Annotated in this window: 46 protein-coding genes (1 of these 46 running past the window's edge); 11 read left to right on the forward strand and 35 right to left on the reverse strand. The window is 50.4% G+C overall.

Annotation, left to right across the window (positions count from 1 at the left end):
- The coding region (locus QJ48_RS02390) for a helix-turn-helix domain-containing protein (protein ID WP_193394384.1) at window positions 1-629 on the forward strand (629 nt) is incomplete at its 5' end.
- 111 nt (window positions 630-740) lie between these two features.
- A complete protein-coding gene (gene ablA, locus QJ48_RS02395; RefSeq protein WP_054972128.1) occupies window positions 741-2,162 on the forward strand; it encodes a lysine 2,3-aminomutase in 1,422 nt (473 codons plus the stop codon).
- 302 nt (window positions 2,163-2,464) lie between these two features.
- Here the strand turns inward: ablA and QJ48_RS02400 are convergent, their stop codons facing one another.
- Entirely contained in the window at window positions 2,465-2,731 is a 267-nt protein-coding gene (locus QJ48_RS02400) for a YokU family protein (RefSeq protein WP_054972065.1), read from the reverse strand.
- Window positions 2,732-3,106: 375 nt separating this feature from the next.
- On the opposite strand from QJ48_RS02400, the gene ablB reads away from it, so the two are divergent.
- On the forward strand, window positions 3,107-3,976 hold the full coding sequence (ablB, locus tag QJ48_RS02405) for a putative beta-lysine N-acetyltransferase (RefSeq protein WP_054972066.1): 870 nt from the start codon (window positions 3,107-3,109) through the stop codon (window positions 3,974-3,976).
- A gap of 198 nt (window positions 3,977-4,174) precedes the next feature.
- Here the strand turns inward: ablB and QJ48_RS02410 are convergent, their stop codons facing one another.
- Window positions 4,175-6,631 carry a TOTE conflict system archaeo-eukaryotic primase domain-containing protein gene (locus tag QJ48_RS02410; protein WP_054972067.1) on the reverse strand — a complete coding sequence of 819 codons (2,457 nt, stop codon included), beginning with the start codon at window positions 6,629-6,631 and terminating at the stop codon, window positions 4,175-4,177.
- 121 nt (window positions 6,632-6,752) lie between these two features.
- On the opposite strand from QJ48_RS02410, the gene QJ48_RS02415 reads away from it, so the two are divergent.
- Window positions 6,753-7,220 carry a very short patch repair endonuclease gene (locus QJ48_RS02415; protein WP_054972068.1) on the forward strand — a complete coding sequence of 156 codons (468 nt, stop codon included), beginning with the start codon at window positions 6,753-6,755 and terminating at the stop codon, window positions 7,218-7,220.
- Window positions 7,221-7,724: 504 nt separating this feature from the next.
- Here the strand turns inward: QJ48_RS02415 and QJ48_RS02420 are convergent.
- Entirely contained in the window at window positions 7,725-9,800 is a 2,076-nt protein-coding gene (locus QJ48_RS02420; RefSeq protein ID WP_054972069.1) for a response regulator receiver domain, read from the reverse strand.
- Window positions 9,797-12,886, reverse strand: coding sequence for an ATP-binding protein (locus QJ48_RS02425; protein WP_054972070.1), 3,090 nt, complete (start codon window positions 12,884-12,886; stop codon window positions 9,797-9,799). The genes QJ48_RS02420 and QJ48_RS02425 overlap by 4 nt, the downstream gene beginning before the upstream one ends.
- A 116-nt stretch (window positions 12,887-13,002) precedes the next feature.
- Between QJ48_RS02425 and QJ48_RS35500 the strand changes: the two genes are divergently transcribed.
- Window positions 13,003-14,193, forward strand: coding sequence for a DNA cytosine methyltransferase (locus QJ48_RS35500; RefSeq protein ID WP_082420302.1), 1,191 nt, complete (start codon window positions 13,003-13,005; stop codon window positions 14,191-14,193).
- 238 nt (window positions 14,194-14,431) lie between these two features.
- Here QJ48_RS35500 and QJ48_RS02435 read toward each other — a convergent pair whose 3' ends face one another.
- From QJ48_RS02435 to QJ48_RS02470, 8 genes are all read right to left on the reverse strand, one after another.
- Complete coding sequence (locus QJ48_RS02435; protein WP_054972072.1) at window positions 14,432-15,856, reverse strand: aldehyde dehydrogenase family protein; 1,425 nt, start codon at window positions 15,854-15,856, stop codon at window positions 14,432-14,434.
- A 30-nt stretch (window positions 15,857-15,886) separates the two neighbouring features.
- Window positions 15,887-17,257: a 4-aminobutyrate--2-oxoglutarate transaminase gene (gene gabT / locus QJ48_RS02440; RefSeq protein ID WP_054972073.1), complete on the reverse strand. Its 1,371-nt coding sequence runs from the start codon at window positions 17,255-17,257 to the stop codon at window positions 15,887-15,889.
- Window positions 17,258-17,285: 28 nt separating this feature from the next.
- A complete protein-coding gene (locus QJ48_RS02445; protein WP_054972074.1) occupies window positions 17,286-18,563 on the reverse strand; it encodes a peptidase in 1,278 nt (425 codons plus the stop codon).
- 207 nt (window positions 18,564-18,770) lie between these two features.
- Window positions 18,771-19,955: a thiolase family protein gene (locus tag QJ48_RS02450; RefSeq protein ID WP_054972075.1), complete on the reverse strand. Its 1,185-nt coding sequence runs from the start codon at window positions 19,953-19,955 to the stop codon at window positions 18,771-18,773.
- Between the two features lie 15 nt (window positions 19,956-19,970).
- A complete protein-coding gene (locus QJ48_RS02455; protein WP_054972076.1) occupies window positions 19,971-20,636 on the reverse strand; it encodes a CoA transferase subunit B in 666 nt (221 codons plus the stop codon).
- On the reverse strand, window positions 20,621-21,316 hold the full coding sequence (locus QJ48_RS02460) for a CoA transferase subunit A (RefSeq protein ID WP_054972077.1): 696 nt from the start codon (window positions 21,314-21,316) through the stop codon (window positions 20,621-20,623). Before QJ48_RS02460 ends, QJ48_RS02455 begins: the two co-directional genes overlap by 16 nt.
- Window positions 21,317-21,333: 17 nt before the next feature.
- Window positions 21,334-22,698, reverse strand: coding sequence for an aspartate aminotransferase family protein (locus tag QJ48_RS02465; RefSeq protein ID WP_054972078.1), 1,365 nt, complete (start codon window positions 22,696-22,698; stop codon window positions 21,334-21,336).
- A 25-nt stretch (window positions 22,699-22,723) separates the two neighbouring features.
- Window positions 22,724-23,989 (reverse strand): Glu/Leu/Phe/Val dehydrogenase, encoded by a 1,266-nt coding sequence (locus QJ48_RS02470; RefSeq protein ID WP_054972079.1) that lies wholly within the window; start codon window positions 23,987-23,989, stop codon window positions 22,724-22,726.
- 195 nt (window positions 23,990-24,184) lie between these two features.
- On the opposite strand from QJ48_RS02470, the gene QJ48_RS02475 reads away from it, so the two are divergent.
- Window positions 24,185-25,840: a PucR family transcriptional regulator gene (locus tag QJ48_RS02475; RefSeq protein WP_054972080.1), complete on the forward strand. Its 1,656-nt coding sequence runs from the start codon at window positions 24,185-24,187 to the stop codon at window positions 25,838-25,840.
- Here QJ48_RS02475 and QJ48_RS02480 read toward each other — a convergent pair.
- The 8 genes from QJ48_RS02480 to QJ48_RS02515 all read right to left on the reverse strand — a co-directional run bounded on the left by QJ48_RS02480 (window position 25,807) and on the right by QJ48_RS02515 (window position 35,753).
- A complete protein-coding gene (locus QJ48_RS02480; protein ID WP_054972081.1) occupies window positions 25,807-26,523 on the reverse strand; it encodes an amino acid ABC transporter permease in 717 nt (238 codons plus the stop codon). The genes QJ48_RS02475 and QJ48_RS02480 overlap by 34 nt on opposite strands.
- Window positions 26,524-26,551: 28 nt before the next feature.
- On the reverse strand, window positions 26,552-27,355 hold the full coding sequence (locus QJ48_RS02485) for an ABC transporter substrate-binding protein (RefSeq protein WP_054972082.1): 804 nt from the start codon (window positions 27,353-27,355) through the stop codon (window positions 26,552-26,554).
- Window positions 27,356-27,397: 42 nt separating this feature from the next.
- Entirely contained in the window at window positions 27,398-28,120 is a 723-nt protein-coding gene (locus QJ48_RS02490; RefSeq protein WP_054972083.1) for an amino acid ABC transporter ATP-binding protein, read from the reverse strand.
- 265 nt (window positions 28,121-28,385) lie between these two features.
- The gene (locus QJ48_RS02495) at window positions 28,386-29,501 is read right to left on the reverse strand and encodes a slipin family protein (RefSeq protein WP_054972084.1); all 1,116 of its coding nucleotides are present in this window, start codon (window positions 29,499-29,501) and stop codon (window positions 28,386-28,388) included.
- 737 nt (window positions 29,502-30,238) lie between these two features.
- A complete protein-coding gene (locus QJ48_RS02500) occupies window positions 30,239-30,694 on the reverse strand; it encodes a DIP1984 family protein (protein WP_054972085.1) in 456 nt (151 codons plus the stop codon).
- Window positions 30,695-30,871: 177 nt separating this feature from the next.
- A complete protein-coding gene (locus QJ48_RS02505; protein ID WP_054972086.1) occupies window positions 30,872-31,750 on the reverse strand; it encodes an Rpn family recombination-promoting nuclease/putative transposase in 879 nt (292 codons plus the stop codon).
- Window positions 31,751-31,898: 148 nt separating this feature from the next.
- Window positions 31,899-34,484 carry a metallophosphoesterase gene (locus QJ48_RS02510; protein WP_054972087.1) on the reverse strand — a complete coding sequence of 862 codons (2,586 nt, stop codon included), beginning with the start codon at window positions 34,482-34,484 and terminating at the stop codon, window positions 31,899-31,901.
- 3 nt (window positions 34,485-34,487) lie between these two features.
- Complete coding sequence (locus QJ48_RS02515; RefSeq protein WP_054972088.1) at window positions 34,488-35,753, reverse strand: bifunctional 2-polyprenyl-6-hydroxyphenol methylase/3-demethylubiquinol 3-O-methyltransferase UbiG; 1,266 nt, start codon at window positions 35,751-35,753, stop codon at window positions 34,488-34,490.
- Between QJ48_RS02515 and QJ48_RS02520 the strand changes: the two genes are divergently transcribed.
- The 4 genes from QJ48_RS02520 to QJ48_RS35505 all read left to right on the forward strand — a co-directional run bounded on the left by QJ48_RS02520 (window position 35,739) and on the right by QJ48_RS35505 (window position 38,060).
- Window positions 35,739-36,032: a hypothetical protein gene (locus QJ48_RS02520; RefSeq protein ID WP_054972089.1), complete on the forward strand. Its 294-nt coding sequence runs from the start codon at window positions 35,739-35,741 to the stop codon at window positions 36,030-36,032. The two genes, QJ48_RS02515 and QJ48_RS02520, sit on opposite strands and share 15 nt — an antisense overlap.
- A gap of 248 nt (window positions 36,033-36,280) precedes the next feature.
- Entirely contained in the window at window positions 36,281-36,772 is a 492-nt protein-coding gene (locus QJ48_RS02525; RefSeq protein ID WP_054972129.1) for an NADAR family protein, read from the forward strand.
- A 24-nt stretch (window positions 36,773-36,796) separates the two neighbouring features.
- Window positions 36,797-37,663 carry a TIGR02452 family protein gene (locus tag QJ48_RS02530; protein WP_054972090.1) on the forward strand — a complete coding sequence of 289 codons (867 nt, stop codon included), beginning with the start codon at window positions 36,797-36,799 and terminating at the stop codon, window positions 37,661-37,663.
- Window positions 37,664-37,772: 109 nt separating this feature from the next.
- Window positions 37,773-38,060, forward strand: a complete 288-nt coding sequence (locus QJ48_RS35505) for a hypothetical protein (protein ID WP_082420304.1) — start codon at window positions 37,773-37,775, stop codon at window positions 38,058-38,060.
- A gap of 44 nt (window positions 38,061-38,104) precedes the next feature.
- On the opposite strand, the gene QJ48_RS02535 is transcribed toward QJ48_RS35505, so the two are convergent.
- From QJ48_RS02535 to essC, 7 genes are all read right to left on the reverse strand, one after another.
- The gene (locus QJ48_RS02535) at window positions 38,105-39,679 is read right to left on the reverse strand and encodes an Mbeg1-like protein (RefSeq protein ID WP_054972091.1); all 1,575 of its coding nucleotides are present in this window, start codon (window positions 39,677-39,679) and stop codon (window positions 38,105-38,107) included.
- Between the two features lie 14 nt (window positions 39,680-39,693).
- Entirely contained in the window at window positions 39,694-40,476 is a 783-nt protein-coding gene (locus QJ48_RS02540; protein WP_054972092.1) for a hypothetical protein, read from the reverse strand.
- Window positions 40,477-40,528: 52 nt separating this feature from the next.
- Window positions 40,529-40,720, reverse strand: coding sequence for a hypothetical protein (locus tag QJ48_RS02545; protein ID WP_157261479.1), 192 nt, complete (start codon window positions 40,718-40,720; stop codon window positions 40,529-40,531).
- Window positions 40,721-40,801: 81 nt separating this feature from the next.
- Window positions 40,802-41,104 (reverse strand): pore-forming ESAT-6 family protein, encoded by a 303-nt coding sequence (locus QJ48_RS02550; RefSeq protein ID WP_010496610.1) that lies wholly within the window; start codon window positions 41,102-41,104, stop codon window positions 40,802-40,804.
- A 28-nt stretch (window positions 41,105-41,132) separates the two neighbouring features.
- Window positions 41,133-41,435, reverse strand: coding sequence for a WXG100 family type VII secretion target (locus QJ48_RS02555; protein ID WP_010496611.1), 303 nt, complete (start codon window positions 41,433-41,435; stop codon window positions 41,133-41,135).
- Between the two features lie 28 nt (window positions 41,436-41,463).
- A complete protein-coding gene (locus QJ48_RS02560) occupies window positions 41,464-41,715 on the reverse strand; it encodes a hypothetical protein (protein ID WP_054972094.1) in 252 nt (83 codons plus the stop codon).
- A complete protein-coding gene (gene essC, locus QJ48_RS02565; RefSeq protein ID WP_054972095.1) occupies window positions 41,708-46,327 on the reverse strand; it encodes a type VII secretion protein EssC in 4,620 nt (1,539 codons plus the stop codon). The genes QJ48_RS02560 and essC overlap by 8 nt, the downstream gene beginning before the upstream one ends.
- Before the next feature lie 359 nt (window positions 46,328-46,686).
- On the opposite strand from essC, the gene QJ48_RS02570 reads away from it, so the two are divergent.
- Window positions 46,687-48,384: a methyl-accepting chemotaxis protein gene (locus QJ48_RS02570; RefSeq protein ID WP_054972096.1), complete on the forward strand. Its 1,698-nt coding sequence runs from the start codon at window positions 46,687-46,689 to the stop codon at window positions 48,382-48,384.
- Between the two features lie 50 nt (window positions 48,385-48,434).
- Here QJ48_RS02570 and rbsK read toward each other — a convergent pair whose 3' ends face one another.
- The 8 genes in view from rbsK to QJ48_RS02610 are tightly spaced (at most 58 nt apart) and all read right to left on the reverse strand, a layout consistent with a single transcriptional unit that may run on beyond the window.
- Complete coding sequence (gene rbsK, locus QJ48_RS02575) at window positions 48,435-49,325, reverse strand: ribokinase (protein ID WP_054972097.1); 891 nt, start codon at window positions 49,323-49,325, stop codon at window positions 48,435-48,437.
- A 42-nt stretch (window positions 49,326-49,367) separates the two neighbouring features.
- Complete coding sequence (locus QJ48_RS02580) at window positions 49,368-51,668, reverse strand: ADP-ribosylglycohydrolase family protein (RefSeq protein ID WP_237762783.1); 2,301 nt, start codon at window positions 51,666-51,668, stop codon at window positions 49,368-49,370.
- On the reverse strand, window positions 51,669-52,826 hold the full coding sequence (locus tag QJ48_RS02585; RefSeq protein WP_054972098.1) for an ADP-ribosylglycohydrolase family protein: 1,158 nt from the start codon (window positions 52,824-52,826) through the stop codon (window positions 51,669-51,671). It abuts the gene before it with no gap.
- Window positions 52,827-52,884: 58 nt separating this feature from the next.
- Window positions 52,885-54,336, reverse strand: coding sequence for an extracellular solute-binding protein (locus QJ48_RS02590; protein WP_054972099.1), 1,452 nt, complete (start codon window positions 54,334-54,336; stop codon window positions 52,885-52,887).
- 30 nt (window positions 54,337-54,366) lie between these two features.
- Window positions 54,367-55,251, reverse strand: a complete 885-nt coding sequence (locus QJ48_RS02595; RefSeq protein ID WP_054972100.1) for a carbohydrate ABC transporter permease — start codon at window positions 55,249-55,251, stop codon at window positions 54,367-54,369.
- A gap of 12 nt (window positions 55,252-55,263) precedes the next feature.
- Entirely contained in the window at window positions 55,264-56,166 is a 903-nt protein-coding gene (locus QJ48_RS02600) for a sugar ABC transporter permease (protein WP_054972101.1), read from the reverse strand.
- A 20-nt stretch (window positions 56,167-56,186) separates the two neighbouring features.
- Window positions 56,187-56,498, reverse strand: coding sequence for a DUF4387 domain-containing protein (locus QJ48_RS02605; RefSeq protein ID WP_054972102.1), 312 nt, complete (start codon window positions 56,496-56,498; stop codon window positions 56,187-56,189).
- A gap of 3 nt (window positions 56,499-56,501) precedes the next feature.
- Window positions 56,502-57,671, reverse strand: partial view of an acyclic terpene utilization AtuA family protein gene (locus tag QJ48_RS02610; protein WP_054972103.1) — the 3' portion only. It continues 198 nt past the right edge of the window; the window shows 1,170 of its 1,368 coding nt (coding positions 199-1,368); the start codon falls outside the window, past its right edge; its stop codon occupies window positions 56,502-56,504.

Below are 57,671 nucleotides of genomic sequence, written 5' to 3' on the forward strand. Positions count from 1 at the left end.
GGTTGTGCAGGGCAGGCCGTGTGCGGAGAATCGGGGGGACGACGGAGCAGCAGGTGAACGTCAGAATCGTCGCGGCGATGAACATGGCCCCGCAGGAGGCGCTGGACAAAGGCATTTTGCGGCACGCCCTCTTTTTCCGGCTGAATGTCGTCACCCTGCAGCTCCCGCCACTGCTGCGCAGGCAAGAGGACATTCCGCTGCTCGCACAGCATTTTATCGAGAAGTTCAATCCGATGTTCGGCATGAAAATTATGGGCATGGCTCCGTCCGCCATGCAGCGGTTCATGGCTTACGCCTGGCCCGGCAACGTTCGCGAATTGGGGCATGCGATCGAATCCGCCTTCAATATGATCGAGCCGGAAGAGGAGATCATTGAGGATCGTCATCTGCCTACGAATCTGAGGGAAACTCCCTGTCCCGTGCCGGTCCCCTCTCTGCGGAAGCCGGACCTCACCGCGTTCCCGGCAGGAAAATTAACCGACCGGATGAAGCAGATGGAGCGGGATGCGATCGTCGACGCGCTCAAGCGTCACGGCTACAACATCAGCCTTGCCGCGCAAGCGTTGGGGATCAAGCGGCAAGCTTTGCAGTACAAGCTGAACCGGTACGGGATCGCGAGGAAGCCGTAGCGCATTTTGCCGGATCCGCCTTCGCCCAGCATCTCCCAGTATTGGCATGATTTTTGCTTATACATTAAGCGAAAACGATTGATGGAGGTGCTCTGGATGAGCGTACCGATGATGGATCCGCAAAGCAAAACGAACGTTCCCCCTCTCAGCAGCAAAAGGCACTGGAAAGACGTCGAACTGTGGAAAGATGTGACGGAGGAACAGTGGAACGATTGGCTGTGGCAGTTGACGCACACGATCCGCACCTTGGACGAGTTGAAGCAAGTCGTGAATTTAACTCCCGAGGAAGAGGAAGGCGTGCGCATTTCGACGCAAACGATTCCATTGAATATAACGCCTTATTACGCTTCGCTGATGCACCCGGACGATCCCCGCTGCCCGATCCGCATGCAGTCGGTTCCGATTTCCGCGGAGCTGCTGAAGACGAAATACGACCTGGAGGACCCGCTCCACGAGGACGAAGATTCCCCGACGCCGGGCTTAACCCACCGTTACCCGGACCGGGTGCTGTTTCTGGTCACGAACCAGTGCTCGATGTACTGCCGTTACTGTACGCGCCGTCGCTTCTCGGGCCAGGTGGGCATGGGAGTGCCCAAAAAACAGCTGGACGACGCTATCGACTACATCCGCCGTACGCCGGAAGTCCGCGACGTGCTCCTATCCGGGGGTGACGGCTTGCTTATCAACGACAACATCGTGGAATATATACTGAAAAATTTGCGGGCGATCCCCCACGTCGAGATTATCCGGATCGGCACGCGGGCTCCGGTCGTCTTCCCGCAGCGCATTACGGAGAACCTGTGCAACATTCTGAAAAAGTACCATCCGGTATGGCTGAACACGCATTTCAATCATCCTCTGGAAATTACGGCCGAAGCAAAGCAGGCTTGCGAAATGCTGGCTAACGCGGGCGTTCCGCTGGGGAATCAGGCGGTCATTCTGGCGGGCATTAACGACAGCACGCATATTATGAAAAAGCTCATGCACGAGCTGGTCAAAATCCGCGTCCGCCCCTACTATATTTACCAATGCGATTTGTCCGAAGGCATCGGCCATTTCCGCGCACCCGTGTCCAAAGGGCTGGAGATTATCGAGGCGCTGCGCGGCCATACTTCCGGCTATGCGGTCCCGACCTTCGTCGTCGACGCCCCCGGAGGCGGCGGAAAAATCGCGCTGCAGCCGAACTATCTGATCTCGCAAAGCCAGGATAAAGTCATCCTGCGCAACTATGAAGGCGTTATCGTCGGCTACCCGGAGCCGAAAAATTATGTCCCGGGCCGCGCCGACGAATATTTCAACGAGATTTACGGCATCCAGCAAGCACCGGCAAGCACTGGAATTATTGCCCTCATGAAGGATGAAAAATTCAACCTGGTGCCGGAAAACTTGCACCGCATCGGCCGCAGAAAATCGTACGAGGAAGCTTCCGAGCACTCCTCGTTGAAAGACCGCCGGCAAAAGCGGGATGAAATGAAGGAAAAGCTGATCAAAGCGGTGAAGCAGAAGGAGAATACTTCGAGCGCGGAGGCGTGAGGCGTTGGCACTGGGGGAGTTTTGACGGCTCCCCCTTGGGACGCTTGGTAGGCGAGGGCTGTGCAAGGATTTTGTCATGCGGAAGGGCTGTGTGACGAGGATGTTGCACCGGTCGTTGTTTTTCGTCAAGGCCTCCGGAGTTCCTTCACGCACTAGCCTCCCGGAACGCGTTTTGTTGTAGTACGGCGGGTGATCGCCCTCTGACGCAAAACGTCCGGGCAAGCGAATCAGCCCTCGCGGATCCCCATAGGGACCGTCGAGGGCTTTATTCGGGCTGAGGCGGGCAGCAGATGCACCCTGGGTCAACCCTTGCTCAAAAATTTGTTGATTCGCGGGGCGTTCATCAACTCGTCGTAACGGAACTTGCTTCCTAGTGCGGAGAAATCGTTCAAATAAAGCGCCTCTTCGATTCGCTGCGACATGCTTTCGGTCACGTATTGTCCGCAATTAGGACAGTCCAACGCCGGAGCTTCCAGAATCTGCACTGCTGTTTTCCCGTCCGGCGCCACCCAATAGCAATCTTTTACGCTCTCGCGGATCGGCTCCGCATCGCACCACATACATTTCATCGTTCATTCTCTCCCCTCTCCAGGTTGTCATTATTTTCACCATATGGTATATAAGCAAAGTTGATGCCAACTTAGGATTAGGACGAAGTAACCTTATAGACCGGATGAAAAGCATACAGCACCGCAAAATCTTTTGCACTTTGCCATCATTTTGCAGCAAAACTTTTTGTCCACCAAGAGAATGGACGTGATCCTCTCTCGCATTGGCTCTGTTTTTGCTTTAAACTTAGGGATGGACTGCTCGGGTGAGGCATATTTGTGAAGTAGCTTCCTACGGAAAGCCAAGCCCATGCTTACGAAGTAGCTTTCCTGCGGAAAGCTCAGCCAATGCTTACGAAGTCAGTTTTCCTGCGGAAAACTTTGAGGAGGAAAAACATGCTGGAAGAACAAGCTTACTATACCAATCAAGTCGAGCAGGGATGCGATTACGAGATGCATGTTTGCCTCGATTTCTTTAACAAAAGGATACGGGTGGACGATTACCGGGGAAATATCGATGCCATTTTCCAGCGTATGTGCGAGCTTGCCGGCCAGCACGCGTTAACCAAAGCCTTCGTCAAGTCTCGCGAAGAAGATTGGCCTGCCTTTTTATCCAAAGGCTGTATGCTCGAAGGGATTTATAAAGGCTACTTTCTTGGCAGCGACGCCTACTGTATGGCCGTCTACTTCGATCTGGAGCGCCGGACCAGCGATTTTTGGATCGAGGAGGATCAGATTTTGGGGCAAGTACTTCAGCTCCCTTTGAAGCCGGAACGCCCGCAGATCCCCGCAGACTGTACGCTGCGCATCGTCCAGCCGGAAGATGCCGAGGCGCTTGCCGTTTTGTACGGTCAAGTGTTTCAGACGTACCCAACCCCCATGAGCCAGCCTTGGTATGTTGAAAAGGTCATCCGGGAAGGCACCGTCTTTTATATCGTGGAACAAGCCGGCCTGCTGTTCAGCGCCGCCTCGGCGGAAATCAACGAAGCGTACCGCAATGCGGAAATTACGGATTGCGCCACACTTCCGGCTTACCGCAAGCTTGGGCTCATGAGAGTGCTCATTCATGCTCTGGAGGAAGAACTGCGCAGCAGGAAGATCTATTGTGCCTATTCGCTGGCGAGAGCCCTTTCGTTCGGCATGAATGCCGCCCTCGGGCAGATGGGGTACCGTTACTACGGCCGACTGACGAAAAGCGTCGAGATTTACGACAAATTCGAGGATATGAATCTGTGGGTGAAAGACCTCGGGAAGGGAAGGACTTAGCGGAAGCTAGGCCTTCCTTTTCGCGTGGAAGAAGGCATATCAAGTTCTTCCCTGTATTCGATTAAAGTTTGCCGGGAAATCCTTATGCTTTCCTCAATTTCCATCTCTCCGTTAACTATTGATGGGAGTTATGCTTTTGAGGAGTTTCCCGACAAACCCAAATTTCTTTAAGGACTAAAAGATTGTTTTTTAATAACCCTACAGTTCCATACCACTATACCCCATTGTTCGATAACCTTTGATCCTTTTCTTATACATACTCATCAGTAGTGGCACCTGAAGATCGACATAATCGTAGATTTGTACATCCTTTTTATTACTATGTGAACGATGTAATCGTCCCGCATATTGCTGGAGCGTTCCTTTCCAAGAGATCGGGTGGACGAGAAATAAAGTATCTAGCCTCGCATCATCAAAGCCTTCACCGATCAATTTTCCCGTTGCTATAAATACCCTTTCCTCCGAATCCCCAATACTCGCAATCTTCTCACGAAGTGCTTCCCGCTGCTTTTTGCCCATACCACCGCGCAACACAATCACGTTTTTAGCAAACTTCTCTAGTCGTTTTTCAAAATATTCGACATGAGCCGTTCGCTCCGTGAGCAGGATAGGTGATCTTCCTTGGTCCAAGCATTTGAGCAAATCATCAAATATTAATTCATTTCTGCTTTCATCATCGATGAGCATTTGATAGATATCTTGTATTTTCAAGTGCCCTGAATCACTTGGAATTTTGAAGATCGTATATCTTGGGATTACTTTGTGCTCCATTCCACGAGCTAGCGCTTGTGACTTCGGATCAATTTTGATCCGAATCGGGCCGCACTGCATCAACACAATTGGCTGGTGACCATCCTGACGGGCTGGCGTAGCCGTCAGTCCGACGACATATTTCGCCTTTGCCTTTTTTAGAACTTGCTCGAAACTGAAAGCTGAAACATGGTGACACTCATCCACGATAATCTGACCATACTCAGCCAGATAGTCTTTGATCTGCCCTTTGTGATTCAAACTTTGGATAATAGCAATATCGACACAGCCAGTACGTTTTTCCTTCCCACCGCCGATGATTCCAATATCCTTGTGGCTCAGATTCAAAAATGTGCTGAGTCTCTCCTTCCATTGATCCATCAATTCCCGCCGATGGACAAGGATCAACGTATTCACCTGTCTTGAAGCAATAATGGAAGCAGCTACTACCGTTTTTCCGAAAGCTGTCGTAGCCGAAAGAATTCCTGTATCATGCACCAAGATCGATCTTGCTGCGGTATCTTGCAGCATGGAAAGTTTTCCGAGAAAAACCACATCAACATGCTTGCCTGCATTACGTTCGTCGGTGATCGACAGTTCGACTTGATGTCGATTAAACAGATGAATAACCTCTTGATACAATCCTCTCGGAAGCGCAATATGATTGGGGAAATCTTCCGAACAACCGATGACTCGCGGCTTCCCGTAAGTTGGTAAACGCATGGCCTGTGTCTTATAAAAATCGGGATTCTGAAAAGCGGCTAATCGCTGAAGGTGGTTTAACATCTTGACTGGCAAACCATTTTTCTCGATATATATCATATTGGCTAGCACAATATTAACGGTTGGGGGCAACTTGAATTGTTCTTGATCATCAGATGAAAACGCAGCTTGATCCCAGGGCTTGGCTTCATCATTATCTTCACCCCAATGACCGACATTCAGCAAGGCCTCATTGTGCGCGGCTTCCCGAACCACTTTTTCAACTTCGGCCAAGGTCATCTTAGGCAGTGTAGATAAAAAGCTCCACTGGTCCTCATATGGCAGGAAGTATTCATCTACAAAGATACTGTTGCCTTCCTTACGAGGAACTCCTTGCAACGGCAAAGCAATCAAATTGCCAAAGCCGCCTTTGGGCAATGTATCCTGATTCGGAAACAAGCGATCATACGATTCCAAGCTGAGCTGATATCTTCTCTCCATGGTTTTAGTCAATAGAGCGCAGCCAAGCTTTCTGGCAAGGCTTGCGTCTATCGGCTGCTCGAAAAAAATCCATACATGGCCTCCATTCCCAGAGCGAGACCTTTCCAAAGCAGCCGGGACGTTCATTTCTCTGCATGTTCTCATCACTGCGCTGGCATCTTGCCGCCAATTTTGTTTGTCAAAATCGATTGCCAGAAACCAGCAGGTTTCATCCGTAAGCATCGGGTACACCCCGATGATTCGATTTACTTTGACATCCAGGTGTCCTGCGATCACCTCATCCGTTATAGGCAGGAACTCCCGATGAGAGCATTCCGAACATTTGATTTGCGGCTTTTTGCAAACCACGGACCACTCACGTTGGCAGGCTGGAGAATAACCTGACTTTCCGTTCTTGCTTTCCCATCGGACCGGGTACACATCCTCTCGTCCACGGAACAGACTGCGGAACAAAGCAATTTTCTCATCAGGCGTAGAGTAATTATGAACGCTCCCGTTTTCATTTTTATGAGAACGAACAGGCCCAGTTTCTTGCACTACATCGGATGGAGAGAATTCGGGTATGGTACTTATAGCGCTTAAATTCTGTAATTGATCTTCCGCTGTAAGCAACTGTAATCTTTGCTTGAGCTGCTGATTTTCAAGCCTGAGTCGTTTAATTTCTTGTAGTGCGAGTGCAAGCTTGTGTTCAAGTTCTTCCATGTTCCCTCCGAAACGGTATAAAATCCAATGCTAATTTGTTAATTATTGTAACATAATGAAAGTGACATCTAAAATTAACCGTTGACTCTCATGGTACAATAATTAGGAAGGAGGGATAACTGTGGCTGACGTCCTTACAAAAGAACAACGCAGAAGGAATATGCAAGCCATTCGCGCAACCCACACTTCCATCGAAGACAAAATGAGCACGGATCTTTGGAGAAGAGGATACCGGTTCAGGAAAAACGTGAGTAGCATGTTCGGTAAGCCGGATATTGCCATTAAGAAATATAAAATTGTGATCTTCATCGATTCTTGCTTCTGGCATGGATGTAAAGAACACGGTAACATCCCTAAAACCAACGAATCCTTCTGGTTGCAAAAACTCGCTCGGAACAGCGAGCGAGATCAGGAAGTTACCGAGTATTACCAAGCAGGTCGTTGGGGGATTATGAGAATTTGGGAGCATGAGATCAAGCAGGATTATCACGTTACCTTGGAGAAAGTTATTAAATTTATCGAGTATGCAAAAAAAATCCATGCTTATAAAACAAACAAAGCCCGTAGCAATTTCAATCCCCCGGGCTAATCTTTATTTCTATATACTATTTACCTACTGGTATACATTTTTCCTCTTCATCTATCGCTACATTTTCAACCTGTGCACGGACAACGTTTCCCCACAAGAGGAATCCGATATCTGGAACGACATATAGTAGCCGCGCGTTTAAAACAAGGATTTATGTTGCATGACGGTGCGGATGTCGAGGACTTTATCCACTTTTCCTTGAGTGCATAGAACCTGAAAAAAAACCGAGTTGGTCCTATTATAAGTGTAAAACTGACCTGTTATATTAAGGATCTACACAGATTCCCCTTTAATGGGTTATAAAAAACATAATTCACATACAATACAATCTATTCGCTTTAAATCACTGGCACCAAAATAAGGACCACGGATAATTTTATCTTAGGTCCTTATCTATTGGGCTATTTATAAATGAGAGTTTTTACTTTCCATTTAGGTCATTACCTAGCTATATAACCTCAACATTACTTTCGAATCTTAATTCTACCCATGAACCTAATTACTTCACTGTAGAAAATTTTTAAAATTATTAATATAACTTGATTCTTTATAAAACATTTCATCAACACCAGCCCTAGACTGATAAGCAATATATCTATTGATTACGTTTTGAATATATTCTTTGCGCAAAGTATGCATTTTTTTATATTCTTCTTTAACAAGTAAATCCGCTTTTTTTAGTGTTAAAATTTCGTAATAATTCCATTTTATGAAATTAACTTTTTTATCATCCTCAATGGGCACAGCCATGACGAAACAATTATCCTTAGTATTTTTAAGCATTGATTCTGATGGTCTTTCTACCAATCTTCCCTTTAAAAACTTTATTAAGTGATCAACCTTGCTTGTATTAAAAGTATCACAGTAAGGTGTTATACAAAGTAAATACTCGTCATCATTAACGATTTTATATATACTTCCGGTTTCCACCAAATCGTTATTGCTGTTATCATAAAATTTCATAAGCCTTGTGAAATCGTAAATTTGATTAGAGTAAGACCTACTAAAATTTGATTGTTTTTTAAAATAAACCTCCCAAAGCTGCAAGAGATTTAATATCTCATTCGCAAATTTTATCTCATTTAAATTTTTTTGCTTACTGGATAACAAATAAAAGATTTTTGATTTGAAGATATCTATGTCATAAGAATCGTTAATTATTTTTAAAAGATCCTCTGTAATATTATTAACTCTTAACAAATCTATTATCTTTTTATCAATTTTAAAATGAGGGAATGATTTAGTGATACTATCTATGTTTTTCCATTCGAATGGATACTCTTTAAAAACATTATCTAAGCACGCTAATTGCTCCATAATTGGTATTTGCTCTTCAATAAACTCATCCCAAAGCATCATAATAAAAAATAAGTTCTTTATTAAATCTTTTTTCTCCTGTTCTTGTTTTTCTCCTTCTTTAATTTGATCGTCTTTAACGTAAATATTAATTAATTTATATAATTCATTTTCAAAATCTTCTAAAGAATATGAGTTAAAGCCACTGATTCTTTCAACAAGATCTGCCTTAAAATTATCATTCATAAATAACTCTAAAAGTTTATTTCTTGGTTTAGAATCTATGTTTAGCTCAGACATAATTTTTGTCACTAATAAAATGTCAAAACCTAGATTAACGCCTACTTCTTTAAGATTATCAAATTTATTAGTAATCATAAAATTATTTGGTTTCTCATTAAGCGGTTCCTCTAAAACTATATTTAAAAATTTCTCTGTTAAAAATTTCGGTATATCATCATTAGCTATCTTAGAAGTAATTATTTGGGAGTAAATAACTTTCTCAAAAGGAGCATTAAAATGATACATAGCTTTTTTTATATTACTATTAAGAGTAAGTACACAACTCATAAAATGCAAAACCATACTTTTGTCTCTAAGTAATTTTTTTGATATTTCCTCAATTATTTGCTTTGGTTTCACATCACCTTTAGACATGATAAAACCAAACAATCCGTGGCCATCGTCTTCGTTTAACTCTTGAAAAAAATTATTACTAATTTTTACTATTAGTTTCGTTTCAACCAATTCATCCATTATTGCATCTAAATCATCTGCATCGGTATAAATAACAACACATTTCAATCCCTTTTCTTGTTTAATATATTTACGTAGAGCATATTTCGCTGCTTCTCCAACTTGTGACCCGTCATTAATTTTTGAATTTTCCAAATCCCAGTCTAATATCAGCAGTTTAACATTTGAAAACATATTTGAGAGCAGATCAATTTGCTGGACAGGGTAACTTGAATTATATTTATAGGGAGTGGTAACAAAGCCTTCTTCCATCAGTTCAACTTGAGGAGTTTCTGTTCTTGGTATTAATAGCAAACTATTTTCCACCTTAGATTTTCCCGCTGCTACTTCTTGGTTTGCTTCGATTTGCGATTCTACCTCAATTTGTGCAGCCAGTGACTGATCAAAAACTGTCATATCTATTTGCCCAATATCCAATTTTATTTTTTCCTCAACTTTGACTTCCAGTTCTATTGAATCGTCTATAATTAATACAGAATTGAAATACCCTTTAACAACCTCATTAATTGTCTCGTATGATTTACTCATTTTTCCACCCCATATTTTTCTACAATAGTTTCTTTTTTAAATTTGATACAAAAGCAAGCACCTTCTAAATTCTTGATTACATTAACGTTATCTTCAAAATACAAAGAGTGTCCTCTGGATTCCAAAGTATCACGAGACAAAAATAATCCAAGGCCTCTTCCTTCCAGCTTCTTTGAGAAATAGGGTTCAAATATACGTAATCTATCCATCTCTTTTATACCAGTACCAGTATCATGTACAAATAAAATATTATCTGTATCAGAATAATAAAAATGGAGCTCCCTTCTTTCTCTGTCTAACATCCAATAAATTGAATTTGAAATAAGGTTTGCCAGAGGCGTGAATAATACTGATTCTATTTCTTTAATAGTAAGATCATTGGGAATATGATTTACAATAGATACAGAATATTTATTAATATCTGTTTTAAAGTAGTCCAGTAGACTTTCGAGAAAAGTTTTTAGGTTAATTTCCTTGCTTCGACTACGACTTTGTCTATAGAGAGGACTCATTCTTTGATGCAGTCTCTCAAGAGATTCAAATGCTTGTCGAACCTTTTCAATAATTGGCCATGCAGGAGTTGGCTTTAATGCCTTAGACAGTACATCTACATTTTCTTTTATGCTCCTGTGTAAAGAATTGAATTCATGACTAGTCATTTCTGCCGCTAAACCTACCGCGGAAATGTCGCGGTACATATCTACTTCTTTTTTTAGCAATCCAATTAGAAACTGATCTTTGTTCAAACTATTAATAACGTTTTGGTCCCGCATATTCTCAAGATATTCTTTAATTACTTTATACTCCGTGCTATTTCTTAGTTGGTCCTCATGAATTATTATTTTCTCTTGAATCTCTTTTGTAACATTTTCAAACTCTTTAATTGTATTTTGAATATTCTCCTCTAAGTGATTTTTCTCTGCTAGTAAGATTGCTTTAGATTGTAATTTTTGTTGGATCATTTGTTTCTTTATGACTGCTAGTCTTTCCAAATATATAGATATATCTTTTTTATTTTCTTTAATAAGGTTATTAATAACCTGAAGAAATTCTTGAGATACCTCGTTCAATAAATTCTGAATAGAAATACTATAACTATTACCTAATTTGGAATATTTGTTATTACAAAAGTCATCAATCCAATCTATTGCTTGATCGAGTTGCTCTAATACATTCAGCTTAAATTTCAAATTTGAATTATCAATTTTTTGTTTTAATTTATCAAGCTCCTCCTCTATAAAAGTCGTTAAATTGAGTTGTTCAACAGTAATTCTATTATTGTGCGTATTTATCATATCTAATAAGTCATAAGGATATTGATACCTTGGATTGATCTCAATTTTCACGCTATTAATTTGGCTAATAGTCTCATACAAATTTAGCTTTAAGCTATAAAAAAATTGTTCTTGATTAAACCTACTATTAGCATTAGTAATTCTATTAATACCTTCTTCTATTCTTAAAACAACATCTTTTTGTAGTCTATTTGTTAATAACTCAATTGAATTGGTATCCCTGCTTAGTTTATTTCTTAGATCTTTCAGGTGCTCCTTTTCCTTTTTTTCTTCATCCTTTTGGGATTGTCGCGCTTTCTCTGCTTTTTCATATTCACTTTTATAATAGTTAATATAACTATCACGTTTACCATCATCTTTAAGAGTTTCTAAATACTGTATGGCCCACCATTTTAGAAGATTAATACCAACTGTACGAAAATAATTATAAGTTGCATTTTCTACAAATCCTTCCCTACTTGATTTATCCACCAAGTTAGGATTCTCTGCCTTTGAAATTTCCATAAACCCGAACATTCTTCTATGGCTAAAAAGATATGTTCTAGCACGGAGAGATCTTCGTTCTTCCATATTAAGAAAATCGTTTCCAGTTTCGCCATACGGCAAGATTCTCAATCCATCTCTGTAAACGTAAACACCACCGATATTATTTAACTTATCATTCATTCTTTTATGCTCATCTTTGTTTAAAGATGATAGATCTGCCGAACCTTCAACAAAGTACCACTTTAGTTTTATAGGACCACAATCCTTTAATGTCCTTCTATCGATTCCTTCTGTTAATTCTGCACGGACATTCTCTATTGATTTCAGACCTCGCATAAATGCTTTACCTTGAAAGACACCATTTTGAATCTGGCCTTTTAATGCATAATCATACAAACCAATATCTTCCTGGTTAAACCAAGTTTCGTCTTCCATTGGTTTTCCATTAATATGTATTTTTGGGATAAAGATTGTTTCTTCTTTCTTTTCTTCTTCACTTTCAGTATTCTTTTCTAATTCTTCATCGAACAAATCTATATAATTTTGAAAGGAATATAGTATATCTTTAAGTCTTCTAACCCGAACCTGGAGACTTTCATCCTTAATTTGGGTCTCATAAATATTCCAGTCCCAAGTAGTATCTATATTTGCGAGATAAAATAGTGTTCCCCCACCTCTATTTTCGTTTAATTTTAAAAGATCAAATACCTGATTATTAATAGTAAAGGAGTTTATCTGTGTAATGACTTCATTCCGCTTATCAGCGTCCCAATTATTTTTATCGTTCAGGTTTCGTACTAATATGTTCTTAAGTTCATCTACATTATTTTTAAGGAAAGTGACTAGTTCATCAAATGAACTAAAATTTTTAACAGGAATCTCTATATCTTCGAGAAACAATCTTTCATTTCTAAATAGTTCCCAGTGAAGATAAAGCAAACTCCAAGATCCTTTATATCTCTTTTTAGAAATCAATAATAATTGATCTCCAAGTAAGGAGACAGCGAGTCTACCTATCCCCTTTTCACCTATTTTAACCCTACCTTTTCGAGATTTTTGAATCTTTCCTTTTTTTGAATAGGTACCTATAGTAAGCCAGTTTTGTTCAAGATCTTCAGCATCCATGCCATCCCCATCATCCCAAACTACAATACTCTGATTCGAAGTATTGATATTGACTAGTCCTTCAAAAGCATCCGCATCATACGAGTTTCTTAATAGTTCAGAAATTGCTGTAACTTCGTCTCTGATTTGTTGTTTTCCAAGTAGATCGACAGCACGTGCCCTGGTTCTAAATTTAGCCATTATATTTTCTCCTATTCAGAATGATTGAATTGTATTTGTCTAAATTATTCAAGACAATATGGAAAGAAGTAGTTATAATATCTTTAAAGATTAACAAAGTTAAGCGGTGATGAAATTTGGATAAAAAATTTACTGCAATTGATCTTTTTTCGGGAGCTGGTGGCGTTTCTGAAGCTTTAAAGAATCTATTTGAAATAAAGTGCGCAGTAGAATATGATCCCATAATTGCAAAAACCTACGAACTTAATCATGGAAACAAACATCTTATAGTTGAAGACATAAGAAATATTACAAAGGATCTATGGCTAGAAAAGGTCGCCCTACCAAAAGAGTCACTTGATTTATTAATAGGAACACCTCCATGTCAGGGATTTTCTAAACATTCGAGGAAGAAAAGTAATAATAACTTTGACGGAAGAAATACACTAATTCTTGAAGTATTAAGAGTTGCTGATATTTATTTTCCAAAGTTTATTTTTTTTGAGAACGTTGACAATATAGTCAATTATAGCATCTTCCATTTGTTTCTAAAACGGCTTTCTAACGTAGATCGCTTCGGATTCAAAAAAAACCTTAACCGTCCTTCATATCATATTCGTTATGAAGTCGTTGATGCTTCTGACTATGGCGTTCCTCAACGCAGAAAACGAATGATTTTGATAGCTAAGAGAATCGATAGTTTTCCGAACACCGAAGCAGTAATCAAACATCCAAGAAATGGAACACCTTATGTTTCGAATCCTTTGAACTTATGGCCTTTGAAAATAAAAGCAGAATCTCTAGGTAAATATCTAAAAAGCTTTAACCTTGCTCCTCTTAGTGCAGGTGAAGCAGACCCAACTGACCCACTGCATAAGTGCAGAAATTTATCAGAAATTAATCTTAAAAGAATAAGAAATACAAAACCAAATGGCGGTAGTCGTTCTGACTGGCCAAAAGAATTAATATTGGATTGCCATAAACAAAAAAACATAAGCTTTGGTGATGTTTACGGCAGAATGAACAATTTGGACTATGCACCAACAATAACTTGTGGTTGCCTTGCCTACTCAAAAGGACGTTTTGGTCACCCCACAGAAGATCGAGCTATTAGTATAAGAGAGGCCGCCCTAATTCAAACTTTCCCAAAAAATTATAAATTCACAGGAAACCTGCTGGGTTCCGTTAATGAAGGCTCATCAGAAAATATTGCTACACAGATTGGCAATGCTGTTCCAGTGCAACTCGCAAAAGCCTTTCTTAAAGCGATTCATACGGAACTCAGAAGAGAATATTCAGCTTTATCAATAGAAGCTTTATGTTTGTAAACCGTCACTTTCAAAACAATTCTCTATTAATTTTAGGAAAGGCAGCCTGTTGGTGATATACCTCAACAGGCTGAGTTATATAGTATAAGGCTTTCTCTTTATGGGTATTAAAAGTTTTCCTTCGCAAGTCTGTCCTAAACATAAAAAAATAGAGCCGCCGCGGCAGCCCCTCAAATAAAAATACTAACTTTTTAACACTACTTTTCCTCAAATTACCGCCTCCGAACTACTCCCCCACCTACCGATTCCGGTTAAACACCACGAGCTTCAGCTCCGTCAATTCCTCCACCGCATACTTGATGCCTTCGCGTCCGACTCCGCTTTCTTTCACGCCGCCGTAGGGCATGTGATCGAGCCGGAAGGTTGGTATGTCGTTGATCATGACGCCGCCGACATGCAGCTTATCGATCGCGTTCATGGCGGTGTGCAGATTGTCGGTATAAATCCCGGCCTGGAGCCCGTAGACGGAATGGTTAACCCAATCCACCGCCTCCTCCACTGAGCTGACCTTGTTGATCAGCACAATCGGGGCGAACACTTCCTTGCAGGACACTTGCGCGTCAGGAGCGACGTTCAGCAGCACCGTAGGCGCAAGAATCCCGCCTTCGGCCGTTCCGCCCAGCGCCACGGTTGCCCCCTTCTGCGCGGCTTCCTTAATCCATTCCACGGCCCGCTCCGTTTCGCGTTCGGAGATCATCGCGGACACGTCCGTATCGGCATCCAGCGGGTCTCCAAGCTTGAGCTGCTTGGCCGCTGCGACGAATTTTTCGACAAACTCGTCATACCTGTCCTCCAGCACGTACACCCGCTGCAAGGAGATGCAGACTTGGCCTTGGAACGAGAACGCACCTGTGACACAGCGCGCAATAATGGAATCGATCCGGGCATCGCTGTCCACGATAACTGCGGAGTTGGAGCCCAGCTCCAGTGTGACCCGCTTCAATCCGGCTTTCGCGCGGATGCTTTTGCCGACGGATGGGCTTCCCGTGAACGTAATGACATCGACGCGGGGGTCTTCGACGATTTTATCGCCGATGACTCTGCCGGCGCCGGTGACGACGTTCAGAGCGCCGGCCGGTAGCCCGGCTTCCGCGAATAGCTCCGCGATGAAAAACGCCGATAAAGGCGTCTGGCCCGCAGGCTTCAGGACGACGGTATTGCCCGCGGCAATGGCCGGGCCCAGCTTGTGGGCGACCAGATTCATCGGAAAATTGAACGGAGTGACCGCCCCGACCACGCCCAGCGGCTCTCTCATGGTATAAGCGAAGCGTCCTTCCCCTCCGGGAACGGCGTCCATCGCCAACGTTTCGCCGTGAATCCGCTTCGCTTCCTCGCCGGCCAACTTATATGTCTGGATCGTGCGGTCTACCTCGATCAGTGCGGCTTTGATCGGCTTGGCGGCTTCCAGCGCGATGTGTCGGGCCGCTTCTTCGCGGCGCTGTTCCAGCAGGCGGGAAACGGTTTCCAGAATGCGGGCCCGTTGGTGGGCCGGCATGCTTCGCATAACCGGCTTGCAGCGGACCGCCGCTTCGATCGCCTGCTCGGTCTCCGCGAGATCAGCCGAAGCGATGTCGGCCAGCTTTTCCTTGGAGTACGGCGAGTACAGCGGGGTGTAATTTTTCGTCTCAACCCAGGTTCCGTCGATGAATGCATGCTTTTTCATGAAGTAAATCCGCCTCCTTATGCGATACGATCAGTCCGCCTTACCCGCTCCGGCCGATACGGCGCTCAGTTCCGCCATGGCCTCGCTGATAATGTCGAGCCCTTCTTGCAGTTGCTCCTCCGTGATGACCAGCGGGGTCAAGAAACGGACAATATTGCTGTGGACTCCTGCGCCGAGCAGGACCACTCCTTTTCGGTAACAAGCTTGCAGCAAAGCTGCAACGAACTCTTTCGCCGGCTTGCCGGTGTCCGGATCAACAAACTCCACGGCGCACATCGCACCCAGTCCGCGAACGTCTCCGATGATTTTAAACTCATCCTGCAGCTTGTGAAAATGATTGCGGATCGTGTCGCCGATGACGCGCGATTTTCCCGGCAGATCTTCGCGCTGCATCATCTCGATCACTGCCAGAGCCGCCGCACAACCGAGCGGGCTGCCGCCATAGGTTCCGCCGATTTCGCCCGGGTTCGGGGCGTCCATAATCTCCGCTTTGCCGACGACGGCGCTAATTGGAAGACCTGCGGCGATCGATTTGGAAAGCGTGATGAGATCCGGTTCGATCTCGAACAGCGTCGAAGCGAACATTTCTCCGGTCCGGCCAAAGCCGGTCTGAATTTCATCGGCAATAAACAAGATACCATGCTTCTTGCAAATCTGAAAGACGCCCTGCACGAACGATTTTGGCGGAACGATGAAGCCTCCCTCGCCCTGCACCGGCTCCATAATGACCGCCGCCAGCTCTTCCGGGGCGACCTCGGTCAACAGGAAATCCTCGAACTGCTTCAGGCAAAACTCCCCGTACTCTTCTTCGGTCATCGACGCGGGACGTTGGTACGGATACGGAAAAGGCGCTTTATAGATCGCCGGGGCATACGGCCCCATCTGGTATTTGTACGGCTTCACTTTGCTGGTCAGAGACATGCCGAGCAGAGTCCGGCCGTGGAAGCCGCGGGTGAACGAGACGATGCCCGTTTTGCCTGTATATTTCCGGGCGATCTTCACGGCGTTCTCGACCGCCTCCGCGCCGCTGTTCAAGAGCACGGCTTTTTTCGCAAAATCGCCCGGGGTGATCTCGGCGAGCTTTTCCGCCAACGCCACATAAGGCTCATACATTCCGACATGGAAGCACGTATGAATGTACTTTTCCGCTTGCTCCTTAATGGCGTCCACGACCTCGACCGGGCTGTGACCCACGTTGATGGTGCCGATCGCACCGACGAAGTCCAGGAACACGTTGCCGTCCACATCGTACAGCAGCGCCCCCTGCGCTCTTTCGACAAACAAAGGATGGTTGTTGCCGACTCCCTTGGATACCGTTTGCTGTCTCCGCTCTAAGAGAGCCTTTGTCTTCGCTCCCGGCAATTCGGCTGCAACCGATACGAATTTTCGTTGAGCTGTCATAGGTTTGTTCCCCTTTCGGCTTGAAAAATTAACCGTTCGTTTCGTTCAGTCCGCACCATTCGATAAGCGTCAAAGCAATGATTTCCGCCGCTTCCGTCACTTTGTCCAGCTCGATATATTCGTTCGGGTAATGAGCGACTTCCGTAACTCCCGGCCCGAACACAATAGCGGGCGTCTTGCCCGCTTGGGTCAGCAGACCGCCGTCGGTTCCCCACGGGGACGCTTCAATGACCGGCTCCGCTCCGGCAACCCTGCGGTACTGATCCGCCAAGGTGTGCATGAGCTCATGCTCCATGTCCATCGAACCGGGAATCCAGCGGGCGCCGAACCATTCCAACACGGGAGCGTGCTCCTTGAACCACGGGTCCTGCTCGGCAAGCCGCTCCAGCCACTGCTCCATCTCCAGCTTCGCTTCCTCGATCGTTTCCTCGGGCGAGACGCCCATCCGGCCTTCCAAACGGACGAGATCGGGAACTGAGGACGGCCAGTTGCCGCCCTGGATGACCCCGATGTTGATCGGGATCGGAATCGGCGTATTTTGATACAGCGGATCGGTGATCCGGGCGTTGCGCCGTTCCTCCAGCGCTTGAATGTGGCGGATGACGAGCATGCTTTTCTCGATGGCGCTGACTCCCTCATACCGGGTGCCGCCGTGCGCCGCTCGGCCCTTCACTTGAATGCGGAACCACATCGAACCCTGCTGCTTCGGAAAAATACGCATATTCGTCGGCTCCGGAATGATCGCCGCATCGGCCTGGTAGCCCCGCATCACGGTGGCGAGTGTACCAGCCCCGCCGCTTTCCTCCTCGACGACGCTCTGAAAGATGACGTCGCCTTTCAGCCGGAGACCCAGCCCTTGAATCGCTTGGATCGCCAGCAGCAGGGAGACGTTTCCGCCTTTCATGTCCGTGACGCCGCGGCCGTACATTTTGCCGTCCCGGATCGCGCCGCTGTACGGATCGTCCGACCACTGCTCGCGCTCCCCCTCCGGGACGACGTCGATATGGCCGTTCAGGATGATCGACTTCCCGCCGCCGGAACCGCGCAGAATGCCGACCACATTCGGGCAGTTATCAAAGTCCGGCCGCGAGGAGCAAAAGTACGGATGCTTCTTCAAAGCTTCCCCGTCCAGCTCCCATACGTCGACCTCTAAGCCCATCTGCCGCAGCTTCTCGGCGACCAAGGCCTGCGCCGCCGCCTCATGGCCCTGCGTGCTTGGCACCTGCACCAGCCGCTGCAGGAAGGCCATGCCTTCCTCGCTGTGCGTGCGCATCCACTGCTTAATCCGTGCTTGGAGCTCTGACATGTTTCTCCTCCTTACCGGTAGAACGGTGAATATGCAGGCGCTGCGCTGCCGAAGCGTTCCTCCGATCGCTCTTGTTCCCGGATTTCTTGATTATCTAACCCCTTTAGGGGTTGAAATCCGGGAACAAAGGCGAACACTCCGTTTCTCCAGAACGCTTTCGGCCGCTCCGCTCCTTTTTTCACCGAACATCTAAAAATTCGAAACCCTCTACGCCTCACTCACGTTCTCGTAGATCACCGCAATACCCATGCCGCCGGCCATGCACAGCGTCACCATGCCGTACTTCACGCCGGACCGCAGCATTTCGTGCATCAGCGTCACGGTCAGCTTCGCTCCGGTAGCGCCTACCGGATGCCCCAGCGCAATCGCGCCGCCGTTGACGTTCACCCGCTCCGGGTTCAGCTTCAGCTCGCGGATGACGGCCAGCGCTTGCGCGGCGAACGCTTCGTTCAGCTCGATCAGCCCGATGTCGTCGAGCGTCAGCCCCGCCTTGTGCAGCGCCTTATGGACGGCGGGCACCGGCCCGATGCCCATCACGCCCGGATCGACTCCGGCGCTGGCGAACGCTTTGACCTTGAGCAGCGGCTGGATGCCCGCCCGCTCCGCTTTGCTGCGGGACAGGAGCAGCACGGCGGCTGCGCCGTCGTTCATCGGGCAGGCGTTGCCCGCGGTGATGGTGCCGTCTGGCTTGAAGACGGCGGGCAGCTTAGCAAGCTTCGCCAGCTCGATATCTTCCCGCAGCGACTCGTCGCTGTCGAAGAGCCGGATCCCTTGCCGTTCCCGCAGCTCCAGCGGCACGATTTCGTCCTTGAACCGTCCGCTGCGGACGGCGTCGGCCGCCTTGCGGTGGCTTTCGAAGGCAAACTGGTCCTGCTCTTCCCGGGAAATGCCGTACTGCTCGGCTAATCGCTCCGCTGTCATGCCCATATGCTCATTTCCCAAGGAGCAGGTCAGCCCGTCAGCGAGCAGCGCGTCCTCCATCGCGACATGGCCGAACTTCGTGCCCCAGCGGTTTCGGACCAAATAAGGCACTTGGCTCATGCTTTCCACGCCGCCCGCAATGACGGCTTCCTCTTGCCCCGCCGCAATCGCCAGCGTCGCGCTTGTGATCGCCTTGAGGCCCGAGCCGCACGCTTTGATGACGACGTGGCCCGGCAGCGTCAGCGGAAAGCCCGCCCGCTGCGAGCTGATCCGGGCCGAATTGAGCCCCCCGCCGTGCACATAGCCGTGGCCGAAAATGATTTCGCCCACCTCTTCCTTCGGCAGCGCCGTTTTCGCCATCAAGCCAGTAAGCACTTGACGCCCCAGCTCGGTGGCGGGCACATCCCGCAGCGACTTGCCGAAGGCTCCGACCGCCGTGCGGACTCCTGCCGCGATAACGACTTCATTCATCACGGATTGCCTCCCTTATTGGATCGTGGACACAACGGACGGAACGATCAATTCCGCTTCCGTCTGCCGGATGACATCTTCTGCTGTGAAGGGGGCCATCACTTCCCGCAAAACCAGTCCTTCGTCCGTCACTTCCATCACGGCCATTTCGGTAATGATCATATCCACGCAGCGCGGCGCGGTTAAAGGAAGCGAGCACTGCTTCAATATTTTCGACTCGCCCTGCTTGTTCGTGTGGTTCATCAGGACGATGACCTTGCGCGACTTTTGCGCCAGCTCCATCGCTCCGCCCATCCCGGGCACCCGTTTGCCGGGAACGATCCAGTTCGCCAAATCCCCGTGCTGGCTCACTTCGAGCGCGCCCAGAATCGTGATGTCCACATAGCCGCGGCGAATAATCCCGAACGCCGTCGCGCTGTCGAAATACGATGCGCCCGGCACGATCGTCACCGGAAAGCCTCCGGCATTGCACAGCGCCGGATCTTCACTCCCCTTGGCCGGGCTCGGACCGGTGCCCAGGATGCCGTTCTCCGCGTGAAAAAACACTTGGAGCTCCGGCGGCACATAATTGGCCACCAAGGTCGGAATCCCGATCCCGAGGTTCACGAGCATCCCGTCTTGAATCTCCTGCGCCGCCCGCCGGGCGATCCGGTAACGGCTATCTTCTACTCCCACGCCCATGTCCAGTTCACTCCTTGACTCGGTATGACCATATCGACATAAATTCCCGGGGTGACGATGCATTCCGGGTCCAGCTCGCCGAGCGGCACGATTTCGTCTACCTCGGCAATGGTGTAATCTCCAGCCATCGCGACGAGCGGATTGAAATTGCGGGCGCTTTTGTCATAGATCAAGTTGCCGTACGGATCGGCCTTCTGCGCGTGCACGATGCTGACCTCGGCAGTCAGCGCCGTCTCGATCAAATAAGGCTTGCCGTCCAGCACGATCTGCTGCTTGCCCTCTTCGGCAATCGTGCCGATGCCGACATCGACGAAGATGCCGCCCAAGCCGACACCTCCGGCGCGGATACGCTCGGCCAGCGTCCCTTGCGGGCTGAACTCCACCTCCAGCGCGCCCTCGTTCATGAATCGCCCGGCGTTCGGATTGGAGCCGATGTGCGAGACGATGACCTTTCTGGCCCTTCCCGCCGTGATCAGCCGTCCGATGCCGATATCCGGGAACGCGCAGTCATTGCCTATCAGGACGAGATCGCGCACGCCTTTATCCAATATGCCTTGGCACAATGACGGAGGATTGCCCACGCCTCCGAAGCCCCCGTACATCAGGGTTATCCCGTCGCGTATATGCTGAAGCGCGTCCTCCAGCCCGGCGACCTTGCTTCGCTTTTTTACAAGCTCCATGCGTTTTCCCCCTTCCCCTATACCGCCGCTTTATTCAAATGGCCTTCCGTCCGAAGTTCCTCTTGCACTTCGAAAATACTTTTTTCCAATATGCTTACTAGGCTATCGATTTGCTCTGGGGTGATGATTAATGGCGGAGAGACGATAATCGCGTCTCCGGCCGCTCCGTCGATGCCTCCCGATGCCGGGTACACGAGCAGCCCTTTGTCAAAAGCGCGCTTGATGACCCGCGCCGTCACGCCGAGCGATAGCGGAAAAATTCCTCTCGTCCGCACATCCGGCACGAACTCCAGTCCGAGCAGCATCCCTTTGCCCCGCACGTCGCCTACGATCTCCAGCCGCTTGGCCATCTCCTGCAGCTTGCCCAGAAGATACTCGCCGTTCACTTCCGCCTTGCGGACCAAATCGTGCTTTTCCATATAGTCCAGCACAGCCAGGCAAACGGCGGCGGATTGCGGATTGGCGCTGTACGTATGGCCCGCCATGATCGATTTGGACCCTTTCAGAATCGGCTCCATCACTTTATCGCTGACCAGCGTCGCCGCCATCGGCGTGTAGCCTGCGCTCATGCCTTTGCCTAAGGCGACGATGTCCGGGGTGACCTCCCAATGCTCGATGCCGAACTTCTTGCCGGCTCTTCCGAGCCCCGTCATCACCTCGTCCGCGATGAACAGAATATCGTATTTGTCGCAGATGCGCTTGATCTCCTGATAATAACCCTCCGGCGGCGTCACCGCCCCTCCCGAAGCGCCGATAATCGGCTCCGCGATAAATCCGGCGATATGCTCCGGCCCGATACGCAAAATCGACGTTTCCAGCTCCTGCGCGCACTTCATGCCGCAGCCGGGATGCGCTTCCTTCAGCGGACAGCGGTAGCAGTACGGCGCTGAGACGGACGGATAATCTTCGAGCAGCGGAATGAACCGCTTGCGCCGCAAAATATTGCCGGACATGGACAAAGCGCCCATCGTAATGCCGTGATAGCTCATCCAGCGGGAGATGAAGCGGTTTTTGCGGTCGCGGCCTTTCTCCTGCCAATGCTGGATCGCGATCTTCATCGCCGTCTCCGTCGCTTCCGAGCCGCTGTTGACGAAAAAGGACCAGTTCCAGCGCCCCCCGGACCATTCGCTTAACCGGCGGGCAAGCTCTTCGGCTGGCTCGCTCGTAAACTGGGCACGGTACGCGAACGATACTTTTTCCGCTTGCACCTTCATCGCCTCGACGATTTCCGGCACCCCGTGGCCGATGCTGGCCGTTACCGCGCCGGAGCAGCCGTCGATATACGTTTTGCCGTCCGTGTCATACAGGTAAATTCCTTGTCCGCTGGCTACCGTAGGATAGTCGTAGTCCAGAATCGGCTTGATCAAATGAGTATCCGTCATGTCGGTTCCCCTCTTTACGCTTGTGTTAAACCCAGCCTCTCCAGCGCATGGCTTCCGCCATTTTTCGAAGGCCTGCCATATAGGCGGCCAGCCTCATGTCCACCTTGCTCTCCAGCGCGATCTGATGGACCCCGCGAAAGGCTTTGACCAAAATCTGGTCCAGCTTCCGATAAACTTCCGCTTCGGACCAATAGCAGCCCTGGTTGTTTTGAACCCGCTCGAAGTACGAAGCGACAACGCCGCCTGCGCTTGCCAGCACGTCTGGGACAAGCAATACGCCTCGGGAGGTGAGGACTTCCGTGGCCTTCGCGGTCGTCGGTCCGTTCGCCGCCTCGACGACGATTTTCGCTTGAATGTCGGCCGCGTTCTCTTCCGTAATTTGGTTTTCAGCGGCGGCCGGTATGAGAATGTCGCAAGCTTGCACAAGCAGCTCCCGGTTGGAGATAGCGCTCGCAAACAGATGGGTGACCGCGCCGTACGCATCCCGTTTTTCCAGCAAATAATCGACATCCAGGCCGTCCGGATGGTACAGAGCGCCGCCGGCGTCCGCAATCCCTACGATCTTCGCTCCGGCGTCGTGCAGAAATTTGGCCAAATAGCCCCCGGCGTGGCCGAACCCTTGAACGATCACCTTCGCTCCGCCCATCTGCACGCCGGCCGCCTTCGCCGCTTCGCGCAGCACGATCGTCACGCCTTTGGCCGTCGAGGACTCCCTGCCTGCCGAACCGCCTAGCACAAGCGGCTTGCCGGTAATAAAGCCTGGCGAGTCGAACTCACGGAGACGACTGTACTCGTCCATCATCCAAGCCATCATGTGCGCATTCGTGTACATATCCGGGGCCAGAATATCCTTCGTCGGGCCGACGATCTGGCTGATCACCCGGACATACCCGCGGCTCAGCCGCTCCAGTTCTGCGGCGGACATTGTGCGCGGATCGCACTCGATGCCTCCCATACCTCCGCCGTACGGGAGGTCAGTCAGACCGCATTGGATGCTCATCCACATCGATAGAGCCGTCACCTCTTCCGGCGTTACCGCGGGATGAAACCGAATGCCGCCCTTGGTTGGTCCCACCGCATCGTTATGCTGAGCCCTGTAGCCGGTGAATACCTGGACGGAGCCGTCGTCCATGCGTATGGGAATGCGAACCGTTAGCAGGCGAAGGGGCCGCTTCAACATCTCGTAAAACGATTCCGCGCAGCCCATATGCTCCAGCGCCTTCTTGATGAGCTGCTGCGTTCGCTCCAAGACGCTTGGTTGTTCCGTTTGCCGAACCGTATCGACTGCCATCGTTCCACCTCCGGCCTCTTCGTTATGGCTGCGATTACTTGTAGTTTAAACCAGCTAAAGCGCTCGATCTATTCGACCGTCGAATCCAAAATGAGCGCGCTTTTTTATACATCAGGTATAAATTCCAGCTTGCCCGAAATCACGGGCCGTGATATAACTTACTCAAGCCAATCCGCACAGAAAAGAGGATCATTCATGGGAATTAGCATTCAAGAAGCGATCCAGCTGCCCGTGATGTCGAAGACGAAATTGGTCGCCGGATTCGACGGCATGAACAATATCATCAAATGGGTCACGATCGTCGAAGTCATCGAAGACATCGACCGGCTGCAGGAAGGCGAGTTCCTGATTACGACCGGCTTCGGCCTGATGGAAAGCGAAGAGAAACGGAACCAGTTCCACAAGCTGCTGTCCAACAAGAAGCTGTCCGGCGTCGCGATGTACACCGGCTTTTACTTGCGCGAAATTCCCCAATCGTTCATCGACATTGCGAACCGCTCCGCCCTTCCGCTGCTGGAAATTCCGACGGATATCAACTTTTCGGTCATTACCAAGGCAATTCTGGAGCAGATCGTCAACAACCAGTTCCGCATGTTCGAGCATTCGATCAATATCCATAAGGAATTTACCCGTCTGGTCTTGGATAACCAAGGCATCCAGGCGATCACCGAGACACTGTCGCGGCTGACGGACGGCAGCATCGTGCTGTTCGATGCGGATGCTTCCATCGTCTCGGATCGGATCGTTCATGACGCGTTCCGCCGGATCGGTCAGGATCGGCTCCTGCTCTTTTCCGAGCCGTTGCAGCCGCCTTTTGAACAGCAGCTTCTTCGCTTAAACAATCATGAAAGCGAATACACAATTTCGCTCTATCCAGTCATGGCGAATCAAACGAACTACGGCTGGATTGCGGCCATCAAGGATAAAGAACGATGGAAAGACATCGACCAGATCGCGGTCGAGCATGCGGCCACCGTGTATGCGATTGAATTCCTGCGGCATAAAGCGATTCTGGATACGGAAATCCGTTTTCAAGGCGAATTTCTCGATCAAGTGTTAAGCAAAAATTTTACCAATAAAGCCGAAGTCATCGAGCGCGGGAAAAAACTGGGCTTCGATCCGAGCGGCAGTCAAGCCGTGCTGCAAATCAAGGTGGAGAACCTTCCGCCTGATCTGGAGCGCCGTACGCTGGACGACATGTTGGACCGGCTGTATCAGGTCGTGAACCAGACGATGAACAAGCATAACCGCCAGTTTCTGCTGCGCAACCGGCTGGACGGCTGCATCGTCCTCATGGGAACGGGGAGCAAAGGAACGGCTCCCGAAGCCGCAGAGGAAGCGTCGCTTCTGGCCGTACGGGACATCGCCGACAAATGGAGCTTGTTCTATCCCGATTACCCGCTGCGGATCGGCATCGGCAAAAGCTACACCGATCTGGCCGACTTGGCCAAAAGCGCGCAGGAAGCGCACCGGGCTCTCGTCTTCGCCAAGCTGCTGCACAAGCCGAAGTCCGTCGTCCACTATGACGATCTGGGACTTTATCATTTCTTGATCCAAATGCAGGAGCTCGGCATGGATTTGCGGCAGTTTGCCGAGGAGCAGCTCGGAGTCTTGATGCAGAACAAGCGTCAGGGAGCCGACCTGCTTCAAACGCTGGAAACGTACTTGTACCATAACCAGAGCCTGCACGTGACCGCGGCCGAGCTGTTCATTCACCGTCACACGCTGAAATACCGGCTGAACCAGATCGAGAAGAAAACCCGGCGCAATCTTCAATCGTCGGAAGACCGCTTGAAGCTGGAGATCGCGATTATGGCCTACAAGCTGACCGTTTCTTCCGAGGAGCTGTAGCGGGCGCGCGGCTTGGCGCTCGCTTCCCTGCTTTTCACTTTCGCGTTGACATCGAGTCTCGCTTCCAGCTTGCCCACGACAAACGTGAAGAGCATAACCAGAGCCAAGTAATACAGTCCCGCCACCACGTACGTTTCGAGCTGCTTGAAGTTCGCGGCCGCTTCGCTTAACGCCGCTCCCCACAAATCCGACATGCCGACGTAGGCCACGAGCGACGATTCCTTCAGCCCCAGAATGAATTGGTTACCGAGTGGAGGAATGGCGATTTTGAAAGCCTGCGGCAAAATAATTCTTCGCATCGCCTGCGGATACGTCATCCCGAGCGAGCGGGCGGCCTCCATCTGACCGCGGTCGATCGATTGAATCGCGCCGCGGAAAATTTCCGCGATGTAAGCGCCGCCGTGAATCGCCAGCGCGAACACCCCCGCCCAAAATTGCGACAGCAAAATAATGTTGGAAATTCCGAAGTACAGCACGGCGATCTGGATAATAAGCGGCGTTCCGCGGATTAACGTAATGTAGAATGTCGCCACGGCGTTCAAGACGCGGCTCTTCGACAGCCGGAAAAAGGCAAAGATCAGACCGATGACGCTTCCGAGCAGAAGAGAAACCAACGTTATGCGAACGGTCAGCCAGGTCGCTTTCAGAAACACGTCGTAACTGGACAGCAAGATTTCGATCATCGGGTCACCTCATCTGAATATCGTTTCGTTACTTTTGCAAAATATTTCTGCCGAACCATTTCTCGCTCAGTTTGTCGTACGTTCCGTCTTTGACCATTTCGTCGATGGCCTTGTTCAATTGATCCAGCAGAGCTTGGTCCTCCTTGCGGACTGCGATTCCCATTTCCTGCATCGTCAACGGCTCCCCTACGGCCTTGATCGCCGTAGCGCTCTCCTTGATCATCCGGAAGCCGACCAAATCGTCCGTAATGACCGCATCCACCCGCCCCGTCGGCAGATCCAGCAGCGCTGTCAGATCGCTATCGTATTCGGTAATGTTGCCCGCATCCGTCCGTTCGGCAGCCAAACTTTTGAATAAGCTTGCCTTGAGCACGCCGATTTTCTTGCCCTTCAGATCAGCCGCAGTTTTGATCGTCTCGTTCGTCTTGGCAACGAAGATTTGCGCGCCCGACCGGTAGTAAGGCGTCGTGAAGTTGACCGTCTTCTGGCGTTCCGGCGTAATCGCCATACTGCCCAGAATCGCATCGTATTTCTTCGAGAGAAGACCCGGGATGATCGTTTCCCACGGGTTTGTGACCGGCTCGGCCTTCACGCCCATTTTCTTGGCCAGCTCGCCCCCGAATTCGACGTCAAAGCCGACCAGATTGCCATTTTCCTTGTAGTTGAAAGGCTTGTACAGCCCGCTCATCGCAAAATGAAACGCTTTCACTTGTCCGGAATCTTTACCGTCGGCCGAAGCCGCAGACGGTGTTTTGCCTGTCGAAGCACAGCCGGCGAGCAGCAAAGCCCCTACCAGCATCGACAACAAGGAAACGCTCAACCCTTTTTTCATCACACATTCCTCCTGTAAGTTGGTCTTAGGCTGCGTTGCTTTTTAAAGGATACTGCGCAAAAACTGCTGGGCCCGCTCCGTCTGCGGGTTGACAAAAAATTGTTCGGGATGGGCTTCCTCCAATATTTTTCCGTCGCTCATGAAGACGACGCGGTCGGCTACCTCGCGGGCGAAGCCCATCTCATGGGTGACGACGATCATCGTCATGCCTTCCTTGGCGAGCTGCTTCATCACTTGGAGCACCTCGCCGACAAGCTCGGGGTCCAGAGCCGAGGTCGGCTCGTCGAACAGCATCACTCTCGGCGCCATGGCGAGCGCACGGGCGATGGCGACGCGCTGCTTCTGCCCGCCGGACAGCATGGCAGGATAATCGTGCGCCTTATCCTTCAGCCCTACCTTGTCCAGCAAGTCGTAGGCGGTGTCGATGGCCGTGTTCTTTTTGATCTTCTTCACATGGATCGGAGCTTCGATCACGTTCTCCAGTACCGTTTTATGGGGAAACAGATTAAAATGCTGGAACACCATGCCGACTTCTTGCCGGATCTGATTCAGGTTCGACTTGTGAGGATCGCGCTTTTCCCCGAAAATATAAATTTCCCCGTCATCATAAATTTCGAGGAAGTTCAGACACCGCAGCAGCGTGCTTTTGCCCGAGCCGCTTGCGCCGAGCATGACGACGACTTCTTTTTCCTGTACGTTTAAATTAATGCCTTTCAGGACGTTAACGGAGCCGAATGACTTGACCAAGGTGTTAACTTGAATCATGGATTAACCTCCTTGCTGGATAGTCTATGTTGCAAAGAAAGCGCATTCTTTTGGAAGTGCGGCTTGTCCTCAAAAAGTTTACCTGGTTAAATAGTAATATAGAAACCGCTTACAATCTATTCGCCGATAGAACGAAAAAAGCTTCCCGCTTTTTATACGCCATGTATATAAATCATACCCGATTTCGAGGGCCGATGCTGTGGAAACCGTTGGGAAGGGGCAAAAAAAGAGGGCCGCCGAGGCGACCCGCTGATAAACCTATCGATTATGCTTTCCCTGCGCTCTTGTCCCCCAGCAGCGAGTTCAGCTGCTCCAGCAGGTTGCCGCCGCCGGTGAGCGAGATCGTGCCGATCTTCTCGCAGATTTTTTCGAGGAACTCCAGCTCCTTCAACCGGTACAGCGTCTGGTTCTCGTCCATCAGCTTGGCGGTATTGAGCAGGCTGCGCGTCGATGCCGTTTCCTCGCGGCGCGTGATCAGGTTGGCCTGAGCCTTCTTCTCGGCAAGGAGCACTGTGTTCAAGATGTCCTTGATATCGCCTGGCAGGATAATATCCTTCACACCGGCCGATACGAAGACGACACCGTAATCCTCGCTCTTCTCGTTCAATCGGGACAGCACGAATGCCGCGATTTCCTGCTTCATTTTCAGCAGATCGTCCAGCTTCAGGGTGCCGATATATTCCCGCAAAATGAGCTGCAGCTGGATATACATCTGATCCTCGAACGATTTGATCTCGAGCGCTCGCAGAGGGTTCACGATTTTGTACTGACAGACAAAATTGAGCCGCAAGGTCACTTTGTCCTCGGTCATCATTTCCTGGCCGGTCATGTCCATTTGCTGCTGGCGCAGGTCAACGGTCTTCACGGTGACGGCGGTAGGCCCTTTCCAAAAATAATATTTCCCGGGCTTGAGCTCTTTTTGCATTACATGGTTATAGAACAGCACGCCCGATTCGTAGCTGGCCACCTCGAACGTCTGGCAATACGCCATCAGCCTGGGTCTGACCGCCAAATCGACCTCCGCAGGCAACTCGGGCTGGCGAATGTCCACCCGGACATAAGCGTGCTTCTTCAAAATGTTCCAGAACACATAGCGTCCGGCCGTCAGCATTGCGGCGAATTTGCCGTCCTCGTAATGCAGCACATACTCATGGTCCTGCACTTCGATAACATCCAGCTCCCGCAAGAGCTGATCATCGTGGAGGAACAGCTGCAAGTCCTTCCCCTCCACCGCAAAAGGCTTCGTTATGTCGAGAACGACAACCGTCTCTTCGGTAAAAGATGAGAGGCGGTACGTGCCGGGCTGCAAATATTTATTGTAGCTTCCTTTGCGGAACAGCAAGCCACGCTCGTCGGTTTGAATGGTTACTTTTTTAAACATGGTAAATCCTCCTTCATCAGCTCATACCTAAGCTGCCTTTCATTGGTTGATGACCTGCGAAAGGAACCCTCCTGCGCCCCTGACGGAATCCCGCTTAAGAACGAAGGAGCCGGAGCTTCCGGCTTCGAAGCTGACGAACTTCGGATCGGCTCCATTGCAGCCGTTCTCCCGTTCGCTCTCTCCTTAGCGGTCGCGTCGGTTTCTCCGTCCGGTATCCGCGGATTGCAAAGCCCGGACGCAGTGTGCTGTGGAAGCCACTGAGGGTACCTTTGAAGGTCACAGCTTGTCATTTTCGCTCGATTAAAAGTCGAGTGCTCCCCACGGAGCGTAATCGTCCCACACGATTTGGGATTTGAACCCAAAATAATGGCAGATTCATGCCGGATCGGCCGTACAGGATACCGGCGCATAGGATGCGCGGGCACTGCGGGACTGTAGGAAATCCCTGCCTCGGTACGCCTTCCGTTCATCAACCTAAATGTATGATAGAGCGTCTCAGACGCGTATCACCGTTAGTTCCCCATTCCCGCCCTCGCCGCTTTGTCTGAATCAGCACCCGGTCGTTACAATCACAAGAACCGGTACTCTTGTAAGATGTTCTGGGCTTAATCATAAATGCAGGAATTGAACCTGCCGGACATGGCCCCTCACATCCACCAGGGAGTCCAACTTGCCCAGTTGGCGGGTGGTGCTCGCCTTCAGACGCATGGCTACCAACTAACTTGGATGATCGTTACTTACAGCAGGTCGGTTTTCCAGTTCATTTCCTGAATGCCGGTATCCAGCTCCCGGTAAGCTTTGGAGTACTGATCGACCTGCTTTTGCAGCTCGGCAATATGGACCGTCGGAATGAATTTCACTTCCGACCTGCTGTAGCGGTCCTGCTTAATCGCCGCGGCGTTAATGACCTCTTGGATCATCGTGCGGCGCATCGCGAGAATATCCCGCTTCGCCAAAGCATCGGCAAGGGTAACTCCGTCGTGCAGCACCGTTTGGGCGTTCGTCCGATTGATCGCGGTCATCAAGGACTCCAGCTCTTGCAGCGTATCGTTCATTTCTTGGAACAAATCCTTCGGGTCCTCCGGCGGATGCTCTCCTTCCTGCACCTTCGCACCACGGTTCAGGCGGACTTTCAATTGTTCGATGCGCTTTTGGCAATCGACTCTATTCATTAAAGCTTCGGCTAATTTCATCGTTATCACCTTTTTAATCTTTATAGATAGCATCGCCTTACGTATCCTATCTTCGCTGATTTGCGCCGAAACGAACATGGCGAAAGTATTACGATGGATGGAAAGTTTTTCATGAAATATAAAAAAGACCGGAGCAGCAGCTCCGATCTTGTCATCAAGGGAAACGAAATCAGGATTCTAATGCAGTTTTTTATTCAACGCTTCGATCTCCGGCTCCGATAAGCCCGTTATTTCAGCAATTAAAGAGACAGGCAAACCTTTTTGCAGCATACTTGCCGCAATCTCTAGCTTCCCTTCCAATTTACCTTCCAACTTTCCCTCAAGTCTTCCTTCCGCCCTACCCCGCGATTCCGCATAGTCCAGCGCGGATTGCTCGTCGAGCAGCGCCTTTTTGCGCATCTCGTACAATGCCCGCGCTTCCTTGTTCTGGCTCAAAAATTCCAGCGTTGTCATCGCCTTTTTCAGCCCCGGTGTATCCATAGCCAGTTCCTCCCATCGTTCTTTGGGTGCGCCGTCAATGAACATTAGCCAATTCACCAGCCGGTCGTCCATCTTATGCGGCCTCAAACTAAGCTTCGGCAGCTCCATAAAATGAATTTCGATATCGTCAAGCAGCAGCTCGCCCGTATGGTCTTCCCGCAGGTGATAGATATTGTGAAACCGGTCATTCGCGATTTGATTGAAGGTCAGGATATTGATCGAGATGACCTTCTTCAAGCTTTTGTAGAACTGACCTTCTCCCAGCTGTTCCTCATACATCTTCGCCGCGTAATATAAGCTGCGCTTCGGCATGTCATATTTATTGCTGACCTGAATTTCCAGATTCACCTGTTTGCCATCCTCGTTCTGAGCGCGGACATCCAGAATGGCCTGTTTGTCGGTCAGCGCATTTTTATCCAGCTGCGGATTAAGCAAGGTCAGGCTGACAAACGGCTTCGGCTCGGTCTCCCGCAGCGCTTCGTTCAGAAAATTCAACAGCACTTCGTCTTTATTTTCTTCGCTGCCGAAGATTTGTTTGAACACGAAATCAACGGACGGTTCCAGCAGTTCGGTCATATCCTCAGCTCCAAACGGCTTGCTTTTCGCCTCAGTTTTCTACTTCCATTATACCACAAAAGGGGCAGAGCGTAGACGGGGGAGCCACCTACGGACTACCGGACATGCCCTCAACATGCGCCAAGAGCCGCAAAGCCGGCTCCTTCCCTCACAGCCTGGGATCAATTTCTTTCTCCCGGGCCACTTCAAACAGCAGGTTGGCGACGATTTCGTTATACGTCTCATGGTCCGGCGCGATTTCATCGAATCGTACAGCGAGCATTTGGCCGCCGAGCCGATATTCGTTCGTGGAGGTGCGAAGCTTCGAGTGAATGTTTTTCTGCTTCATGAGCTTGCCATACTTATGCGGGAACCGGTAATCGTATCCGTAGATGATCGATAAATACTCCGGATTGCGGACCTTCATATATGGGACCGACCGGCCTTCCATGATCTCCGGCTTGATCACGACGCCTTCCATATGGTTCCCAATGGTTAATGTCGCGAAGTACTGCTCCGCCTGCTCACGGCTCTCCGGTTCGGACAGATCCAGCTCAACAAACTCGTCGTCCGACAGAAAACGGTACATCTCCGACGTGTTCCAATCCGGCAGTTGCTCCTCGCCGCTATCGTATACCACTTTCAACAGGGAAAAAGGCTTGTATTCCAGCTCCCCGTCCTCCGCATACAGCTCCAGCTGCTTCTTATACGTTGCATAAGCGGCCGCATGCTCCTCCAGCGGCACGTAGGTTTCCAAAATGTCATGGACATATTTATAGTTTTGATACACGCTTGCCCCGTATTTGTCGCTTAGGGCGGCTTTGGAGAGGTGGAACTGGTCCTTTTCAAACCCGCTGGCGCGGTACTCCTCCGCAAGCTTGCCAAAAGCTTGTTCAAAACCGTTCCGCTTCAGAAAATCCAACTCGCTCTCCAATGCCTTCTCGATCGGCTTGAACTGCCGCTCGATGAGTCCGTCCCCGAGCGCTTTCCACGGCAGCAGCTCTCCGTCCAAAAGCAGCATAGAGACGCCATTCTGCTCCATGTATCCGCCGAATTTTTGCAGCAGCCGGTCGTAAATACCGGTCAGATCCACTTGATTGATCTTGTACCCGTTCCGGCTGACTGCAAAGCACTGCTCCCGGTCCTGATGCAAATAAATGTTGCATCGGGAGCCCATATATTTCGGCTGCAGCACCACCTGACAGACTCCGCGTTCGGCAAAATAATCCAAGCCGCGCTGCAAAGACTCCAGCTCGCCCGCGGCCACGTCCTTATCGGCCGGAGACATCGTTCCCGAGATAAAGTTGATCTTATTCCGCGACACATAGCGCAGTCTGCGAATTTCCTCGTCGCCAAGCTCTTGTACGGATACTTTTCTCTCTTCCCGGAACAAGGTTGGAAGCTCGTCCGTCATGACAGCTTGCCCGGACTTGTAGGCTTTAAAGAAAGGCTTGAACGAAATGCTGACCGAAGTCAGTGCATTCCCGTGCACGCATCCCGTATCGAGGTGAAGCTTGCTTTTGATCCGGAATGCCTGCTTCGCCGCAATGTGCCCGAACACGTGGTACGGATGATTTTTCGCCGCTTCTTCGTTAAGAAAATCCAGCTGCTCCTCCAGGGGCGCCTCCCGGTTGATGCGGAAGCTGCGCTGATGACGCATCGAATTCGCATCCAGCTTCCCGATATATTTGTTCCGGCACGGCGCATGGGTCACATAGAAGGATGCCCCTTTGGTGCCGACCGACCGGTAAAACGGCTTCGAGACGGAAACGAGATGATTGAACTTTTCCAGCAGCTCTGCATCATTTCGCAATACTTCCGTCGAATCGAAATACGTGCGGAGCAGCTCCGAATCGGCCCCCTGAATTTCCCCTCGCAAATATTTATAGACGAAATTCTCATGGTTCCCGAGGACGAATAAGAAATGCTCCTGATTATCGTACAAAAATTCCACGATCTCTTTGGTGCGCTTTCCCTTATCGATCCAGTCGCCGGCTAACAGCACCTTGGTATTCCGCACTTTATCCGTTACGGCCAGCTTCCCCGCTTCGATCGAATAACCGTAGCTCAGCAGCAAACCTTGCAGCGCATCCACACACTCGTGAACGTCGCCGACGATTATCATCTTTTGATCATGCGGAAGAATGGTCGACAAATACTCCTCTTGATCTTCAATGACAACTCTGTAATCCGGATTGGCCTGCTGCTCCGTTTCCGAATAAAAATCTTTGGCGCGCACCTTATGAATTTTGGCGTACTTTTCCTTGGCCAGCGAACCGAGAACGTCTTTGCGCAGCCGGTTAATGTGGCTGGTGATCAGTTTCTTGGACCGCTCGGAAGCGTAGTAATCCTCCCGCTTGCGGTAATCGAACAGGATGACCTCCAGGTTATAGTTATTCTCATGGGCAATCTCGCGAACCTTCGCCCGGAAGTCCTCCGACAATCCGGTCGTATCCACGATCACGAATTCCGCATTGACGGGATACGAGGTCACCATCTTCAACTTTTCGAACAGCAGATGAAACGCCTGCCCGCTCGCCTCTAGCATCAATTGGTCGTATTTATCGTAGGCAAAGCCAAGAACCTCTTGGCGGATACTGTCGGAAGAAAGATATTGCACGTTGGCTTTAAAATGTTTCGACTCATCCTCGAACCGCAGCCCGGGAATCAGCACTTCGTTGGCGAACGTCGTTTTCCCGCATTCCGTCGATCCGATCATCATAAAAATGGTATGAACCCTCGTTTGGATCTCCACTGGCTAGGCCCCCTTTTTCTTGAGAATGACGCCTTGCGTCGTCTGGATGCTGTTGACTCCGTCACCGACGGAGACGAATTCATAGTGCAGGCTCGTTTCCCGGATGATCTCCAGAAACCACTCTTGGAATTCCTCCTGTCCCATCTCCCACTTGTGGTCATCGTGTCGGAATCCGCTCAAGTCGTAGAACGGATTGAAATCCGAATTCGGCGTCGTAATAATAAAGTGTTCGAAATCCACCTGTTTGCAGATCCGTTGAATCAACGTCTTGGCCTCGTCCTGACTCATATGCTCGATAACTTCCGTCAGGATGACATCGACCTGCTCGCCGTTGTATTCCTCCAAGAAATGATCGATCGAACGAAACGTGATCAGGTTATCGAGCTCCCGCGCTTGCGCCTTGCGGCTGACCGATTCCAGCAGTTGTTCGTCGATATCGACAGCGTAGTAGCTGCCCTCGATTTTTGCGGCAAAAGGAAGCGCATAGAAGCCTTCTCCGCAGCCAACGTCCAAGATCGATTTATTAAAACGCAGGGCTCCGGCGATATAGTTTCTCCGTTGAAGAGCAGTTCCTCCGTAATCGAATCGAATGTCGTACCGGCTTGTTTTCTCAAGCTCGCCTTTGTATTTTTTGAACCGGTCCCTGGAGGACAAGAAATTCCGGACAAACAAGCTGCGGATATAGAACGGCGCGTCAATCGCTTGAATACTCTTGATGTATTTGTCCAGAATGCTGTCGGAAATATCGATGTTTTCGTTTCCGAACATGGAAAGGAACAAGCACAGCACACTGACGACATGCAGCAGATGATGGAGGCTTTTGCGCGTCGTAATCGTGAGCGAGTAGCTTTTGTGAGCCTGATGCTTAAGCTCAAACGTAAAATCGGTCAAATGCTTCTCAAAAAACTCGATGTACCGCATCAGCTCGATATGGACCATGTTGATATGGAACGAATGCTCATAGCCTTCGACGTCCCGCTCGTCCTGCGCTTTCAGCGGCGCGGAGAAAAACTCGTTCAGCGCATTCAGCGGAAATAACGGCGTGTTATAGCGGGATACGTTCAAATATTCAAAATCCTCATGCTCATGCTGCTTATAGGAAATCTCATTGTCCGCATCTTTAAAATACACGTTGTAGGTAAAGTCATCCGTGTACCAGCCGTAAGCCATCCCCTTGCGGATGGAACGGAGAATCATACCGGACTCCGGATTTTTTTTGATGATAAACGAAAGCTTCGGGTTGGTGGATCTCACTTGAATGATCGCCATCTGCATCTTCCCCTTGGAATGAAATTGTGTCCGGTCGTCGTCAAACACAAAAAAGACCACGGACTCAGAGGTCCATGGCCGGATTGGATAAACGAGCCTGATGCCAACTTACTTGAAGTCGGCATAAAGCTTCACTTAATAAGACAGACCGGTAAGGCCGATGAGGGTACATTGCTGCGTATGCAATTGATGAAAGGTATTGCGCTGGTCATTATTGGAACTGTGATAAAACTTTTGATCCTTAAGCACCCTCATCCAACCTCCTTCGACAATAGTTAGTGAAATCATAAGCGGCGGTCCATATTTTGTCAAGAATATCTCTAGGTTTTAACATTTTTTCGACTTGATATTGACAAAGGGTGCCGCCCTCGTTATATAATGTCATTATGATATTATCAATTGGTAAATATCACAGACGCTAATGCATGGCTTCTCCCCTGTATACGAAGTAATGAAAGCAAAGGCATTTCCTAAAGCCTGCGATGCCGTAACCGTCAAATTTAAAGTGAAAGCGAGAGCTGATGATGATAGAGAAATTTACGTTTTTTTACCGCACCGAATCCCCCTTTTCCCAGTGGCATCCTTCACGGTTTGTCGTGGATGGAGTGGAGTTCAACTGCGCGGAGCAGTACATGATGTATCAAAAAGCGATGCTGTTTGGGGATCAAGAGACGGCAGCTAAAATATTGAAGGCCACGACGCCCCGGGAGCAAAAGAAGCTGGGCCGCTTGGTCCGGAACTTTGATAAAGATCAATGGGACAACTACGGAAAGAAATTCGTTTATGACGGCAACTATGCAAAATTTACGCAAAATCCGCATCTGCTGGAGCAACTGCTTAAGACAAAAGGAACAACCTTGGTCGAAGCGAGTCCTACGGACCGGATCTGGGGAGTAGGGCTATCCGAAGACGACCCGAGGATTCGAGACAGAAGAACGTGGCAGGGCAAAAATGCGCTGGGGCACATTTTGACACAGCTGCGCGAGAATCTGCTGAAAGAAAATCAAGAAGTAACCTGAACCGAATAAACGGAGTGAACGAAAATGAACGCATCTACCCATAACAGAGATATCAGATCCAAGATCGCCAAAGAAACCTTGGACATTTTGGAGCAAGGCTTCTACACTACCCCCTCCGGGACACAAATAACGATCCGGGACGAAGTGGAGACGGCCGTTGCAAAGTCCGTCCTCTATGCACCCAATCAGCTGCCGAATATTTTGAAGGAAGCAAGTGCTTTGAGCGATCACATAGCAGGGAACACACCTCGCATTGAGGTGACAAACGAATCGACCTTGGCTGCGGCACAACGGCTCGTAGCGCAAGAAGGGATTGCGGAGACCGTTTGCCTGAATTTCGCTTCCGCCAAAAATCCCGGAGGAGGCTTCCTCGGGGGAAGCCAGGCGCAGGAAGAAAGTCTGGCTCGCTCTTCCGCCTTGTATCCGTGCATTTCCCAGATGACCGAAATGTACGCTCATAACCGGAGCCTCAAGACCTGCTTTTATTCCGACTATATGATCTACTCTCCGAAAGTGCCGGTATTCCGGGAGGATCGCGGCAGCCTTCTGCCGGAGCCTTACTTGGTTTCCATGATCACCGCGCCTGCGGTTAATGCCGGAGTTGTACGGGAGCGCGAACCTGAAAATACGGTCAAGATCGATACGGTCATGCTGGAGCGGATTCGCTTCATTTTAGCGGTTGCGGCTGCCCACGGACAGCGTACCATTATTCTCGGCGCCTATGGTTGCGGCGTCTTCCGTAATAACCCGAAGGATGTCGCCCGCCTGTTCAAGCAAGCGCTAATCGACGAAGGTCGCGCCGCCTGGTTTGATAAAATCGTCTTCGCCATCCTCGATAACTCAGCAGACAAGCAGACGTTGAACGAATTCAAAACGGCATTGGAGCCATAGCAACTTTTTTCATGTATGATCGTTTATATAGGAAAGATACCATTAAATGGGGTGAATGGATGAAAACATTGGACGGCCTCTAACTTCCCAGAAGGAGGTTAGAGTATATTTGAGCCGAAGTGTAAAAAAATCCCCCGTATGGAACGATCACTACACACCCGGTACACGTTGGGCTAAGCAGCAGGCCAGCAAAGCGGTGCGCCGTTATGCCGGTGACATGCAGAATGGAAAATGGTACCGAAAACTATTTTGCTCTTGGAACATTTGTGACTACCGGTTTTTCAAAACCCGGCAGCAGGCCATCCATGAATGGGAAACTTCTTCGTGGCCCCGGGGCAAACAAATGTCTCGAAAAGAAGTAGTTTTAGACTGGTTTAAAACTTTTAGAAGGAAATAAGCGAAAGCGTCGGCTCGGGAAGTGTCGGCGCTTTGCCGCATAATTTAAAACGCACACGCTTTTTGCGTGATTGTGCGCTCGCATTGTTCAAGCTCGTCTGCCGCACGGTGCAAATATTCAATGCATCTTCTCAAATCCTGGTTATAGCCCACCTTGTAGTCGATCCACGTTAACGATATGCGCTGCTGCCAGTCTACAAGACTTGCCAGCGTATCGAGTCTACGGTCCACATGGACGAGCTGGTTCTGAACCGCTTGTAAGCGGGAAGCCAAATTTCTGAGCTCCATCATGTTCACGCGAATATCCTCATGCTGTACGCCGGATTGTTTCCACGTATACCAAGAATCCTTGACGAACTTCGAAACCCTGCTGACGATGTCATGCACTTCAGCGTAAACCCGCTGCTTAAAGTCGTGAAACCTCTCTTTCAGGATGGCCCCAAGTCCAGCCTGTTCAAACAGATCGTCGAACTTATGCGTCACCCACGTTTTGAACTGAACGATCTTCTCATCTACAACTTCGGCAGCAATCTGGGCAGCTGTGACAAACGCGGTAGCTACAAACGTAATTTCTACCGCTTTGAGCATCGCTCCTACGGTAATCATGGTTTGAGGAACATTGGTGACCGCTAAAACACCTGCCGTTTTCAGTAATTGAACCGTATCGATCTCGCCATTCCAGACGGCAAAAATAAGCTCCACCGTTTCGTACAGCATCGGGTTAGGCAGCTTTTGAATCCCTTGCGTAAGATTGGACAGCATTCGATATTCAAAATCTTTGCTTTGGACATTATCCCTTGTTAAAGTACCATTATCGTTCACAAGATGCTTAAGGGCATGATGGTCCATATTGATTAAATCAGGCAGCGTTCCTTTTTTGGCTGAAGTTTCGATCATGATCGGTTTCGTCGGATTGTAGAAAAGGGAAGAAACAGAATCGTAACGGTTCTGAAATTCCTGAATTTTCGCCCTCATATGCTGAATGGAATGTTGATATGTGATCGTGAATTCCTTGTTAAAGCCAGGAGCGTTAAATGTAGCACAGTTGACTATTTTTTGTTGGATTTCACCAGGCGCCGTTAAGGTTGCATATAGTGCAAGGTTCCCCCCGAGAGAATGCCCCGTTACCGTGATGTTGTTGTACAGCTTTGCTTGTGATTCCATGTACAATCTTGCTTTATGTTGCTGGACGCTTTCCTCTTCATACGAAGTCGACGCATTATTTTTCCAATCATTCCGGAACTCCTTTTTTGCGATATCTTCGCTTCCTCGAAAGGCAAACACCGCTTGCCCGGGCTCCGGCTCGAACGTGTACGCCACGAACCCTGTTGCAGCATTATCGTCATCGATATGGCTTATTTTCCAATGATAATATTTCGAAGAATCCTGAGATAAACCTTCAATTGCGTGCTTAAAGGCTACAAACTGTTCTTTTGTTTTAAAATGGCCTTCAACATCATGAAATGATGACTCCAGCTCATGCTTGTAGGTGTTTACGAGTTCACCTACGGTAAGTGCCCCCGAAAGCAAACTTTTGTTTAAATCCGCATGATTTTTTATATTCAAGTACACAAGTTCAGAAAGCATGGCTTTATCTGCTTCGGTAATGGTCGTGGTCATGGTATCCCCCTTCCTTAAAATTTCTTATACTCCCAGTCAAAATGACTCAAGATCTCTTGGACGGAATACACCTTTTTTGCATCGAAAATTTTAGCAAACGTATGGGTATAACTCATTTCTTTCTGAGTGTAGTAATGGAGTGCTTCGCCCACCGTATAAAAATCCGTGCTAACCCGCTCGAAAGCGGACGGTTTTAAATAAAATACCGAAATAAACCCATGCTTAAATTCTTCTAATGCCAATATTTTGTCTACCAAAATGTCTACTTTTTCCGCTTGGCGCTCCTTGTCAACATCAGGTTCGCTTTTAATAAATACATCAACGGCTACGCCATTAATCGCTTCAACCTTAAAGTAATCCTCAATACTCATGTTTTTGGTATTCAAATTGCGGGCCGGAAAAGATAAACCACCTGAATCCAGATGCGTCTTGACCCAGATGTCCTTCTGCTCAAAAACTTCTTGAGATACGTTTATCATCTTTTCATCGAACTTGTCGGCCAATATCATATTCATATAGTTGTCCCATACTTTGCTAAAATCTTTCGTGATTTCGGCTCTAAACCGATGCCTCGGGGAGTGTTGGGGATACGCCTCTGCTTTGATGGTATCGGTTGAAAATATCCCTGACCCATACCCGCCTCCGACGTTTTCAACCACGAATTCTTCGCCATACTTTTCATTTAAATACCGCGTCATTTTGTCTTCTGCATCGTTATACTTCTGACCGCAGCCCATAAGCGTTACAAGCGATAGCAACACCACGATTCGAAGCACCAGCCTTCCATTAAAATTCATTTCCCGCTCCGTACCCCCATGAAAACCTAAATTGAAGACTGATTGCTTTTCGTTATCCCAATCGATAAAGCATTTGAACGACCTCGCTATATTCGCTTGAAATTTGTGTCAATCTTCTGGAGCAATAGTCGACGCTAATTCCTTTCAGGCCTTTTAATTCCAGCGCAACGCTTTCCAATTCTCGTCTAATTCGGTTGAGTTCTTCAATAATGACGGTTGCTTCCCGATCTGCTGCCGCGTTCATGCGCATCCCTCTTTGTATCCCTAGATTGTAGACGACGGAGAGCGACAGGAACCCCCTGTCACCCTCCATACGAATCAGATCCTACTTAAATTGGCTGGCGTTGCTGTTAATGGTCGTTTCGGTTGCATCGTAGTTTGAAACCGTATTGTCCAAAAAAGCCGCATAAGAGTCCACCACCGCCCGATAATCGCTAAACTTTTGGGAGTTCGCGTTGAATTTGTCCTGGATGGTTCGGGAGGCATCGCTATCCCAAGAGCTCGTCAACCCGTTCATTTCTTTCTTAATCTCTTCGAGCTTGGCGGTCAAGCTGCCGTTAAGTGTCCGGATCGTTGCCGCGGTTTGCGTTACCTCTGCGGTAGATATGCTGATTCCTTCGATAGACATCGTAGTTGGCCTCCTTAAAAAGAATGGATTAGTTCGCTAATTTTTTTGCGGAGTTCGCAATTTCGGTTTGCGTCGTCCGATACGTTTGGGCGCTATGCTTTAAGAACTCGGAATATTGCTCCATCAGCTTTTTCATATTTTCAAAATCGTCGCGGAACCCTTCGATTTGCGTCGTATAAGCGATGTTGTCCTGCCCCTTCCACGCATTGCCCATGGCCTTAACTTCGTTAAACAGTTGATCGTACAAACGCTGATACTCGGCGGCATGCCCATCCATGTTTTTAGCTGCGGCTTCCAGCTTAGCGGGATCTACGACAATTTTTCTTGCCATGCAAATTCTCCTCTCGGTAATAAAGGTTTTATATTAACATCAGCCTGGAACCGTGATGAAGCCCCGATTCGTGAGCTGACATGCCAATATCCAAAACGGAACCGGTTGATCTCTCGCATAAAACCGTATCGCGGGTTGGAGCATAATAACCGTCGGATAATTCGGCAATCGCACCGGTTAATAACGTCTCGACTTCATAAAGCTTGGTCGTGAGAGGGATGTATACGTCATAGGTCTGGGATAAAGCCGGTACAAATACCTCGACCAATATTTTATCCATCGGAATCGTCCTCCTTGAGATGCAAGGGCGAAGTCACCAGCTTCATGAGGACAGGCTTTCCGTTCGTCACGATATAGCCGAAGTCGTCCCCAATATCCTGGTACAGCTCGCTGGTAAGCTTCCCGATCTTGAGCTGGTATTGATCTGCCATGCCGTTCCCCAGCCAAATCCCCTCGTTGGGGATCACTTTCGCCTTAAACCAAGCTTCGTAGGATACGGACGAAATCGACGAAACGCGTTCGCAGATAATGAAATTCACCTGATACGGCACTTCGCCTTTCTCCAGAAGAACCCGGAGCTTATCTTTGGAATCCTCCGAGATTCGCGAGTTTAAGCTTGCCAGGGAGTGAATGATCCATGTCTGTTTGACAAAGGACGGAACCGGGCCCCCAGCGGCTATCGCATCCTTATACGTATTGTTGCGGTGGACGAGGGTATCAAATAACTGTGCAATAACTTGATCCCAATCCGTTGGATTTCCATAATGGGTATAGGTTTTGAGCTCGTCATCCACCAGCTTATTATCCGGATCGATGACGGCAATTTCGGCTTCCGCTTTAGCGGATAGGACCTCGGCCAGCCCTTGGATAAAGCCCGTATTGTCGTTATTTTGAGACAGTACAAGCTGGATGTAATGCCGGTCAAAGTGAAAGCAAGCCGTCTGCAGACTGTTCTTCTCCACGCCCACCGGAATTTTCCCGGCCTTGCCGTACTTGATCTCATCCATCAAGAAATTTGCATCAATAAGCTCAGGCAGGATCGGAATTCTTCTTGCGACCGGCTCCGTCCATCTGGCGGCGTACTCTTCGCCATATTTGCGAATATGCTCGAAGCGGTTTTCGACATCACGATGCGTGTATGCGATTTGAAATTCATATACGCGATCGGATTTCATAATGCCTCTCCCCTTAAACTTGGAGGGATAGACACCTTCCACATGACCGAGCACACTGGAATAGTCGGCGGCATCGTTAAGCTGAAGCACGTACAATTGCTTAAAATTTTGCAAAACCCGGTACCGGACCGCGCCCGTATTCAATGCGGACAAAATGAAGTAAATCCCGTACTTCAAGCCTTCCCTCGTTAAGTAGGCCATTGCTTCTTCCTTATCCTCGAATAACTCCGCGAACGCCGAATAGTTATGAACGACAACGACAATGGAAGGAACGGCAGTCTGTGCCGATCTCATGTAGGACTGGTAATCGCCGCCATAATCTGCGAACCGCTTTTTCCGGTCCGCGGTCTCTTGATACAGCATCTTGAACAAATTATTGATTTTCTCCGCTTCGTACGAGAGCAGGACATCGCCCACATGCGGCGATTTGGAGAAGGCGCGCAAGGTCTCGGAAGCGAAATCTAAAATATATACATGGAGCTCGGACGGCGTATGCTCCTCCATCAGCGAGTACAGCAACGTGGTCAAGAACGTCGTTTTCCCGCTTCCCGCCGCACCGTAAATGACCGCATTACCTTCCTTGGACAGCGGGAATGTCATCGTAAACTGTCGCTGGTTGGCAGGGTCGTCTACTTGGCCGATCACGGGATTCAGCACACCGCGGGCTTGCTGCGAAGCCTTATGACTCTCTCTGAGCTCGTCAAGATAAATGAATTCCGGAAGCGGGTCCAGCCAGAGCGGCCGGACGCTGATCCGTTCTTCTTTGGCAATGGCCGCCAAATAGCGGTTCACCTCGTCCAATTGCTTGGCCGGGTTATGGAATAATGTCTTTCGTTTATCGATTTTGACTTGTTTCACGACGCGTCCCAGATTGTCGATGACGGTCACGCTCTCGTCCTTGGCTTTCTCAACCCGATCCGTCGGGTAATAAGGCGCCCCTCCCCATGCGGATTGACCGAGCTCGAACAGCTCGTTGAAGCCAACCTGGACATAGAATCGCCCGGTGACGGACAGCTCGGCCGCATCCGGCCTTTTGATCACGTCCATACTATCGGCTTTCTCCTGCACCTTGAGACAAATGCGAAACTTGCTGTTGCTCCAAATCTGATCATCCACCACCCCGGATGGCTTCTGGGTCGCCAAGATCAAGTGAATGCCCAAGCTTCTGCCGATACGTGCCGCGCTGACCAGCTGCTCCATAAATTCAGGCTGCTGTGTCTTCAATTCCGCGAACTCGTCCGATATGATAAACAAGTGCTGCAGCGGCTCCATAACCTTCCCATCCCGGAACAGCCTCTGATATTTGTAGATGTCCATGCTGCTCATGTTCAACCGCTTGCTCGTTTCGCTAAAGATCGCTTGTCTTCGCTTGAGCTCGCTCTGGATGGAAACCAGGGATCGCTTAACCGCCGCACCGTCCAAGTTCGTAATCGTTCCCGCCAGATGAGGCAAATTGGAGAATGCGCCGGCCATCCCCCCGCCTTTATAGTCGATCAGAATAAAAGCCACCTCATGCGGATGATAGTTTACGGCGAGCGAAAGAATGAACGTCATCATAAACTCGCTTTTCCCGGAACCGGTCATCCCCGCAATCAAGCCATGCGGACCGTGGTATTTCTCATGCAAGTCCAGGTAAAAAAGTTCACCGGTCGTATCCACCCCGATCGGAGTTTGGAGGGATAAGGCAGGATCATGATCCCGCCATCTCGTCAGCGCATTCAGATGCTCGACTTTCCCCACCTCGAACAAATCGAGAAAGGTCAGCATGGCAGGCAGCGTATAGCCTGCTCCCGAACGATCCAGTTGAATATTGGCCAGTTGCACGGCAAGCTGGAGCTCGTCCTGAATGGTATACGGATGAGGCTGAAACGTAATATGCTTCCCGGAAGTATCGTCCTTATCATATATTTTCGAATGATCTCCTTCAAACTCCACGACCAGCGAGCACTCTTTGGGCAAGTTTTTCAGTTCGTCGTACAGATGGATCACGCTAATGCCTATGCTCTTTTTTTGCTTCCGTATATAATTCATCATCTCCGCCTTGCCGGCCAGGCTCTTATCGATCGCGAAGACGACGTAGTGCGGCATAACTTCCTTAAACTCTTCCTCCGCAGCTATGCTCTCTCTTCGGGCGATTTCTTTTTCGAAAAAGACGGACAGCTCCTTTACCTCGCCCGGCTCCGTCGCGATAAATCGGATGGACTTATCGTCGCTCCAAACGTGAGGCAGCCATTTTACGAATTCCCACGTCTTGCCTTCCTTCTTGTCATAGATGAAGACTAGCTTTAATTCATCATAACTATGAAGCGCCGCAAGCTGGACAATGAACCCTTTGACCGCATCGACAACTTCAACTCTTGTGCCGATCATCCCGCTAATCCAATCCTCCGTTAGCGAAAGCGGTATAGGCACCTGCTCCAACATTTTTGGTTCCTCCATGAGCTGATACAGCTCCTCTTGAAGCCCGTCGTCTTCAAGTGAGAATCTTTTCTCCGGAAATTTCAACACAATCCGAAGTGGCAGATTGCCCAGTCCAAGGCGTACCTTCAAAAAATCGTTTTGTCTGCGGGTCCGCTCCCATAGGGTCCGCTTGCGCAGCTTGATTCGCGAAACACATTCCTCAAGCGTAACCAGATTTTCATGCAGGACTTGGCGCTGGCGTTCTCCGGTATCCCGTATCTTTTGTCGCACCTCCCCAATATAAAGCCTGTACTTCTCCTGCCTGACTCTTTCCTGCTTGAGTCTCTTCTTGGCTTCATGCCGTCTCGTCAAAACGGGCCATAGAATCGTACCCAGCAGGACGCTGAAGGACATGACAAGGGTCGGCATCGCATTCATGATTTTGCCGTTGGATTGCAGTGCGTTATGCAGAGAATACAGTCCGGTAAACAATGAAGCCATGCCCATCGTAATGGACGGACCGAGCATGAGCATAAGCGGAGTTTGTTCCAGATTCACCTGGGGCGGCGGTGCGTCGATCTTGATCTCGACACGGTCGATTTCCTTGAGAAACCTTGGAGAACGGTAAAACAAATCGCCTTCCGGCACCTCGTCGTCGATTTCATCCTCCGCATTCGGAACCGCAGGATACGGTTTAACGCACGTTCTAAGGACATCGGGATTACAGCTCATCTGGCCGTCCGGATTATTTATGGCAATGAATCCGCTGCCGACAATGATCTTCAAGCCGACGATATAGATCATATCCCCGGGTTTCAAAATCTGCTCCGTCGTTCTCTTCCCGTTCACAAACGTTCCGTTCGAGCTCCCCGTATCGCGGATCGCGATTGACGTTTCGGAAACGAACAGCTCCGCATGCACGGAGGAGGTATACTTATTCGCGTACCTGATCTCGCAGCCGTCCGCACGGCCGATCTTTATTTTCCCTCTACCGGGCAAGCTATACCTTCGAAATATCTTCCGATCGGCAGACACCGGTTCGGCGAGAAGAATCGCAATTTCATCCGTTTTCTTCAAAAGGACGCTATAAATCGTCAGGGGCTCGACGGCAAGCTCCCTTACTTTGCGGCTCCCGGCATCCAGAACGACCGCATGTGGATTCGACTTGAGAATCCATTGGCCCTCCACGCCTTCGACCCCGATCACCCGTTCCTCGTAACCCAAGAGGTTCGTCTGAGTGACCCAATACTGCCCGGACTTCTTTTCAGGCAGCACGCACGTATAGACTTCATTTTCCTTTAGCAAGGATAGCTGCATAGGTCACTCACCTTCTTTCGAACAGATGATCGGACAAATATTTACAAAATTTTCTATCCTGGAGCACAAAAAAACCGCCCTATCCATGGTTAAATACACATGAATAAGGCGGTGCTTCCGCTTTCGATCATTGGTTGTATAATATCATTTCCTGCCAAAATCTGCAATAGAGATTTTATTTGACAAACATATCAATACGCTGGATGGTACAGAAATTAATAGAAACTTTATACAAAAAACGACGTAACGGCTGCGAAACGGGCTGGAATAAGAAGGAATTTACCATTGGATTGTCGAATTGGTATTATTCTGAAAACCATATCCAATATAAAAATAGCATAACCGAGGGGGCTCGTACGATGCGCTGGACTGTCAGTAGAAAGCTTGCTTTGGGATTCCTTACCATGTTGCTTCTTACTACCATCACCGCCGTTCTTGCTTTAAACCGTATGATGTTTATCCAAAACCGCGTTGAACAAGTTACCGAAAACTCGATGCCCAAGGTGAAAGAAATCAACCGGATTTATTTCGAGACGGAGCATGTGCTTAATCTGGTGTTCCGCCACAAAGACAGTACCGATGCTGCAGCACGCAAAACCCTTGAGGATGAAATCGGCGCAAGCTACGCCTTGGTCGAATCGACGGTACAGCAGTACGAGTCCCAGATCACAGCCGACGAAGAACGAAGCAATTTTGCTTCCTTCAAGGAAAGTTGGGACGAATTCAAAAAGAACACGCAAAAAACGTTAGTCACCAGCCGCAGCAACCCCCAGCAAACCATGATCCTGATCGATGCCGGCCACCGTATTTTCGACGAAATGCAGAAGCATTTGACCAGTCTGGTCGAATGGAACCACAAGCAGGCTGAAACCTCCGCACTGGAAGCAAAAAAAGCATATAAGGATAGCTTGATATGGGTATATGTCATTCTCGGAATCAGTGTGGCTGTCGCCGTCGGAATCAGCACGTTGTTCCTCCTCCTGATTGCCCGCCCGCTGCGTCTGGTCACTGGCAGTATCGTACGGGTCGCGGACGGCGACCTGACCGTTCCGCCGCTGTCTGTGAAAAGCCGCGATGAAATCGGCCAACTGGCCGACGCTCTGAACCGCATGGTTCGCGAGCTTCATTCGGCGATCAGCCGCTCTTCGGAAACCTCGCACCAGGTCACGCAGCTGGCCGATTCGCTGGCGGCCGATGCCAGTCAAACGACGATCGCCGCGCAGCAGATTGCCGACGCCTCGCGGCAGGTCGCCGGAGGAGCGCAGGCACAGCTGACGACCTCGAAAGAAACGGCCGTCGTCATGGAAGAAATGGCCGCAGGAATCGGTCGGATTTCAGAGGCAACCTCGGAAATGGCGGAGCAGTTCCAAACGACAGCCGCCAATGCGGTAAAAGGCACGGAGTCGATGGACGAAGCGGAAGAGCAGATGAACGCCATTTCCACAACAACCACGCAGACCTCGGAACGCATGGAACGGCTGAGCAAACGGTCCGACGAAATCGGAGGCATTGTGAAATTGATCTCCGAGATCGCTTATCAGACGAATTTGCTGGCCTTGAACGCTTCGATTGAAGCGGCAAGAGCCGGGGAAAGCGGCAAAGGCTTCGCGGTCGTCGCCGCCGAGGTGAAGAAGCTGGCCACCCAATCCGAAGCGGCCGCCAAGGACATTACCCAGCGCATCCGCTTGATTCAAGAGGAAACAAAAGAAACGGCCGGAGCGATCCGCGAGGTTACGGAGCAGGTTACGGCGGGTATCCATCTGGTAAGCGACTCCGGCCGCAGCTTCCGCGACATTGCCTCCTCAATTGAGCAACTGAACGGACATATTCAGGAAGTGTCCGCCACGGCGGAAGAAATGGCGGCGACCACCGAGCAGATTACCGCCTCGGTCACGTCCACGGCGATGATCGCCCAGACCTCCAGCGACAGCACGGAAAGCGTCGCCGCCGCTTCGAACGAGCAGTTCGCTTCGATGGAACGCATCTCCGGCAGCGCGGAGTCGCTTACACTGCTTGCGGGAGAGCTTCGCGAGAGCATTCGCCGCTTCCGGCTGTAGGACTGTTCGCAAAAAAGCACCTGCTTTTGCAAGCAAGTGCTTGGGCCAACCTATAATACTTCCGACAACATGGGGATCGCGTCCTGCGCTCCCAAACGGGTCACCGCAATGGACGAGGCGCGCTGGGCGATATCCACCGCTTCGTCCATGCTTTTGCCGGCGATGATCATTGCGGCCAGCGTGCCGGAGAACGTATCCCCGGCCGCCGTCGTGTCGACGGCTTCAACCTTGCGCGCTTCCTTATATACGTTCTCCGTTCCGTTATAGTACACGATGCCCTTTTCTCCGAGTGTAATGAGCGGATAGCGAATCCCTTTGGCCCGCAGCTTGTTCAACGCCTCAATAGCATCGTCGGTGCTCCGGATCTCGACACCCGTGTAGATGCGGCATTCGATTTCGTTCGGCGTAAAATAATCCACACCCTGCAAAATCGCTTCGTCGATCGGGACCGCAGGCGCCGGATTCAGGAAAATCGGCACTTGGCCTTTCACCAAATGAATCACCTCATAAACCGTCTCCATTGGTATTTCCAGCTGCAGCATGACGGCCGCGGCTGAAAGCAGCTCCTGCTGGTACCCTCGAATATAGCCGGGGGAGACTTCGCTGTTTGCTCCGCCGTCGAGAATGATGCTGTTATTTCCGTTGCATACGGTGATGGCTGCCACGCCTGTCGTCACATTCGGCTCGCGCTTGAGAAAGTCCGTGCGCACGCCAAAGCCGCTAAGCCGATCGATCAGGGACTGGCCGAAAATATCGTCGCCCACCTTCCCCATAAACCACGTTTCGGCGCCCATCTTGGCGCAAGCGACCGCTTGATTGGCCCCTTTACCGCCGGGAGCGAGGAAAAATCCGTCGCCCCGCATCGTCTCCCCGATTTCGGGAAGACGGCTCGTCCGCATGACCATATCCATATTCGCACTGCCGACAACCATAATTTTCATCGGATTCCGCCCTCTTCGTTACAAATTCACCGGACCGGACTTCTAGAGCTCCGTGACCCGGATATTGCTGTAGTAGGCTCTCGCCGCGCCCAGGGTGCTGACTCCGTACATGCCGTAGCCGAACGTACCGTCCGTATGCTGCAGGATTTGCTCCCCGTTGATGAACAGCGTGATGACCTGCCCTTGCACCGTCACCTTGAATTCATAGTTCTGCCCAAACTGCCATGGGTAACTCGCTCCGGTCAGTTTAGTATAACCGAAATCGTTCAGGTAGAGGGAGACTTGATCTTTGCCGTCAAAGCCCGCATGATACCCGCGCATCGCTCCTTGAGCGCGAACCGCCACCAGATGCGAATCGCCGATTTGCGGATTCAGGTCCAAGGTTACCGTATAATCCGTGGCAAAATAGTTGCCCGTATACGCTTCGCTTGGCTCGGCGGTCATCAAATACATCGAGTTGTCTACCAGACTCCAAGCGCCGTGATTATGGGCAAAAGGCGTCACGCAGCCAAAATCGCCCGACTGTTTACGGAAATCGATCGTATAATCCGCTTTGCCGGAAATCCGGAATTCGTCGATAAAGATGCGGCCCAAGCTTTTCGGCTTGCGCGTCGAATACGATTCGAGCACGATGCCGACCTCGTCGATCAGCTCGCCTTCCGAATCCGGAATGACGAACTCCACCTTAATCCACTCTTGGTTCACGAGCTTGACATAGCCTTGGACGAGCTCTTTCTTGCTTTTGTGCAGCCGGACGTAAGGAGCAATCCCCATCGTCTCGTTGCCGCCCCATTGATCCAGATAAATGTTCATCGATACTTTCTGACCCGAGTACGCTCTCGGTGCAAACGTCGGCGAATACCGCTCGTCGCTGAAGTCGGCGCGGGTGTAGAAAGGCTTGTAAAAGACTTTCGACTTCTCGCCGCGGGTCATGCGGTCAAAGATGACTTCGAGCGAGCCTGTGCCGCGGAAGGCTTTCTCGATCGAATGCCGCGCCTGACAAAAGAACGGATCGGATACCCGGATATTGTGCGTCGACCCCGGCAGCTCGAAATCAAAATAAATGTCGCGTTCCGTAAAGCTGTCAGCGATTTCCTGCGGGCACGGCTCCTTCGCCAGACGATAGCCCAAAATCGTCAATTCCTTGGCATACGTAGGAATATCCAAAATGTTCAGGTAGCCGGAGATGCCCGACATCACGATGGAATCGTTGATGGGCTTGCGGTACTTGTCCGCGATGCCTTCCAAGCCGCATGCGACGCCGAGCACGGTGCCGACGTTGCCCGCATTGCAGTCGGTATCCCAGCCGCACATCGTGGCGATTTCCACCGTCCGGTTGAAGTCGCCCTGACCGTAAATCATGGCCAGCACGCAAACGCCGGCATTCGGAATAATGTGGCAAACGCCGGTATATTTGTCGTAGCCCCAGTCTCTTTCGAGCATGTCGCGGCAAGCCCGGAAATCGTCCGGATGCTGCGCGTGGAATTCCAGCACCGCTCTCGACACTTGCGCGTAGAGCGAATCCGTAGGAATTTGAGCGAGCCCCGCTTCAATAATCTGGCGGATATCCGACGTTTCGAACGCTTTGGAGATCGCCGCGCAGAAAAATCTCGCGCCCAGCACCCCTTCGCCGTCGTGCGATACGCGGGCCGCAGCTTCGCCGAAATCGGCGGCTTTCTTCGGATTGCACGGATTCACGAGGCCCCACGTATCGATGAAAATTTGCCCGCCGATCTGCTCGGCGATAATAAGCCCGTTCTGCTCGATCGAGCCGGATTGCGGGGCAGGAATCCCTTTTTTCAGGTTGATGTAAGCGGTATGCTCCGTGCTGACGCCATAGCCGCCCCACCAGAACATTCCGATCCCTTCGCGGGCGTAGTTCAACCAGGCGCGAGCCACGTCGTTCGGGGTAATATCGCGGTCGACCGCATCGTCATACAATGCCCGCAGAAAATAATACGGACCGTTCGCGTCGTCATCGGCAGCGAAGTTTTTGAATTCCTTCACGTAGTCCGTAATCTCGCCGTACGTATTTTTGATCCGCTCATAAGTCCAGATCGTCGGCTCCACCGGCGCGCCCAGCCTTATGCCAATATTCATGCCCAAATAACCTGCATAAACTTTCTCTAAATAATTCGAAGGAATCATGTTCCGTGCACCGCCTTTAAAAATATTGAACCTGGAAGATAGGCCAATGGCAAACCGCTGCGCGAGCGGATCGTTCTTCCGATCGCTGTTGTCCCCGGATTCTTTGATTTGATAACCCATTGAGCTGTCAGAATCCGAAGACAAAGGCGACCGCTGACGCTTCTCCAGAACGATTCCGCTCACTCCGCTGCCCATTTACCGGACTTCCAGAAACTTCTGCCGCTTGCTGTTCAATTCCAAATCCTCTTGAATAATCGCCGCTGCCGCTTCGGTAAACCGATCGCAGCTTCCTGCCATATCTTGCTTGTTAACTTCTTCCAACACCGCGATCTCATCGACCGGGATCGCCCGAGCGCCCTGCATCGCGCCCAAGATCGCGCCGATCATGACGCCGATTGAATCCGTATCGCGGCCGGAGCTCACGCCGTCCTTGACCGCCTCCAGGAAATCGCCGTCGTGCAGGACCATGTATGCCAGCGCCAGCGGCAGCTCCTCGATGGAGAACAACCGGCTTGGCGTGTAATGATTCGAAGGGATGCCAACTTTATCGATGCTCCGGTTGACGTCGTCGCGCATCGGAGAGTAGACCGCCATCACTTCGTGTAAAGCATGGACAACCTTGTCCCGGTCCGCTTTATCCGCTTGCAGGAGCAGAGCCTTCTCGCAAAGAGCGTAAATGGCCCGCTTCGTGCCGTCCTTGGCGTAATACACCGCGGTTTCGGCCACATCATGGACCGTGACGCCCGGCTCGAACGCCTTGGCGACGCAGGAGGCCATCACGCCCGCCGCTTCCAGCCCGTAGCTGATTTGATGGCCGGAGGCGAACAAGATCGCTTCGTCGTACGCTCCCTTCGGGTTGCAGGCGTTCACGATCCCGACGGGAGCGATATACATCGCCGCTCCGCAGTTGACCATATTGCCGTAACCGCCCTCGCGGGGCTCACAATTGGCGAGCACGTGCCGGTTGAAAATATGCTTCTCGGGATAAAACAACCGGTCTAAAATAAGCGCTTCCCGGCCAAACTCCGGAATGTACCTCGGTCGGAAGGCAATTTCCTTCACAAATTCGTTCGCCATATCATAGGCGTCCAGATGCCGACGCTCCGTGCAGTACACGTTCATCAGCGCCAGCGTCATGAGCGTATCGTCCGTCACAATGCCTTGGCCGCGCATTCGGCCGAGCCGCGCCGTCTCCGGCCAATCCGCCTTCCACCATTTCGTCTTCGTCGTTTCGACGCGGCCGTATTTTTCTTTTATTTGACCGTAGGTCATTTTCTCCACAACCGCGCCCATCGCATCGCCGTACGCCGTCCCGAAGACGACGCCTTTCACCCGATCCGCAAAAGACAGCATCGGTTCCTCTCCCCTCCGCAGGAAGTGCGAGGCCTCCGCCCCGCACTTGACCGCCCGTTTATTTTATCGTTTGGTTGGCGTAATCCGTTATTTCCTTGCCGCCTGCGGCGTTCCAGGCTTGCACGAACTGATCAAAATCCGCGATCGTCTTCTTGCCCGTCACCACGTTGGCGGCAAATTCTTTGTAGAGCGCGTTGCAGGCGTCCCACTTGGCTGCAAGCTCCGCAGGGATGATGAAGCTGTTGTCTTTTTTGGACAGCTTGGACATCATATCCAGTGATTTCGCCGCCGGCTCGGACAGGTACGGCATCGACGGATCGAACTCCGGCTTGAAGTTCACGGTCGACTCGACGAACCGCGGATACCATTCTGCCGATTTTGCCGTCAGCTTGATTTTGTTGTCGACGACGGTGTATTGATCGCCTTCGATGCCGAGCTTATCCAGCAGCTGGCCTTTCGGGCTGGCCAGGTACTCCAAGACGGCGAAGGCCATCTCTTTATTTTTCGCGGTTTTGGCAATTGCGAAGCCGCGGCTCTCCTTGCTCACGTCAACCGGGGTGTACCCTTGGCCTTTCCCTTTTGCCGGCGGCAGAGGCATTACCTTCGCGGCGGCTCCGTTCTGAGACGTAGATTTCGTATTGTAAAGGTCGATGACTTTCCCTTGCGTCCCTGCGATAACCGCCGCTTGACCGTCGTAGAACGCTTTTTCTTTCGTATCCCATTTTTTGGTCAGGAACTCGGGATCGAGCAGGCCGTCCTTGTACAGCTTCGCATAAAATTCAAGCTTGTCTTTTTCGAAGGAGGTCGTTTTGCCGAACGCGTACTTGCCGTCCTCGCCTTTCAGCCAAGTGGAGGTCAGTCCGAACGCCTGCCCGAATGTGGCGTCAAGCTCGTCGAGCGTACCGGCCGTCGTATACGCAAATTTCGCGCCGTTCTTTTCTTTCAGCTCTTTGAAAAAGTTATAGTAGTTGTCCACGGTCGGGTTAACGAGCAGTTCCTTGCCCGATGCCGTCTTGTCAAACCAATCCTGACGCACGACCGGAACCGAGCTGCTCGTCGGCGACAGCCACACGAGATACGGATAGTTCTTCGTTCTTTCCTGGTTGTACGGGTTCATGGACGCTTTCACATGCGTAGATTTTTCAATGTACGGCATCAAATCTTCCAGAATTTTTTGGGTGACCGCGAACTGGTAGTCGCCGCCTTGGAAATAAATCAGATCGGGAATATTGCCGCTTTGCAGCAGCAGGCCCAGCTTCTCGGAGTAGGTGCCGCTCTGCACGGGAACGAGCTTCAGCTTCACGTTTTTGCCTTCGGCTTTCATGCCTTCTTCGATGCCTTTGAGCAATGGATCGTCGGGCTGCAAGTCCTTGTCGACGATCGTAATCGTGACCGGCTGGTCGCCGGACGGTGCCGCAGCCGAACCGCCCGGAGCTGTCGAATTGCCGGAGCTGCACGCGGTGGAGATGACCAGCAAGCTTGCGGCGAGCAGGGTGAACACTTTTCTCATTTCTATTTCCTCCCCAATGTCTTGTGTTGTTTATTCTTTGACGCCGCCATCCATTACTCCGCTGGTATAATACTTCAGAATAATAGGATAGAGCATAAGAATCGGAATCATGGCAATGACGATTGTAGCCGCTTTCAGCGAAGAGAAATCGAGCTGCGCAATATTGTTGTTTTGAAGCAGATTTGCTGCGCCGACCAGCGTCGAAGTGTCCCGCTCCACGACGAATTGTCTAAGCAGCACCTGCAGCACCGTGTTCTCGCGGCTGGACAAGAAAATGCTGGATTTGAAAAACTCGTTCCACTTCGCAATCGCGTAGAACATCCCGATCGTCAGCAGCGGTATGCGTGCCAGCGGCATAACGATGCGGATAAACAAGGTCATGTGCCCGGCGCCGTCAATTCTGGCCGCTTCCAGCAAGGACTCCGGAATTTCTTCCAGAAAACGCATCATAATAATCAAGTAGTACACGTTGATCATCCGGTACAGCACCATCGACCATAAGCTGTCGAGCAGATGCAGATCCTTCATGACCATATATTCCTGAACGATCCCCGGCTCGAAGATCATGATAATGATCAGAAAAATCATAATCGGGGTTTTGCCGACCAAGTTTTTTCGCGTTAAGACATAGGCCGCAATCGTCGTAAAAAAGATACATAAGCAGGTACCCACCACAGTAATAAACAGCGAATTCATCAGCGCCTTGCCGACAATCGGATTGCCGAGAACGACTTGAAAATTGATCAGCGAGAACCCCTTGGGCAGCAGATCGTAGCCTTTCAGCTGATTAACCTGATCCGGATGCGATAACGCTCTGGCAAATATGTTCACAATCGGCACGAACATCGTTAACGTCAGCAGCGTCAGCAGCAGGCCGATCAACAATTTGAAAACGGTTATTTTTTTGCCAACCATCTTGGCACCCCCTTACCATGCGCCTTTCGAGGTCAATTTCTTCGATATGAAATGAGTGGACAGCACGAGCACGACGCCAATTAGGCTTTTGAACAGGTTGGCCGCTGTAGCGAACGAATATTGCCCGTTGATCAAGCCGACACGGTAGACGTACGTATCGATAATATCGATCTGGCTGTTGACGGAATCGTTGGTGAAGTTCAGTACCTGATCAAGTCCCGCATTCATAATGAAGCCGACATTCAGGATAAAAATCGTGACCATCGGAATGTACAGATGCGGCAGCACGACTCGGGTGACAATGTGCCAGCGGGACGCTCCGTCGACATAAGCCGCTTCGTACAAGCTGGGACTGACGCCCATGATCGCGGCCAGAAAAATAATCGAGTCCCAGCCGATACTTCGCCAGGCTTCGCTGGCAATCAGCACCCATCGGATGCTTCCTTTATCCGTCAAGAAATCTTGCGGCGGAAAGCCGAGCGCCTTGATCAGATCGTTCACCGCCCCCGTGGACGGGGACAGAAATTCGAACCAAATGCCCGCAATGACGACCCACGACAGAAAGTGGGGCAAGTACGAAACGACCTGCACCGCCTTGCGGAATTTGCCGTTCGCGAACTCGTTGAGCATCAGCGCGAACAGGATCGGAATCGGAAAAATAAGGAACATTTTCATCGCGCTAATGATTAAAGTATTGGCCAGTACGTTGGAGAATATGGGCGTGCTGAACAGCTCGCGGAAATATTTGAGCCCGACGTACACGTTGTCTCCAAGAATGCGGTATTCGTAAAAGGCCAGCTTCATGCCGATAATCGGCCAGACATGGAAGATGACGAAATACGCGAGACACGGGAGAAGCATGAGATAGAGCACTTTATCGGCCCATATTCGATTCAGCTTCGAATACGCTTTCATCCGTTACACCTCCTGACGGATCACAAGTTGATCTCCAGTTCCATCAGCGGCGCGTGCTGCTGCGCCCCGTACACGTCCCGGTCCAGGAAGGTGCCTGACGAAACTTTTCTCGCAAACGTAATTTTGAATCCGAGCGCCTGATCGAAGAAGACGATCTGCGTAATGTTATGCTGCTCAATATTGTAGAGCCGCGATACGAGCTCTTTATTGATCAAGCCTTGCTCTTTGATTTTGTAATAAACGGACGGATCGTCGAACAGCACGTCAACCGTAATTTCAAAGGGGCCGCTGTTTTTGCTGCGCAGGACGGCCGCCGCATCGAATAACTTCATATTTTACACCTCTTCATAATCGGTCCGGAACATTTCGAATCCGTCCAAGACTTCCATCAGGTGGTAAACGGAGAACTCGTATACCGCGCCGAACGGCACATCGCTGGGCGCAAACGGAAACGCCAAATTCCCTGCGGTCGCTTTTCTTCCTTCGTACCCGTAATGGAGGAAGGTCGATCTCACCGAGCTGCATACCGCATTGGCCAGCTCCTGCGTCTTGGCGACGACCTCGAACACGATCCCCAGTTCATGCGCCGGTTTACGCTGCGGCTCCAGCTCGCCCAACACGCCGTCGAGTCCGTAGTTGATAAAATGGATCTTGTAGTCGTCCGGCGAAACCTCGCTGTAATACTCGCGCACCTGCTGCTTGACCAGCTCTTCGACTTCTTCGATCTTCGCAATCAGCAGCGGATCGCGGACCCCGGCGACGACAAACGTGCGGTAAGCCACTTTCATTGCGCCTTCCAGCTTGATCTTGTACACCGGCGTCTCGGCGATTTGACTGCCGCGTACTTCGACGCTGCCGTCTCCAAGCTCAGTAAAGACGCAATGCTCCAGATTGAGCACCAGGCCCGGCCCATGCAAAATGTACGGGTGGTCCTTCTCATAAAACGTGTGCGCCGCCACCGACACCGCCGTACATTTACGGCTCTCATTGAGCGGCTGCACGATAAACGAATCCGCTTTCAAGGTACCGAGCATGCAATCCTTCGTCGTTCCCGGCTCGGCGGAAAGCGCCGCGCACTCCAGAATTTTGCCGAGGTGGTAAGCAAGCGCCGTATCGTAGCCATGATGCATGGCGACAGCCGCGAACGGCGACGGGTCGTACGCTCGGCCGCAAATAATAATGTCTGCCGCTTCCTCGAGCGCCGCAACAATCGGTTCGTGCCCCATCTGCGCCACGATGCGGTCGGTTGCCGCAAGCCGTTCCGGCGTCAGCGGCGCAACGGTCAGGCCCAGCGGCTCGCACTTGCCTGCCTCCTGCTTCGCCGACACCACCTCGCGGGGAATGTCCGCCCAGATGGTCGCCACCTTGATGCCGCGAATCCCGTGCTCTTCCAGAATTTCCAGGACGATCGACCGGGTCCATTCCACATGAATCTCCGCGCCGCTTCCCCCCGCCGACCCGATGATTATCGGGATGCCTGCCTTGACGCCCTCGGTAATGATGAT

The sequence above is a fragment of the Paenibacillus sp. A3 genome (assembly GCF_001399685.1).
Classification (GTDB): domain Bacteria; phylum Bacillota; class Bacilli; order Paenibacillales; family NBRC-103111; genus Paenibacillus_G.

What these genes read in the sequence shown, in the direction of transcription:
- QJ48_RS02545 (WP_157261479.1), bottom strand. Translation starts at nt 40,720, where the DNA reads ATGAACGCGGCAGCAGATCGGGAAGCAACCGTCATTATTGAAGAACTC.
- QJ48_RS02480 (WP_054972081.1), bottom strand. Translation starts at nt 26,523, where the DNA reads ATGATCGAAATCTTGCTGTCCAGTTACGACGTGTTTCTGAAAGCGACC.
- ablA (WP_054972128.1), top strand. Translation starts at nt 741, where the DNA reads ATGGATCCGCAAAGCAAAACGAACGTTCCCCCTCTCAGCAGCAAAAGG.
- QJ48_RS02425 (WP_054972070.1), bottom strand. Translation starts at nt 12,886, where the DNA reads ATGGCTAAATTTAGAACCAGGGCACGTGCTGTCGATCTACTTGGAAAA.
- QJ48_RS02400 (WP_054972065.1), bottom strand. Translation starts at nt 2,731, where the DNA reads ATGAAATGTATGTGGTGCGATGCGGAGCCGATCCGCGAGAGCGTAAAA.
- QJ48_RS02450 (WP_054972075.1), bottom strand. Translation starts at nt 19,955, where the DNA reads ATGAATGAAGTCGTTATCGCGGCAGGAGTCCGCACGGCGGTCGGAGCC.
- QJ48_RS02585 (WP_054972098.1), bottom strand. Translation starts at nt 52,826, where the DNA reads ATGCTGTCTTTTGCGGATCGGGTGAAAGGCGTCGTCTTCGGGACGGCG.
- QJ48_RS02475 (WP_054972080.1), top strand. Translation starts at nt 24,185, where the DNA reads ATGGGAATTAGCATTCAAGAAGCGATCCAGCTGCCCGTGATGTCGAAG.
- QJ48_RS02580 (WP_237762783.1), bottom strand. Translation starts at nt 51,668, where the DNA reads ATGGGCAGCGGAGTGAGCGGAATCGTTCTGGAGAAGCGTCAGCGGTCG.
- essC (WP_054972095.1), bottom strand. Translation starts at nt 46,327, where the DNA reads ATGCAGCTATCCTTGCTAAAGGAAAATGAAGTCTATACGTGCGTGCTG.
- QJ48_RS02460 (WP_054972077.1), bottom strand. Translation starts at nt 21,316, where the DNA reads ATGGAGCTTGTAAAAAAGCGAAGCAAGGTCGCCGGGCTGGAGGACGCG.
- QJ48_RS02420 (WP_054972069.1), bottom strand. Translation starts at nt 9,800, where the DNA reads ATGAGTAAATCATACGAGACAATTAATGAGGTTGTTAAAGGGTATTTC.
- QJ48_RS02485 (WP_054972082.1), bottom strand. Translation starts at nt 27,355, where the DNA reads ATGAAAAAAGGGTTGAGCGTTTCCTTGTTGTCGATGCTGGTAGGGGCT.
- QJ48_RS02495 (WP_054972084.1), bottom strand. Translation starts at nt 29,501, where the DNA reads ATGTTTAAAAAAGTAACCATTCAAACCGACGAGCGTGGCTTGCTGTTC.
- QJ48_RS02470 (WP_054972079.1), bottom strand. Translation starts at nt 23,989, where the DNA reads ATGGCAGTCGATACGGTTCGGCAAACGGAACAACCAAGCGTCTTGGAG.
- QJ48_RS02455 (WP_054972076.1), bottom strand. Translation starts at nt 20,636, where the DNA reads ATGGGCGTGGGAGTAGAAGATAGCCGTTACCGGATCGCCCGGCGGGCG.
- QJ48_RS02505 (WP_054972086.1), bottom strand. Translation starts at nt 31,750, where the DNA reads ATGACCGAACTGCTGGAACCGTCCGTTGATTTCGTGTTCAAACAAATC.
- QJ48_RS02590 (WP_054972099.1), bottom strand. Translation starts at nt 54,336, where the DNA reads ATGAGAAAAGTGTTCACCCTGCTCGCCGCAAGCTTGCTGGTCATCTCC.
- QJ48_RS02605 (WP_054972102.1), bottom strand. Translation starts at nt 56,498, where the DNA reads ATGAAGTTATTCGATGCGGCGGCCGTCCTGCGCAGCAAAAACAGCGGC.
- QJ48_RS02465 (WP_054972078.1), bottom strand. Translation starts at nt 22,698, where the DNA reads ATGACGGATACTCATTTGATCAAGCCGATTCTGGACTACGACTATCCT.
- QJ48_RS02500 (WP_054972085.1), bottom strand. Translation starts at nt 30,694, where the DNA reads ATGAAATTAGCCGAAGCTTTAATGAATAGAGTCGATTGCCAAAAGCGC.
- QJ48_RS02555 (WP_010496611.1), bottom strand. Translation starts at nt 41,435, where the DNA reads ATGGCAAGAAAAATTGTCGTAGATCCCGCTAAGCTGGAAGCCGCAGCT.
- QJ48_RS02435 (WP_054972072.1), bottom strand. Translation starts at nt 15,856, where the DNA reads ATGAAAAAGCATGCATTCATCGACGGAACCTGGGTTGAGACGAAAAAT.
- QJ48_RS02490 (WP_054972083.1), bottom strand. Translation starts at nt 28,120, where the DNA reads ATGATTCAAGTTAACACCTTGGTCAAGTCATTCGGCTCCGTTAACGTC.
- QJ48_RS02540 (WP_054972092.1), bottom strand. Translation starts at nt 40,476, where the DNA reads ATGAATTTTAATGGAAGGCTGGTGCTTCGAATCGTGGTGTTGCTATCG.
- QJ48_RS02600 (WP_054972101.1), bottom strand. Translation starts at nt 56,166, where the DNA reads ATGAAAGCGTATTCGAAGCTGAATCGAATATGGGCCGATAAAGTGCTC.
- QJ48_RS02550 (WP_010496610.1), bottom strand. Translation starts at nt 41,104, where the DNA reads ATGTCTATCGAAGGAATCAGCATATCTACCGCAGAGGTAACGCAAACC.
- QJ48_RS02515 (WP_054972088.1), bottom strand. Translation starts at nt 35,753, where the DNA reads ATGGCGATCATTCAAGTGAGATCCACCAACCCGAAGCTTTCGTTTATC.
- rbsK (WP_054972097.1), bottom strand. Translation starts at nt 49,325, where the DNA reads ATGAAAATTATGGTTGTCGGCAGTGCGAATATGGATATGGTCATGCGG.
- QJ48_RS02445 (WP_054972074.1), bottom strand. Translation starts at nt 18,563, where the DNA reads ATGTCAGAGCTCCAAGCACGGATTAAGCAGTGGATGCGCACGCACAGC.
- QJ48_RS02595 (WP_054972100.1), bottom strand. Translation starts at nt 55,251, where the DNA reads ATGGTTGGCAAAAAAATAACCGTTTTCAAATTGTTGATCGGCCTGCTG.
- QJ48_RS02410 (WP_054972067.1), bottom strand. Translation starts at nt 6,631, where the DNA reads ATGGAAGAACTTGAACACAAGCTTGCACTCGCACTACAAGAAATTAAA.
- QJ48_RS02535 (WP_054972091.1), bottom strand. Translation starts at nt 39,679, where the DNA reads ATGACCACGACCATTACCGAAGCAGATAAAGCCATGCTTTCTGAACTT.
- QJ48_RS02560 (WP_054972094.1), bottom strand. Translation starts at nt 41,715, where the DNA reads ATGGATAAAATATTGGTCGAGGTATTTGTACCGGCTTTATCCCAGACC.
- QJ48_RS02570 (WP_054972096.1), top strand. Translation starts at nt 46,687, where the DNA reads ATGCGCTGGACTGTCAGTAGAAAGCTTGCTTTGGGATTCCTTACCATG.
- QJ48_RS02530 (WP_054972090.1), top strand. Translation starts at nt 36,797, where the DNA reads ATGAACGCATCTACCCATAACAGAGATATCAGATCCAAGATCGCCAAA.
- gabT (WP_054972073.1), bottom strand. Translation starts at nt 17,257, where the DNA reads ATGACAGCTCAACGAAAATTCGTATCGGTTGCAGCCGAATTGCCGGGA.
- ablB (WP_054972066.1), top strand. Translation starts at nt 3,107, where the DNA reads ATGCTGGAAGAACAAGCTTACTATACCAATCAAGTCGAGCAGGGATGC.